This window comes from Bradyrhizobium sp. WU425, assembly GCF_021052305.1.
Classification (GTDB): Bacteria; Pseudomonadota; Alphaproteobacteria; order Rhizobiales; family Xanthobacteraceae; genus Bradyrhizobium; species Bradyrhizobium canariense_D.
This window is the reverse complement of record NZ_CP088089.1, coordinates 4,817,889-4,871,932: the sequence shown is the minus strand read 5'-3', so window position 1 is coordinate 4,871,932 and position 54,044 is coordinate 4,817,889. Positions and strand designations below refer to the sequence as shown.

The 54,044-nt window shown below is 64.0% G+C and carries 61 protein-coding genes and 4 pseudogenes (2 of these 65 cut by a window edge); 41 read left to right on the top strand and 24 right to left on the bottom strand.

Translation table 11 applies throughout. The annotated features are described in order from the left end of the window. On the bottom strand, positions 1–348 hold the 5' portion of the coding sequence (locus BcanWU425_RS23785) for a LysR family transcriptional regulator (RefSeq protein WP_204510958.1). It extends 552 nt beyond the left edge of the window; the window shows 348 of its 900 coding nt (coding positions 1–348); it begins with the start codon at positions 346–348; its stop codon lies beyond the left edge, outside the window. Between the two features lie 110 nt (positions 349–458). Between BcanWU425_RS23785 and BcanWU425_RS23780 the strand changes: the two genes are divergently transcribed. From BcanWU425_RS23780 to BcanWU425_RS23765, 4 genes are all read left to right on the top strand, one after another. Continuing rightward, entirely contained in the window at positions 459–1,103 is a 645-nt protein-coding gene (locus BcanWU425_RS23780) for a DsbA family protein (protein ID WP_204510959.1), read from the top strand. Between the two features lie 72 nt (positions 1,104–1,175). After that, entirely contained in the window at positions 1,176–2,072 is an 897-nt protein-coding gene (locus tag BcanWU425_RS23775; protein WP_026233752.1) for an MBL fold metallo-hydrolase, read from the top strand. 1 nt (position 2,073) lies between these two features. Further along, positions 2,074–2,478 (top strand): nuclear transport factor 2 family protein, encoded by a 405-nt coding sequence (locus tag BcanWU425_RS23770; RefSeq protein ID WP_204510960.1) that lies wholly within the window; start codon positions 2,074–2,076, stop codon positions 2,476–2,478. Positions 2,479–2,736: 258 nt separating this feature from the next. Next, the gene (locus BcanWU425_RS23765) at positions 2,737–3,282 is read left to right on the top strand and encodes a suppressor of fused domain protein (RefSeq protein WP_204510961.1); all 546 of its coding nucleotides are present in this window, start codon (positions 2,737–2,739) and stop codon (positions 3,280–3,282) included. A 116-nt stretch (positions 3,283–3,398) separates the two neighbouring features. On the opposite strand, the gene BcanWU425_RS23760 is transcribed toward BcanWU425_RS23765, so the two are convergent. Then, positions 3,399–3,746 carry a hypothetical protein gene (locus tag BcanWU425_RS23760; RefSeq protein WP_204510962.1) on the bottom strand — a complete coding sequence of 116 codons (348 nt, stop codon included), beginning with the start codon at positions 3,744–3,746 and terminating at the stop codon, positions 3,399–3,401. Between the two features lie 359 nt (positions 3,747–4,105). Here BcanWU425_RS23760 and BcanWU425_RS23755 point away from each other — a divergent pair, with 359 nt between their 5' ends. After that, on the top strand, positions 4,106–4,987 hold the full coding sequence (locus tag BcanWU425_RS23755; protein WP_204510963.1) for an AraC family transcriptional regulator: 882 nt from the start codon (positions 4,106–4,108) through the stop codon (positions 4,985–4,987). A gap of 167 nt (positions 4,988–5,154) precedes the next feature. Beyond that, complete coding sequence (locus BcanWU425_RS23750) at positions 5,155–5,913, top strand: SDR family oxidoreductase (RefSeq protein ID WP_204510964.1); 759 nt, start codon at positions 5,155–5,157, stop codon at positions 5,911–5,913. A gap of 90 nt (positions 5,914–6,003) precedes the next feature. Here the strand turns inward: BcanWU425_RS23750 and BcanWU425_RS23745 are convergent, their stop codons facing one another. Then, positions 6,004–6,354 (bottom strand): ethanolamine utilization protein, encoded by a 351-nt coding sequence (locus BcanWU425_RS23745; RefSeq protein WP_085395943.1) that lies wholly within the window; start codon positions 6,352–6,354, stop codon positions 6,004–6,006. Positions 6,355–6,591: 237 nt separating this feature from the next. On the opposite strand from BcanWU425_RS23745, the pseudogene BcanWU425_RS23740 reads away from it, so the two are divergent. After that, a pseudogene (locus BcanWU425_RS23740) lies at positions 6,592–7,847 on the top strand (serine hydrolase domain-containing protein). A 7-nt stretch (positions 7,848–7,854) separates the two neighbouring features. Here BcanWU425_RS23740 and BcanWU425_RS23735 read toward each other — a convergent pair. Next, complete coding sequence (locus BcanWU425_RS23735; RefSeq protein WP_204510965.1) at positions 7,855–9,405, bottom strand: carboxylesterase/lipase family protein; 1,551 nt, start codon at positions 9,403–9,405, stop codon at positions 7,855–7,857. A 125-nt stretch (positions 9,406–9,530) separates the two neighbouring features. Between BcanWU425_RS23735 and BcanWU425_RS23730 the strand changes: the two genes are divergently transcribed. From BcanWU425_RS23730 to BcanWU425_RS23720, 3 genes are read left to right on the top strand one after another with little or no spacing between them, the layout of a single operon-like run. Continuing rightward, positions 9,531–10,328, top strand: a complete 798-nt coding sequence (locus tag BcanWU425_RS23730; RefSeq protein ID WP_231188590.1) for an AraC family transcriptional regulator — start codon at positions 9,531–9,533, stop codon at positions 10,326–10,328. Between the two features lie 56 nt (positions 10,329–10,384). Next, positions 10,385–11,047 (top strand): SRPBCC family protein, encoded by a 663-nt coding sequence (locus tag BcanWU425_RS23725; RefSeq protein WP_018459177.1) that lies wholly within the window; start codon positions 10,385–10,387, stop codon positions 11,045–11,047. Further along, positions 11,047–11,409, top strand: a complete 363-nt coding sequence (locus BcanWU425_RS23720; protein WP_018459176.1) for an ArsR/SmtB family transcription factor — start codon at positions 11,047–11,049, stop codon at positions 11,407–11,409. The genes BcanWU425_RS23725 and BcanWU425_RS23720 overlap by 1 nt, the downstream gene beginning before the upstream one ends. A gap of 361 nt (positions 11,410–11,770) precedes the next feature. Here the strand turns inward: BcanWU425_RS23720 and BcanWU425_RS23715 are convergent. Together BcanWU425_RS23715 and BcanWU425_RS23710 are read right to left on the bottom strand one after the other, a co-directional pair. Further along, a pseudogene (locus BcanWU425_RS23715) lies at positions 11,771–12,052 on the bottom strand (GFA family protein); the annotation flags it as partial. A gap of 59 nt (positions 12,053–12,111) precedes the next feature. Then, the gene (locus BcanWU425_RS23710; protein ID WP_085395946.1) at positions 12,112–12,609 is read right to left on the bottom strand and encodes a peptide deformylase; all 498 of its coding nucleotides are present in this window, start codon (positions 12,607–12,609) and stop codon (positions 12,112–12,114) included. Positions 12,610–12,685: 76 nt separating this feature from the next. Between BcanWU425_RS23710 and BcanWU425_RS23705 the strand changes: the two genes are divergently transcribed. Continuing rightward, positions 12,686–13,270 (top strand): TetR/AcrR family transcriptional regulator, encoded by a 585-nt coding sequence (locus tag BcanWU425_RS23705; RefSeq protein WP_085352877.1) that lies wholly within the window; start codon positions 12,686–12,688, stop codon positions 13,268–13,270. Between the two features lie 105 nt (positions 13,271–13,375). Further along, positions 13,376–13,954, top strand: coding sequence for a membrane protein (locus tag BcanWU425_RS23700; protein WP_018459172.1), 579 nt, complete (start codon positions 13,376–13,378; stop codon positions 13,952–13,954). 31 nt (positions 13,955–13,985) lie between these two features. On the opposite strand, the gene BcanWU425_RS23695 is transcribed toward BcanWU425_RS23700, so the two are convergent. Then, a complete protein-coding gene (locus tag BcanWU425_RS23695) occupies positions 13,986–14,447 on the bottom strand; it encodes a cupin domain-containing protein (RefSeq protein ID WP_018459171.1) in 462 nt (153 codons plus the stop codon). A 420-nt stretch (positions 14,448–14,867) separates the two neighbouring features. Between BcanWU425_RS23695 and BcanWU425_RS23690 the strand changes: the two genes are divergently transcribed. Beyond that, the gene (locus BcanWU425_RS23690; protein WP_204510967.1) at positions 14,868–16,088 is read left to right on the top strand and encodes an MFS transporter; all 1,221 of its coding nucleotides are present in this window, start codon (positions 14,868–14,870) and stop codon (positions 16,086–16,088) included. 22 nt (positions 16,089–16,110) lie between these two features. Here BcanWU425_RS23690 and BcanWU425_RS23685 read toward each other — a convergent pair whose 3' ends face one another. The 3 genes from BcanWU425_RS23685 to BcanWU425_RS23675 all read right to left on the bottom strand — a co-directional run bounded on the left by BcanWU425_RS23685 (position 16,111) and on the right by BcanWU425_RS23675 (position 17,855). Next, on the bottom strand, positions 16,111–16,497 hold the full coding sequence (locus BcanWU425_RS23685) for an ester cyclase (RefSeq protein WP_204510968.1): 387 nt from the start codon (positions 16,495–16,497) through the stop codon (positions 16,111–16,113). A 56-nt stretch (positions 16,498–16,553) separates the two neighbouring features. Then, a complete protein-coding gene (locus tag BcanWU425_RS23680; protein ID WP_204510969.1) occupies positions 16,554–17,426 on the bottom strand; it encodes a bifunctional helix-turn-helix transcriptional regulator/GNAT family N-acetyltransferase in 873 nt (290 codons plus the stop codon). Between the two features lie 75 nt (positions 17,427–17,501). Next, positions 17,502–17,855, bottom strand: a complete 354-nt coding sequence (locus BcanWU425_RS23675; RefSeq protein ID WP_085352880.1) for an MmcQ/YjbR family DNA-binding protein — start codon at positions 17,853–17,855, stop codon at positions 17,502–17,504. A gap of 162 nt (positions 17,856–18,017) precedes the next feature. Here BcanWU425_RS23675 and BcanWU425_RS23670 point away from each other — a divergent pair, with 162 nt between their 5' ends. The 9 genes and pseudogenes from BcanWU425_RS23670 to BcanWU425_RS23625 all read left to right on the top strand — a co-directional run bounded on the left by BcanWU425_RS23670 (position 18,018) and on the right by BcanWU425_RS23625 (position 23,083). Next, positions 18,018–18,365 carry a Lin0512 family protein gene (locus BcanWU425_RS23670; protein WP_026233749.1) on the top strand — a complete coding sequence of 116 codons (348 nt, stop codon included), beginning with the start codon at positions 18,018–18,020 and terminating at the stop codon, positions 18,363–18,365. Between the two features lie 4 nt (positions 18,366–18,369). Beyond that, a complete protein-coding gene (locus tag BcanWU425_RS23665) occupies positions 18,370–19,062 on the top strand; it encodes a GNAT family N-acetyltransferase (RefSeq protein ID WP_204510970.1) in 693 nt (230 codons plus the stop codon). A 74-nt stretch (positions 19,063–19,136) separates the two neighbouring features. Further along, positions 19,137–20,321, top strand: a complete 1,185-nt coding sequence (locus BcanWU425_RS23660) for a serine hydrolase domain-containing protein (RefSeq protein WP_085395952.1) — start codon at positions 19,137–19,139, stop codon at positions 20,319–20,321. 98 nt (positions 20,322–20,419) lie between these two features. Continuing rightward, positions 20,420–20,629 (top strand): YgaP family membrane protein, encoded by a 210-nt coding sequence (locus tag BcanWU425_RS23655; protein ID WP_162496413.1) that lies wholly within the window; start codon positions 20,420–20,422, stop codon positions 20,627–20,629. Beyond that, positions 20,626–21,147, top strand: coding sequence for an RNA polymerase sigma factor (locus tag BcanWU425_RS23650; RefSeq protein ID WP_085352883.1), 522 nt, complete (start codon positions 20,626–20,628; stop codon positions 21,145–21,147). Before BcanWU425_RS23655 ends, BcanWU425_RS23650 begins: the two co-directional genes overlap by 4 nt. Positions 21,148–21,150: 3 nt before the next feature. Then, positions 21,151–21,511 (top strand): annotated as a pseudogene (locus BcanWU425_RS23645) (carboxymuconolactone decarboxylase family protein). Next, positions 21,508–22,027 (top strand): annotated as a pseudogene (locus BcanWU425_RS23640) (DUF429 domain-containing protein). Before BcanWU425_RS23645 ends, BcanWU425_RS23640 begins: the two co-directional pseudogenes overlap by 4 nt. 114 nt (positions 22,028–22,141) lie before the next feature. Further along, positions 22,142–22,285 carry a hypothetical protein gene (locus tag BcanWU425_RS23630; protein ID WP_162847292.1) on the top strand — a complete coding sequence of 48 codons (144 nt, stop codon included), beginning with the start codon at positions 22,142–22,144 and terminating at the stop codon, positions 22,283–22,285. Positions 22,286–22,378: 93 nt separating this feature from the next. Beyond that, the gene (locus tag BcanWU425_RS23625) at positions 22,379–23,083 is read left to right on the top strand and encodes a glutathione S-transferase family protein (RefSeq protein ID WP_204513924.1); all 705 of its coding nucleotides are present in this window, start codon (positions 22,379–22,381) and stop codon (positions 23,081–23,083) included. 2 nt (positions 23,084–23,085) lie between these two features. On the opposite strand, the gene BcanWU425_RS23620 is transcribed toward BcanWU425_RS23625, so the two are convergent. From BcanWU425_RS23620 to BcanWU425_RS23610, 3 genes are all read right to left on the bottom strand, one after another. After that, complete coding sequence (locus BcanWU425_RS23620; protein ID WP_204510971.1) at positions 23,086–23,868, bottom strand: sulfite exporter TauE/SafE family protein; 783 nt, start codon at positions 23,866–23,868, stop codon at positions 23,086–23,088. 3 nt (positions 23,869–23,871) lie between these two features. Further along, positions 23,872–24,504 (bottom strand): TetR/AcrR family transcriptional regulator, encoded by a 633-nt coding sequence (locus BcanWU425_RS23615; protein WP_085362174.1) that lies wholly within the window; start codon positions 24,502–24,504, stop codon positions 23,872–23,874. A 207-nt stretch (positions 24,505–24,711) separates the two neighbouring features. Then, on the bottom strand, positions 24,712–25,083 hold the full coding sequence (locus tag BcanWU425_RS23610; protein ID WP_018459156.1) for a tRNA-binding protein: 372 nt from the start codon (positions 25,081–25,083) through the stop codon (positions 24,712–24,714). Positions 25,084–25,190: 107 nt separating this feature from the next. Here BcanWU425_RS23610 and BcanWU425_RS23605 point away from each other — a divergent pair, with 107 nt between their 5' ends. Further along, positions 25,191–25,565: an ArsC family reductase gene (locus BcanWU425_RS23605; protein ID WP_018459155.1), complete on the top strand. Its 375-nt coding sequence runs from the start codon at positions 25,191–25,193 to the stop codon at positions 25,563–25,565. A 3-nt stretch (positions 25,566–25,568) separates the two neighbouring features. Here BcanWU425_RS23605 and BcanWU425_RS23600 read toward each other — a convergent pair whose 3' ends face one another. Then, on the bottom strand, positions 25,569–26,252 hold the full coding sequence (locus BcanWU425_RS23600) for a PAS domain-containing protein (RefSeq protein ID WP_018459154.1): 684 nt from the start codon (positions 26,250–26,252) through the stop codon (positions 25,569–25,571). Between the two features lie 336 nt (positions 26,253–26,588). Between BcanWU425_RS23600 and BcanWU425_RS23595 the strand changes: the two genes are divergently transcribed. The 7 genes from BcanWU425_RS23595 to BcanWU425_RS23565 all read left to right on the top strand — a co-directional run bounded on the left by BcanWU425_RS23595 (position 26,589) and on the right by BcanWU425_RS23565 (position 33,072). Then, positions 26,589–27,344 carry an ABC transporter ATP-binding protein gene (locus tag BcanWU425_RS23595; RefSeq protein ID WP_018459153.1) on the top strand — a complete coding sequence of 252 codons (756 nt, stop codon included), beginning with the start codon at positions 26,589–26,591 and terminating at the stop codon, positions 27,342–27,344. Next, complete coding sequence (locus BcanWU425_RS23590) at positions 27,337–28,083, top strand: ABC transporter ATP-binding protein (RefSeq protein ID WP_007609233.1); 747 nt, start codon at positions 27,337–27,339, stop codon at positions 28,081–28,083. The genes BcanWU425_RS23595 and BcanWU425_RS23590 overlap by 8 nt, the downstream gene beginning before the upstream one ends. Before the next feature lie 33 nt (positions 28,084–28,116). After that, positions 28,117–29,340 carry an ABC transporter substrate-binding protein gene (locus BcanWU425_RS23585; protein ID WP_018459152.1) on the top strand — a complete coding sequence of 408 codons (1,224 nt, stop codon included), beginning with the start codon at positions 28,117–28,119 and terminating at the stop codon, positions 29,338–29,340. 72 nt (positions 29,341–29,412) lie between these two features. Continuing rightward, the gene (locus tag BcanWU425_RS23580) at positions 29,413–30,276 is read left to right on the top strand and encodes a branched-chain amino acid ABC transporter permease (protein WP_018459151.1); all 864 of its coding nucleotides are present in this window, start codon (positions 29,413–29,415) and stop codon (positions 30,274–30,276) included. Between the two features lies 1 nt (position 30,277). Continuing rightward, a complete protein-coding gene (locus BcanWU425_RS23575) occupies positions 30,278–31,246 on the top strand; it encodes a branched-chain amino acid ABC transporter permease (protein ID WP_007592084.1) in 969 nt (322 codons plus the stop codon). Between the two features lie 158 nt (positions 31,247–31,404). Then, the gene (locus tag BcanWU425_RS23570) at positions 31,405–32,049 is read left to right on the top strand and encodes a DUF47 domain-containing protein (RefSeq protein ID WP_018459150.1); all 645 of its coding nucleotides are present in this window, start codon (positions 31,405–31,407) and stop codon (positions 32,047–32,049) included. A 15-nt stretch (positions 32,050–32,064) separates the two neighbouring features. Continuing rightward, entirely contained in the window at positions 32,065–33,072 is a 1,008-nt protein-coding gene (locus tag BcanWU425_RS23565) for an inorganic phosphate transporter (protein WP_204510972.1), read from the top strand. Here the strand turns inward: BcanWU425_RS23565 and sugE are convergent. Beyond that, a complete protein-coding gene (gene sugE / locus BcanWU425_RS23560) occupies positions 33,065–33,379 on the bottom strand; it encodes a quaternary ammonium compound efflux SMR transporter SugE (protein ID WP_204510973.1) in 315 nt (104 codons plus the stop codon). The genes BcanWU425_RS23565 and sugE overlap by 8 nt on opposite strands. 168 nt (positions 33,380–33,547) lie before the next feature. Between sugE and BcanWU425_RS23555 the strand changes: the two genes are divergently transcribed. The 8 genes from BcanWU425_RS23555 (at position 33,548) to BcanWU425_RS23520 (ending at position 42,378) form a co-directional block, all read left to right on the top strand. Beyond that, the gene (locus BcanWU425_RS23555) at positions 33,548–35,167 is read left to right on the top strand and encodes a peptide chain release factor 3 (RefSeq protein ID WP_204510974.1); all 1,620 of its coding nucleotides are present in this window, start codon (positions 33,548–33,550) and stop codon (positions 35,165–35,167) included. A 231-nt stretch (positions 35,168–35,398) separates the two neighbouring features. Further along, a complete protein-coding gene (locus tag BcanWU425_RS23550) occupies positions 35,399–35,977 on the top strand; it encodes a hypothetical protein (RefSeq protein WP_204513925.1) in 579 nt (192 codons plus the stop codon). A 71-nt stretch (positions 35,978–36,048) separates the two neighbouring features. Beyond that, on the top strand, positions 36,049–36,633 hold the full coding sequence (locus BcanWU425_RS23545; protein WP_204510975.1) for an NnrU family protein: 585 nt from the start codon (positions 36,049–36,051) through the stop codon (positions 36,631–36,633). Between the two features lie 72 nt (positions 36,634–36,705). After that, a complete protein-coding gene (locus BcanWU425_RS23540; protein WP_204510976.1) occupies positions 36,706–38,298 on the top strand; it encodes a class I adenylate-forming enzyme family protein in 1,593 nt (530 codons plus the stop codon). 167 nt (positions 38,299–38,465) lie between these two features. Beyond that, positions 38,466–39,119, top strand: a complete 654-nt coding sequence (locus BcanWU425_RS23535) for a tetratricopeptide repeat protein (RefSeq protein WP_204510977.1) — start codon at positions 38,466–38,468, stop codon at positions 39,117–39,119. 26 nt (positions 39,120–39,145) lie between these two features. Continuing rightward, positions 39,146–39,694: a hypothetical protein gene (locus BcanWU425_RS23530; RefSeq protein ID WP_204510978.1), complete on the top strand. Its 549-nt coding sequence runs from the start codon at positions 39,146–39,148 to the stop codon at positions 39,692–39,694. A 48-nt stretch (positions 39,695–39,742) separates the two neighbouring features. Then, positions 39,743–41,125, top strand: a complete 1,383-nt coding sequence (gene der / locus BcanWU425_RS23525) for a ribosome biogenesis GTPase Der (RefSeq protein WP_204510979.1) — start codon at positions 39,743–39,745, stop codon at positions 41,123–41,125. Then, on the top strand, positions 41,122–42,378 hold the full coding sequence (locus BcanWU425_RS23520; protein ID WP_204510980.1) for a TCR/Tet family MFS transporter: 1,257 nt from the start codon (positions 41,122–41,124) through the stop codon (positions 42,376–42,378). The genes der and BcanWU425_RS23520 overlap by 4 nt, the downstream gene beginning before the upstream one ends. A 99-nt stretch (positions 42,379–42,477) precedes the next feature. On the opposite strand, the gene BcanWU425_RS23515 is transcribed toward BcanWU425_RS23520, so the two are convergent. The 8 genes from BcanWU425_RS23515 to BcanWU425_RS23480 all read right to left on the bottom strand — a co-directional run bounded on the left by BcanWU425_RS23515 (position 42,478) and on the right by BcanWU425_RS23480 (position 50,727). After that, the gene (locus BcanWU425_RS23515; protein WP_085395967.1) at positions 42,478–43,704 is read right to left on the bottom strand and encodes an ABC transporter substrate-binding protein; all 1,227 of its coding nucleotides are present in this window, start codon (positions 43,702–43,704) and stop codon (positions 42,478–42,480) included. Positions 43,705–43,874: 170 nt separating this feature from the next. After that, the gene (locus BcanWU425_RS23510; protein ID WP_085395968.1) at positions 43,875–45,023 is read right to left on the bottom strand and encodes a hypothetical protein; all 1,149 of its coding nucleotides are present in this window, start codon (positions 45,021–45,023) and stop codon (positions 43,875–43,877) included. A gap of 78 nt (positions 45,024–45,101) precedes the next feature. Then, positions 45,102–45,842, bottom strand: a complete 741-nt coding sequence (locus tag BcanWU425_RS23505) for an SDR family NAD(P)-dependent oxidoreductase (protein WP_085395969.1) — start codon at positions 45,840–45,842, stop codon at positions 45,102–45,104. Positions 45,843–45,962: 120 nt separating this feature from the next. Then, positions 45,963–46,109: a hypothetical protein gene (locus tag BcanWU425_RS23500; protein WP_201263843.1), complete on the bottom strand. Its 147-nt coding sequence runs from the start codon at positions 46,107–46,109 to the stop codon at positions 45,963–45,965. Positions 46,110–46,124: 15 nt separating this feature from the next. After that, positions 46,125–47,630: an amidophosphoribosyltransferase gene (purF, locus tag BcanWU425_RS23495; protein ID WP_085352900.1), complete on the bottom strand. Its 1,506-nt coding sequence runs from the start codon at positions 47,628–47,630 to the stop codon at positions 46,125–46,127. 28 nt (positions 47,631–47,658) lie between these two features. Beyond that, positions 47,659–48,288, bottom strand: a complete 630-nt coding sequence (locus BcanWU425_RS23490; RefSeq protein ID WP_007592055.1) for a CvpA family protein — start codon at positions 48,286–48,288, stop codon at positions 47,659–47,661. 165 nt (positions 48,289–48,453) lie between these two features. Continuing rightward, positions 48,454–49,899 carry a DNA repair protein RadA gene (gene radA, locus BcanWU425_RS23485; protein WP_204510981.1) on the bottom strand — a complete coding sequence of 482 codons (1,446 nt, stop codon included), beginning with the start codon at positions 49,897–49,899 and terminating at the stop codon, positions 48,454–48,456. Between the two features lie 102 nt (positions 49,900–50,001). Continuing rightward, a complete protein-coding gene (locus BcanWU425_RS23480) occupies positions 50,002–50,727 on the bottom strand; it encodes a sulfite exporter TauE/SafE family protein (protein ID WP_094183584.1) in 726 nt (241 codons plus the stop codon). Positions 50,728–50,921: 194 nt separating this feature from the next. On the opposite strand from BcanWU425_RS23480, the gene BcanWU425_RS23475 reads away from it, so the two are divergent. The 3 genes from BcanWU425_RS23475 to BcanWU425_RS23465 all read left to right on the top strand — a co-directional run bounded on the left by BcanWU425_RS23475 (position 50,922) and on the right by BcanWU425_RS23465 (position 53,699). Then, positions 50,922–51,788: a L,D-transpeptidase gene (locus BcanWU425_RS23475; RefSeq protein WP_204513926.1), complete on the top strand. Its 867-nt coding sequence runs from the start codon at positions 50,922–50,924 to the stop codon at positions 51,786–51,788. 627 nt (positions 51,789–52,415) lie between these two features. Further along, on the top strand, positions 52,416–52,784 hold the full coding sequence (locus tag BcanWU425_RS23470; protein WP_204510982.1) for a GFA family protein: 369 nt from the start codon (positions 52,416–52,418) through the stop codon (positions 52,782–52,784). A 99-nt stretch (positions 52,785–52,883) separates the two neighbouring features. Then, positions 52,884–53,699, top strand: a complete 816-nt coding sequence (locus BcanWU425_RS23465; RefSeq protein ID WP_018459130.1) for a DUF4886 domain-containing protein — start codon at positions 52,884–52,886, stop codon at positions 53,697–53,699. Position 53,700: 1 nt separating this feature from the next. Here the strand turns inward: BcanWU425_RS23465 and BcanWU425_RS23460 are convergent, their stop codons facing one another. Further along, a protein-coding gene (locus tag BcanWU425_RS23460) for an exodeoxyribonuclease III (protein ID WP_204510983.1) crosses the window boundary here: on the bottom strand, positions 53,701–54,044 show its 3' end. The gene runs 427 nt beyond the window's last position; 344 of the gene's 771 nt are visible here — the last part of the coding sequence; the start codon falls outside the window, past its right edge — the gene reads right to left on this strand; its stop codon occupies positions 53,701–53,703.

The following is a 54,044-nucleotide window of genomic DNA, read 5'->3' as shown; positions in this document are numbered from 1 at the left end:
GCGTGCCGCGTAGGCCGTGACGACGGCGACGACGACGGCGGTGCCGTAGTCGTTGGGCGCCGTGATCCGCAAGGTGCCGGTCGGCGCGGCGGCTGCCTGAGCGAGCTCGTCGAAGGCATCCTCCGCTTCGCGCAGGATCATGACGCAGCGCGCATGAAACATGCGGCCCGCCTCGGTCGGATGAACCCGCCGCGTCGTGCGCACGAGCAGGCTGGTGCCGAGATCGCGCTCCAGCTGCGCTACCTGCTGGCTCACCACGGCTTTGGTGATGCCGAGCCGTTCGGCTGCCCGCGTGAAGGATCCGGTGTCTACGACCGCTGCGAAGTAGGCCAGTCGGTTCAGGTTCATGGGCTCGTCTGGTTACGTCTGATTGTCAGTATATAACATACATTCTGTCTGCTTTGTTGATATTTATCTACCAATTTGAGCGTGCCACGTTGCGGTTCAAGGAGATCGCCATGTCCGCGCCCATTCAAATCACCTACCTGTTCGATCCGCTCTGCGGCTGGTGCTACGGCGCCGCCACGCTGCTCGAACAGCTCGTGACCTGTCCGGATTTCGCTGTCGAACTTGCGCCGACAGGTCTGTTCGCCGGCGAGGGCGCCCGTCCGATGGACGACGGCTTTGCCGCTTATGCCTGGAGCAACGACCAGCGGATTTCGCGCTTGAGCGGCCAGCCCTTCAGCGAAGCCTATCGCCGCGATGTGCTGGGCGACCGTACGCGCCTATTCGATTCCGGTCCGGCGACACTGGCGCTCACGGCTGTCGCGCTCACGGCGCCTGATCGGGAGTTCGCGGCACTGAAAGCCTTGCAGCTCGTCCGCTATGTCGAGGGACGCGACAGCACGGACATCGCCGTTCTCTCGGATGTGCTGCGCGCGATGAATTTGCCGGAGGTCGCCGCGCGTCTGGCGAGCCCGGACGTCGCACTGATCACCGCATACCGCGCGCGCCTCGAGGCTGCGCGTGCCGAGATGCGCCGATTCGGCGCCAACGGCGTCCCGGCCCTGATCGTCGGGACGGGCCATGATCGCCGCCTCGTGCAAGCAAGCGCCCTGTTCGGCAGCCTGGACGTCCTCGTCGACGGACTGAAGGCGGCCTGAGCGCAGCGATCAACAGAGGCCGGACCATCCAGCTTTCATTTCGCAATCGTAGACAAGCACCAGGAGACCAACATGCCGACAAGGAGAACCATCATGAAAACCACTCTCGCCGCGGGCGCCGCCGCCGTCTTCGCACCCGCAGGCCTCGGCCATGCCGCGGGCGGGCTCGCCTGGAAGCATTTTCCGGCCGGACAGAACGGCTTCTTCCGGGCGCCCGTTCTGGTGTCCGGGCCAAGCGAAGCCGTGCTGATCGATGGCGGCTTCACGCTGTCCGATGGCAAGGCGGTCGCCGACGCCATCAAGGCCACCGGCAAGAAGCTCACCACCATCTATATCAGCCAGTCGGACCCGGATTATTATTTCAGCCTCGGCGCGATCAAGGCTGTCTTCCCCGAGGCCCGCGTGCTCGCGTCGCCAGCGACATTGGCGGCCATTCACGCCAGCGTCGAAAAGAAGCTTGCCGTCTGGGGGCCGCAACTCAAGGCGAACGGCCCGCAGGTGCTGGCCGATGTGGTCATCCCCGAAGCGTTCGACGGCAAGACGCTCAGCGTCGACGGCGAGACCATCGAGATCGTCAGCGCCGACGGCCTGGCCAACCGGCGCTATCTGTTCGTACCCTCGCTCAACGCGGTGTTCGGCGGCGTGCTGATCTTCTCCGGCGTCCATGTCTGGACCGCCGACACGCCGACCAGGGAGCAGCGCGCCGCCTGGATCGCCAATCTCGAAAAGATCGCGGCGCGCAAGCCGGCGATCGTCGTGCCCGGCCATTTGTCGGCGGATGCGAAGACCGACCTGTCCGGTGTCGAGCACACCATCGCCTACCTCAAGGCGTTCGACGAAGAGTTGGCCAAAACCAAGGATTCGGCGGCGCTCAAGGCGGCGATGGAAGCGCGCTTCCCCGGCCTCGGCATGGGCGTTGCGCTCGACATCGGCGCCAAGGTCGCCACCGGCGAGATGAAGTGGGGTTGAGATGGGGGCGAACCTCGACCTGATCCGCGCCACCTATGAGGGATCATCGTCGGAAGAGAACGGCCGCAACTTGCTGGCCGCTCTCGCTCCCGATGCCGCATGGACCGAAGCGGAAGGGTTTCCATACGCGGGCACCTATGTCGGGGCCGAGGCGATCATATCAGGCGTGTTCCGGCGTCTCGCCATCGAATGGACCGGCTACCGCGCCGATGTTCACACCTATCTCGAAGACGGCGACCGCGTCGCCGCCTTCGGCGTCTACTCCGGGACCTACAAGGCGACGGGCAAGTCCATGCGCGCCAATTTCGCGCATCTCTATCTGGTGAAGGACGGCAAGATCGCCAGCATGACCCAATATGTCGACACCGCGATGGTGCAAAAGGCATTGGAGCCTGCCGGCCGGTAACAGCCGCATCACGTCGGAATGCAGGAGGGGGAGCCCGCGACATGCGGGCTCCCCTTTTTCGTTCCGGCGTCTGCTAGATCTTGATGGAATTGTGCGCGGCCGAGGAAGTCCACCGCGCGCGTGAACGTGGTCATGGATATGACCGCCGGCCCCGTCTATACCGAGGTCCCACGACAGGCCAGAGCGGCGTTCGTATCCTCGCAGGTCTGGCGTTGAAGATATGACTGCCGACGACCTTGGATTTTGACGTGAGGAGCCATGGCGGTTTCGGAAGACAACAAATCTCTCGCCCGCTATCTGAGAGATGTTACGCAGGGTTCACCGACGGTTACGAAATATTGGGATGACGCCCACGTCAGTGACGTCGACATCATGATCATCAAGAACGTCCCGGCAGGAGACGTTTCCACTTATGCCAGCCTCGCGCTCTCTGACGCGAAAACGGGCCTGACGTCTGGCGGCAAGGCCCTGGGCGTCGAGATTCTGCTCGCTCTGGCGACGGAATGCGCCGAGGGCGCCAACATGATCGCGACCTGCGCGTTCAGCATCAAGAAGGGCGAGATCACACCCTTGCCCGGCGTCGTCATTCCGCGAGCCCTGGAATTGTATGGCGAAGGACGCGAGATGAAGCACGCCATGCTCATCTCTCCGTTCTTGTGGGAGCTGGAAACACAGTCCTTCTCGGCCAAGTCCGTCGCCTGGCTGCAGGTACTGCCTATTTCCGACGCCGAGCGGGACTACGCGCTGGCGAACGGGCCCGAAGCGCTGGAGGATCTGCTCCAGGACCGACAGCGACGTGTTTGACATCGATCGTCCCAGCGCTCTTTGATACCCTGACCGCCGCTATCTTCGTGGACGCCTGCGCTTCGCCTAGAGGATGTTGATGGCATTCGGCCCGATGGGTATCGCTTCGCGTCTCCCTACCGCGGCGCCAGCCCCGCCCCGTTTTGAAATGCCAACAGCCCAATGCAGAAAATCGCTGCGCCAACCCACAGCACCACCGGGACCAGGTACGGCGACGAAATGACTTCGAGCACCGGGAACGCTTTGTCTGAAACAAACCTTCTGTGCGCCACCCATGCGGTTGCGACGAGCGGTGTGAAGGCGACTGCGAGGTAAAGCGCCCCCAGGACCCAGCCAAAGGCGCTCAAATCCCTGGATCGCGTGACCTCTCCCGCGAAGCCAAGCGCGGCAATTGATACGAACGCGCCCAACGCGCTGATGAGGAACTCGGCGGCCAGGACGACGATGGATAGAGTTGCAGTCATGCTTGGATTCCGTTTGCGAATGAGATTTCCCTGAAGCCGCAGCCCGGATGGCCGGTGACCGCATCAGCCACGATTGAAGTCCTCAAGATCGCGGATGAAGCGTTCGAAGTCGGGCGCCAGTTCGTGCAGAGGAATTCATCGGTACCGGCATCTTGAAGGGGAACGCCCACTTTGTGGGTGAAGGTGGGCCGACAGTCTAACGCGCAGAGGAAGGTGCTTGCAATCGGTGTGGTCTTCCCTGAGGAAACCAGTTGTCGGACGTAGCTCCATCCGGGCTAGCGATCCGTGCCAAACCGCAAGATCGGTCGAGCGTGTCATGGCCGTCAGCGACTAGATGGAGCCGCCACGGAGGAGGGACGATGAAGGCGCCGCTGCAAAACTATCAGGACCGGATGCGACGGGTGGTGGACCATATCGATCGGCATCTCGACGGAGATCTGGACCTGGACGGCTTAAGCGCTGTTGCCGCCTTCTCGAAATTTCATTTCCACCGGCAGTTCTCGGCAACCTTCGGATTATCTGTGCATCGCTATGTCCAGCTGGCCCGCATGAAGCGCGCTTCGCACCAGCTGGCCTATATGGACGCCCTTGATGTCACGGATGTTGCGATGGATGCCGGTTACGACGCACCGGATGCCTTCGCCCGCGCCTTTCGGCAACGGTTCGGGCAATCTCCGTCGTCGTTCCGGAAGTCTCCCGACTGGGAGCCGTGGCTTGCGGCCTTAGGGCCTCTCGACAATGCGAGGAGCAAGCTCATGCAGAAGACCCTTACCACTGACGACGTGACGATCCGCGATGTGCCCCCGACACCGGTGGCGATCATGGAGCATCGCGGCGACCCGGCGACGCTTCCCGCCACAATCCAGCGCTTCATCGCGTGGCGCAAGGCGGCTCACCTGCACCCCAGCACAAGTCCGACCTTCAATGTTTGGCGTTCCGAGCGCCGGCCTGCATCACCCGCCGATTACAGCGTGGACCTTTGCGTCGGGACCGCACAAGCGATCGTGGCGAACGGCGAAGAAATCAAGGCCAGCGAGATCCCCGGCGGACGCTGCGCGGTGCTGCGCGTCGTCGGCTACACCGACAATCTCGAGCCGGCCGCGCTCTTCCTTTATCGCGACTGGCTTCCCGCCAGCGGCGAAGAAGCGCGCGACTTCCCGATCTATTGCCAGCGGCTGAGCCTGTTCCCGGAGGTGCCGGAGCACGAGACGGTCGCGGACGTTTTCTTGCCGCTGAAGTAGCGTCTGCTGACGGCGGCCTGTCACTCCGATCGCGGAGACCGGCAGGCCGCCATTCGCGGATCAATACCGCCACGATGTGATCCCGCGTTCAACTCGGGAAACGGGTGGCAGCTCGCTGGTGCCTGATGTCTTGTTCGGCTCCTTTTTGACATCAGGAGAGTCTCACGGTGGAACTGGCAAACAAGACGATCATCGTAACCGGCGCCAGCAGCGGTATCGGTGCTGCCGCAGCATCGTTGTTCGCGTCCGAAGGCGCCGATGTGGTGCTCGGGGCGCGTCGCGGCCCCGAGCTGCAGGCCGTTGTTGCAAGCATCAAGAGCGCCGGAGGGCGCGCGACGTTTCTCGCCGGGGATGTTCGGGACACCGGCCATGCAGCCCGCCTTGTCGAGCACGCCGTCAAGACTTTCGGAAAGCTCGACGGCGCTTTCAACAATGCCGGCATTGTCGGCGAGATGACGCCAGTCCCCGAGATGAGCGTCGAAAACTGGACCGATGTGCTTGCGGTGAATCTCACCTCGGCGTTCCTCAGCGCGAAGGCGCAGATCCCGGCACTGCGCAAGCAGGGCGGCGGTTCGATCGTTTTCACCTCGTCCTTCGTTGGCTTCAGCAACGGGGGCCTGCCGGGAATGGCGGCGTACGCAGCCTCAAAGGCAGGACTGATCGGCCTGGCTCAATCACTGGGCGCCGAGCATGCGGCCGAAGGCATTCGCGTCAACGCGCTTCTGCCTGGAGGGACCATCACCCCGGCGGCGGGCGAAGGAAATCCCGACGCCCTGAATTTCATCGCCGGGCTCCACCCGATGAAGCGGATGGCCAGTCCCAAGGAGATCGCGCAGGCGGCGGTTTTTCTCCTGAGCGACCGGGCATCGTTCATGACGGGCAGCCCCATGACGGTTGACGGCGGCATGTCGGTCCGCCTGACCTGACCACGAATCCGCTCGGGCCCGATCGACGGGGCTCTGCGCCGTCGATCGAGCCAATTGATAGCGGGGCGCGCAGTGCGCGAAAGGCCTGCTTCACCCGTGCGCCTCCTGCCAGTGCGGATAGGTGACATAGGCGGTGACGGCGCCTTGCTCATGCGAGCGAATGGTGACCTGCGTGCCCTTGGGCATGTGGACGGTCTCGCCCGGACCGGCGGTCACGGTGCCGGCGTTGCTCGACACCGAGAGCTTCCCTTCGAGCACGATCATCACGTCGTCGACGGCGATTGTCTCGTCGAGGATCTGGTTCGGCGCGTAGCGGCCGTAGCCGATGGTGATCGGCGCGCCGTGACGCTGGTCGATCACGTTGCCGACGAATATGTCGCCATCCTGGCCGGGCGAACGCTCGAGCGTTGCGTCCGAGATGGCAAACTTGCGAACTTGCATGAGATGTCGTCCGTCTTTTCAAAGTGGGCGGGTTGAGGACGATAGAAGCCTCAGGCAAGTGTTTTGTTCAGCGCGCCTTGCGGGACCGTTTGACGCAGATGGTGCGACGATGGCTGGCGCGCAGGAGACGATTGGTGCCCAGCCCACGGCGACGGTCGCCTCGGCGCAAACACTGGATGTTCGCCACGCGTCTCCATGATACGAAACCCCCGTCGTTCGCTTCCGGAGCCAATGTTCATGTCTGCCACCGCGCCGAGTCAGTCGCCCGCAACCTCCGCCGAAACCGATCCCGAAACACTCGGCTGGATGAAAGGCTTCCCGCCGTCGCCGGACCGCACCATCAGCTTCCAGGATGGTTCGTTCCGCAGCTTCCCCGAGCTACGCTGGGCATGGAGCAACATCCGCCAGCTGGTGCCGACCGTGAATGTCTGGCGCGGGCGGGGCCTGCATCGGTGTTGCCGCGGGAAGACCACGACATCGGTGCGTCGGCCTCGACCACCATGGACAGGCGGCCCATGACGTTCGCGAAGATGCTCGAGGAAACCTACACCGACGGCATCGCCGTGCTGCATCGGGGCAAGCTGATCTATGAGCGCTATTTCGGCGCGTTGAAGCCGCACAAGCCGCATATCGCGATGTCGGTGACGAAGTCGTTCACCGGCTTGCTCGCCGGCATTCTGGTCGCCGAGGGCAAGATCGATCCGCAGGCGCCCGTCACGGACTATGTGCCGGAGCTGAAGGCGAGCGCGTTCGGCGACGCGCGCGTGCACGAGGTCATGGATATGACCACCGGGCTCGAATACACCGAAATCTACACCGACAAGAACTCGCATGTGTGGGGACTGCGGCGCGCCAACGGCATGGCGCCGATTCCACCCGACTATGACGGTGCGACCACCATCTTCGATTTCCTGGTCGGGCAAAAGAAGCAGGGCGAGCACGGCAAGGTCTTTGCCTACAAGACCGTCAACACAGACGTGCTGGCCTGGATCATCCGGCGCGTCAGCGGCATGACGTTGTCCGATCTGCTCTCCGAGCGCATCTGGCAGCCGATGGGCGCGGAGGAAGACGCGCATTACCACGTCGATCGCATCGGCACCGAAAGCGGCGGCGGCGGCCTGTCGACCTGCTTGCGCGATCTCGCCCGATTCGGCGAGACCATGCGCAATCACGGCCGCTTCAACGGCCGGCAGATCGTGCCTTCATCTGTCGTCGAGGACATCGCGCGCGGCGGCGATCCCGAAAAATTCAAGCCGGCTGGCTACACCACGCTAACAGGTGCCTCCTATCGCAATCAATGGTGGGTCACGCACAACGCCCACGGCGCCTATATGGCGCGTGGCGTTCACGGCCAGGGCATCTATATCGATCCCAAGGCCGAGATGGTGATCGCGCGCTACGCCTCGCACCCCGCCGCGGGCAACGCCGCCAACGATCCCGTGACGCTGCCTGCCTACATGGCGCTGGCGAAGGAGCTGATGGCGGGCGGGTGAGGTACGCCTATGGCAGCTCCCGCCAGCGCATCGGCAAAATGCCGTCCTGCCTGAAACTGGCGAGGAAGCGGAACCGGGCGGCTTGCGGATTGGGACGGGCTTCGATCGGTGTGCCCAGGATCTGCACGACGTCGTTCTCGTCATAGGTGGGCCAGGGTGGCAGGCCTGATCCGTTGGGATCGCCGTGCGCTGCGAAATTCACCCAATAGGCCATCATGGTCCGCGCCAGAGCGCGGTCCTCTTCGGCCGGCGGTGCCGAGCTGCCGATCACCTGTTGCGGAGTGAGTGTGCCGAACACGAACGGAATTTCAGTCACGTGCGAGGCGATCGGCGTGTAGTGCGAGGTATAGCTGAAGTGATAGCCGTAGACCGGCGCTCGTCCCCCGCGCCGATGCAGACGCAGCCACTGCCAGCATTGCTCGCCGACCACGATGTCGCCCGTGAGCGCCGCCGCGGAAGTCCTGGCCTCCGCATCGGTCGCCGCGGGATAGACCTTCAAGAAATCGGTCATGCGCTCCTTCCCGAACATCGCCTCGGCCGCGGCGAGAAAGACTTGTGCCGATTGATCGGGGAGTGACTGCGAACGGAAAGGAAATTCCTCGGCCGCATTCCAGCCCGCCAGCAGCGGGATGTGCATCTGTTCGCCGCGCCGGAAGCGCCGCGCGGGCACATCAGGAACGACAAGACCATCGATACTCGGCGAGAAGGCCGTCACGACCGGGCTGGTCCTGAAACTCCACGGCGCGGCTGCATTCAACGAATCGGCCGGCATGCTGCGCAAAGCTGCGATCGACGCGTTGTCCTGCTGCCGGGCAAAAGCGAGACCACGCGCGCGGGCTTCTTCAAAGCCCTGAAGCGGGCCGTGTTTGCCATCCCAGAACGCGCCGCTCTGTCCTATGGCCTTGTGAAACAGTCCGTGCGCGAGCGGCGAGGCGATCAGGATTCCGACGGCCATGGCGCCGGCGGATTCGCCGAACACGGTGACGTTCTCGGGGTCGCCTCCGAAGCCGGCGATGTTGGCCATGACCCAGCGCAGCGCCGCCAGTTGATCCTGCAGGCCGTAATTGCCTGAAGGCGCCTCCGCGTCGAGATCGGGGTGGGCGAAGAAGCCTAAGATGCCGAGGCGGTAGTTGAAGCTGACGACGACGACACCTTTCGCTGCTAGCGCGTTGCCATCGGTTGCGGGATTCGCCGAGGAGCCGAACTGAAAGCCGCCGCCGTGAATCCACACCATCACGGGCCGGTTCTCAGCCGCGTGCTTCGCCGCGGTCCAGATGTTGAGATAGAGGCAATCCTCGTCGCGCGGTCCCGGCCGCGGGTCGTTTTCGAGCGCCGATAGACACCCCGCGCCGAACACAAGCGCATCGCGCACGCCATCCCAGGACTCCGGGGGCTGCGGAGCGCACCAACGCAGAGGCCCGACCGGCGGTGCTGCGTAGGGAATGCCTTTGAACGCGATCACGCCGCTTGCATCGCGCGGGCCGCCACGCACGGCCCCCGCTTGCGTGCGGACCACGCGTTGCAGCCCGGCTGCTGTCGTACTCGTGAAACCATGCATGGCCGTTTCTTTCGATAGCGTGGGCGGCGCCCGGACGCCCCCGGGCAGGTTCAGGCGGCACCCTATCGACATTCCTCTTCGCTCGATTTAGATGTTCTGCCAATCAATTTCTAAAAACCGGCAACATGCGGCAGCCGCTCCGTTTTCCATGGCCTGATCTTGATGTGGATGATGTCTCCGCGCCCGTTATCGCCGTGCGCGTCGACGTGATCGGGACCAAGGACGAGGTGCCCGATCACAGGCACCGCAAGGGGCAACTTGTCTTTGCGCTGGGCGGCGCCGTGACGTGCCGCGTTCCCACCGGTCTGTGGATGGTGCCGCCGCATTGCGCGGTGTGGATTCCAGGAGGCATGCAGCACAGCAACCTCGCGACGGAAAACGCCCGGCTGTTTTTCGTCTACATCGAGCCTGAGGTCGTGGACCTGCCGGATCGGTGCTGCACGCTTTCGATCTCCCCACTGCTGCGTGAAGTGATCGTCGAGCTGGCCAATCAGATCGCGGATGACGAGGCGAGGGTGGAGCTTCTGGCGAGCGTCCTGCTGCGCGAGCTTCCCCGCATGCCGGTTCAGCAGCTGCATCTGCCGCTCTCGCCCGAGCCGCGGTTGAAGAAGATTGCCGCGGCGCTGGCGAAAAACCCTTCCGATCGCAGGACGCTGGCCGAATGGGCCGATCGCGTCGCGCTGAGCGAGAGCAGCCTCGCGCGTCTCGTGGTCAGGGAGACGGGCTTAAGCTTCGGGCGGTGGCGCCAGCAATTGCACCTGATCGTCGCCTTGCGGGAGCTGACGTCCGGCGCGAGCGTGCAGCAGGTGTCCGCCGATCTCGGCTACGACTCCGTCGCGGCCTTCATCACCATGTTCAAGAAGGCGCTCGGGAAACCACCAGGGAAATATCTGAGCGGTATTTTCCCTGAATATAAGAATTGACTTATATTAGCGTCGACCGATATTAATCCTGGCACGAAACGACAAGGAGGAGCGCCATGGAGATCGACGTCGTCAGGGTATTAGGGCTGGTTACGCGTTCGGTGAGGAATTTCGAGAAGGACGGGAAGGCAGCCAGTGCGGTGACACTGACGCGGCTTTACGAGACCAGCGTCGACGATCTCTGGGACGCAGTGACCAGCGAGCAACGCATTCCGCGCTGGTTCTTGCCGGTCGAGGGAGATCTCCGGCTCGGCGGAAAATACCAGCTCAAGGGGAATGCAGGCGGGACCATCACGGCATGTACGCCGCCGACCCATTTTGCGGCGACCTGGGAATTCGGCGGCGCGATGAGCTGGATCGACGTCAAGCTGACGGCAGAACGAAGCCAGGCGCGGCTGACGCTCGAGCACACCGCGATGATCGAGGATCATTGGAATCAGTTCGGTCCAGGGGCAGTCGGGATCGGCTGGGATCTCGCCATTGCCGGGCTGGAGCGATATGTTGCGACCGGGGCATCGGTCGACCATGAGACGGCCGAGGCATGGATGGGCTCTCCCGCGGGCAAGGAATTCATGACGAGCAGCGGCGAGTATTGGCGCGCAGCGCATGTCGCAAGCGGCGTGGATCCTGCGTCCGCGAAACAGCGGTCGGACCGTACCATCGCTTTCTATCGCGGCGAGACGCCGCCCGACGTGGCGCATCCGGGCACAGGAAGCTGATGCAAATCTTCGAGGTCCTTGCCGACCCCGTCCGCCGTCGCATCCTCGAGCTGCTTGCGCCCGGCGAGATGGCGTCCGGCGAGGTCGTCGAAGTGATCGGAGCGGAGTTCGGGATCACGCAGGCCGCCGTGTCGCAGCACCTCAAGGTGCTGCGCGAGAGCGGCTTCGCGACGGTTCGGGCGGAGGCGCAAAGACGGCTCTATTCGGTCGATGCTGCGGGCCTCCAAGCGGTGGATGCATGGATCGGTCAGTTCCGCAATTTCTGGGAGCCGAAGCTGGATGCGCTGGCGACGGAAATCGCGCGCGGCAAACGCGAGCGTCGTAACGCGCCAATGAGCAAGCGGAGCGGGAAGCGGGCGTGAAGGCATCGCGGCCACGCCTCATGGAGACGTTTCCGTTCTTTGCCCGGCGGGGGATGGGCTTAAGCGGCGGCATCTCGGTGTCGCCCGGGCTGGCGGCCCATCTGAGGCCGTACTGCAGGTTCGCGGCCTGCGCGGCGGCGACAAGCTGTACAAAGCCCCAGACGATTGCGGCGGGCAGCATCGATAGCTCGAAGCTCATCGCCATTGGCTGTCCCCCAATCTGCAAGAAATCAGCGCGATCCCGGGTGCCATCCGGGAGTTTGGGAATCTCGGGATCGAGGTGATCCCAGGCATATCCGCGCGAGCAGAACAGCACGACGGACGGTTTGAACGTGCTGGCATCGTCCAGCGTGCCGACATAGATGGCGATTAAGTCCGGCTTCTCGTCCGGCTTGTTGTAGATGGGCGAGCCGCAGTTCGGACAGAACCCTTTGCGCTTGACCGCGCCGCTGACGGCAGTGCGCTCGATTTCGCGCACCTCGCCTGTCACCGCGACTGCGCTGCGCGCGAACACGAAGATGGAGCTGTGGCCGCTGCCGGTATCGCGCTGACAGTCGCTGCACTGGCATTGGAAGCCGCGGATCGGCGCGGACGCAATGGTGTAACAAACCGCGCCGCAGGCACAACGACCTGAATATGTCATTCGTCTCCCTCCCAACGGGCCGGCGCGATTTCACACAAGCCGGATATTTGCCGGCCCGCTCACTCGCGCGACATCTTCTCGAACCTCTTCACCAGCCGCTCCCGCTTCAGCCGCGACAGGCGCTGGATCCAGAACATGCCGTCGAGCTGGTCGATCTCGTGCTGGTGGCAGACAGCACGCAAGGCTTCCGACTCCTCTTTGTGCATGCTGCCGTCGAGATCCCGATAGCTGATCCGCACGCGGGCGTGGCGCTGGACCTCGTCGTTGACGCCGGGCATCGAGACGCTGCCTTCGCGATGCAGGATCATCTCGGGTGAGGCCCATTCGATCTCCGGATTGACATAGGTCTGTGCACCGTCCCTGGCGTCGAGCTCGAGCACGACGACGCGCAAGGGCACGCCGACATGCGGCGCCGTGATGCCGATGCCGGGCGCGGCGCGCATGGTCTCGAGCAGATCATTTGCAAGCTCGCGGAGCGCATCGTCGAACGCGGTGACGGGGTGAGCCGGCATGGCGAGCCGGCGGTCGGGATAGCGGACGATCGGGCGAATGGTCATGCAAGCTCCTAGCACTCACGGATGGTTGAAGCATCCCGTTCTTGACGCCCTACCAACTGGAAGGTAGCTAGGGACCATGACCCACGTTTCCTCGACAGCCGACGACATCCTGGCCTGCGCGCGCAGCTTGATCATCGCGGGCGGCTACAATGGTTTCAGCTACGCCGACGTGGCCGAGGTGGTCGGTATCCGCAAGCCGAGCATCCACCATCATTTCGCCAGCAAGGTCGATCTGGTCCGCACGCTCGTGTCGCGCTACCGCGCCGAAGCCGAGGCGGGACTGTCCGCGCTCGAGCGCAATGTCCCTGATCCGCGCGACCAGCTCGAAAACTATGTCGCGTACTGGAAGGCGTGCATCAATGATGCGACAGCGCCGTTCTGCGTGTGCGCGCTGCTGGCCAGCGAGCTTCCGATCCTGCCGGAGGAGGTTGCGCTCGAAGTCCGTGCGCACTTCCGCTCCTTGGCTTCCTGGCTGACGGCCGTCATGGAGCGTGGCAAGCGGAAAGGGCAACTCAAACTCTCCGGCACAGCCCGCGTCGAGGCCGAAGGATTCATGGCGACCATTCACGGCGCCATGCTGTCGGCGCGTGCCTATGGCGATCCAAAGATGTTCGGTGTGATTACCACCCCGCTGCTGGACCGGCTGTCCAACAAGCACTGAGAGACATCGGCGAGACGATGACGATAGCCAGCAAGTGGGCTGGATCGAAGACGGTTTCGTTGTGTGTAAGAAAACTACCAACTAGTAGGTATAGGAGAGACTGCGATGGCGCGATATCAATTGAATCCGGTTCATTGCGACCGCGAGCGATGGCTGAAGCAATATTACTTCGTGCGAGCGGCGTTCTCGGTTGCCTGGGTCGCTGCTGCGTTTGCCGCCGGGGCTTCTTCTCCAGTGATCGCCGGCGCCTTGCTCGTCCTCTATCCCGCATGGGACGCCGCTGCCAACTTCGCGGACGCGGTTCGCAGCGGCGGACTCGCTCAAAGCCGCCCGCAGGCTCTGAACGTTGTGGTCAGCCTGGCGACCACCGTCGCGGTGCTCGTGACCTTGCAGATGAGCATGAACCGGGTGCTCGGAATCTTCGGGGCATGGGCGATCCTGTCGGGATTGCTCCAACTCGGAACGGCCATCCAGCGCTGGCGGAGTTTTGGCGCGCAATGGGCCATGGTGCTCAGCGGGGGCCAGTCGGCTCTCGCAGGCGGCTTCTTCATCTTTCAGGCCACGATGCCCGCGATTCCCTCGATCGCGAATGTCGCGGGCTATGCTGCAGTCGGTGCGCTCTACTTCCTGGTCTCGGCGGTCTGGCTCACGGTCGGCGAGTGGCGGCGTAGCGCGGCTGTTTGAAGCCTTGCCATTCAAGCCTTGTCGCGGACGCTCACCCGTCCGGATAGGGCGTGCCGTCCTTGTGCACGAATCGGCCGTCGGAGTTGGCGCTCATCATGTCGATGTCGGAGCAAATCGTGAGATCGTCGGGCGAGCGAGAGCCGACTTCGAGATAGAGGGCGATGGCGCTCGAACGGTTGATCAAGTGATGGCCGTTGCCGCTGTTTTTCGCGAAAGCGGCGCAGTCACCGGCGCGGAGCACGATCTCGCATTTGTCCTCGATCAGCGTCACTTCGCCTTCGAGGACATAGACGAATTCGTCCTCATGCGAGTGCCAATGCCGCTGGCTCGACCAGTTGCCGGGCGGCAAGCGCATCAGGTTGACGCCGAAATCGGACAAGCCTCCGGCATTGCCGAGCCGCTGCCGGACCCGATCGGCGCAAGGTGCATCGAAGGGCGCGGGGTAGCCGGCGCCCTTGCGGGCGGGTACGGCAGCGATGTCGATTTTCGGCATAAGCATTTCCCTGCAGTTCTCTAGCGTTGCGTGGCCTGGCACATCGCGGAGCGCCAGGCGCGTCGTCGAACCCGGTCACGGATTTCGCCGCATCCGCACGGCCAGTTCCGCACGGCAAGGCCGGATGGCGCGCGAGGAGGCGGACGATCACGTTAGCGACGGGACGAATTCAATAGCGGCGGGATGATGCCATCATGCAGGTGTTTTGCCCGACGAGTCAAACGGCGGGTCTTCCTTCGCACTGCAAAGAGCTGCGCTGTAAGTCCTTGATCCGACAGCGCCCCGCTACTGTGCATGGGGTTGTTTTCGCGTTTTTTGTTTGGCAGGTCACAAAAGCGTGCCGCAAAAACTTGCGTCGGCCTGTCGGCCCACCATGTTCCCATTCGTCTTCCACCCAGACAGATCTGACGGGAGACCAAAATGAACGCTTCCTCCTATCGCTGGGTGATCGTCGCCGCGGGCGGCTTGCTCGGCTGCGTCGCCATCGGCGGCATGTTTTCGCTGCCGGTATTCCTGCAGCCGATCGCAAAGGACACCGGCTGGTCCGTGACCGGCATCTCCAGCGCCATGACGATCGGCTTTCTGGCAATGGCCTGCACCAGCATGGTCTGGGGCACGTTGACGGACCGGTTCGGGCCGCGGCTAGTGGTGCTGACGGGATCGACGGTGCTGACCGTGAGCCTGTTCGCGGCGAGTCACGCCACCTCGCTGCTGGCGTTTCAGTTCGTCTTCGGGCTTCTGGTCGGAGCGTCCTGTGCGGCGATCTTCGCGCCGATGATGGCGACCGTGACCGGCTGGTTCGACACCCATCGCAGCCTCGCGGTCTCGCTGGTGTCGGCCGGCATGGGCATGGCGCCGATGACGATGGCGCCGCTCGCGGCCTGGCTCGTCTCCGGCCATGACTGGCGCACCTCGATGCAGATCGTGGCGCTGGTGGTCGGCGCCATCATGATCCCGGTCTCGTTCCTGGTGCGCCGCCCGCCGGCGCTCGCGCACGCCGTGGCCGCGCCTGCGGGCGAGGGCGCCGTGCAAGGTGAGATGTCGATGGGAGAGGCGCTGCGCTCGCCGCAATTCCTGATCCTGCTCGCGACCAATTTCTTCTGCTGCGCCACCCATTCCGGCCCGATCATCCACACCGTCTCCTATGCCGTGAGCTGCGGCATCCCGCTGGTCGCGGCGGTGACGATCTACAGCATCGAAGGCTTTGCCGGCCTTGGCGGACGCATTGCCTTCGGCCTGATGGGTGACCGCTTCGGCGCCAAGCGCGTGCTCGTCTCGGGCCTGCTGTTGCAGGCGTTCGGCGCACTCGCCTATGTCTTCGCGCACCAGCTTGCGACGTTCTACGCCGTCGGGGCCGTCTTCGGCTTCATTTATGCCGGCACCATGCCGCTCTACGCGGTGCTGATCCGCGAAAATTTCCCGCTCAAGATGATGGGCACGGTGATCGGCGGCACCGCCATGGCCGGCAGTCTCGGCATGGCCACGGGCCCGCTCGCCGGCGGCCTGATCTACGATGCGTTCTCGAGCTACGCTTGGCTCTATATCGCCTCCTGGGCGATGGGCCTCGGCGCCTTCCTGATGGCGATGAATTTCAAGCCGTTCCCGAAGCCGCGCGCGGATTTGGCGCCCGCGGCGGCGTAAGCAAGTTCATCGAGGCGCAGCGCTAGAGCTGCGCCTCGATCGCGAGCTTGTCGACGATGGACCACACGTGCCGTATTTTTCCGTCGCGAAATCGATAGAACACGTTTTCGCAAAAGGACACGCGCCTGCCGTTCACATCCAGCCCCAGAAACTTTCCAGCCGGCGTGCAATCGAACTTCAGCCGGGACGCGATGTGGGGCGGATCGCAGACCAGCAGCTCGATGTCGAAATGCAGATCCGGAATTGCGCGAAAGTCCTGCTCCAGCATGGCGCGATAGCCGGACAGTCCGAATGGTCGCGCATTGTGGGCGACGTCATCGTGGACGAACTGTCCGAGGGCGGGCCAATCCTGCCGGTTCAGGCAGGCGATGTAGTCGCGGTAGATGTCGGCGAGGTCGGACCTGGTCATGGCGTGCTCCTGCGGCTCCGGCCCTAACGCGGCAACGAGAGAAAAGGCGCCGGCGCTCACAGGCGTTTTTCGAAGAACAGGTCCGGGTAGGGGTCGTCATTGAAGCGGGGGATCTCGCTCCAGCCGCTTCGTCGGTAGAGCTGGCCGGCTTCCGCCAAGGCGCTGTTGGTGTCGAGCCGCAATAGCTTGATGCCGAGCCCGCGCGCGGCGTTCTCGGTCATGTCCATCAGGCGCCGGCCGAGCCGCAATCCGCGCGCCGCCGGTGCGACCCACAGCCGCTTGATCTCGGCATAGCCGTGATCGGTGCCCTTGAGCCCGACGCAGCCGACCGGTAGCGTGTCCGACATCGCGACGATGAACGTGCCGCGCGGGCGGCGCATATCCTTGGCGTCGGGATCGCGCGACAGCGAGACGTCGAACCCCTGCTTGAAGCGGCGGCCGAGCTCGCCATAATATTCGCCGAGGCAATAGCGCGCCTGTTCGCTCCGCGGGTCCATCTCGTCCAGCGTGACGCGCTCGCGCGTCAGCGCGGAAGCAACCAAATCCATCGCCGCCAGCAGCGCCTCGCGTTGCGCATGTTGGGCGAGGAAGCCCTCGGCCTGCGTATTCGACAGCGCCTCGTAGGCCGCGAACTCGCGCCGGCCCGCACGCGTCAACGTCGCGACGCGACGGCGCGCATCGTCCTCATGCGCATTGGTCTCGACCAGCCCTTCGTCCTCGAGGCAGCGGAGGAGGCGGCTCATCAGGCCGGAATCGAGGCCGAGATAGTCGCGAATCTCGGCCACGTCCGAACGTCCATGCCCGATCGCGTTGAGCACGCGCGCCGCCCCCAGTGGCCGCCCGCGTCCCAGGAATGACGTGTCGAGCGCGCCGACAGCGGACGTGACGGCACGATTGAAGCGGCGGACGCGGGAAACAGGGTCGAGCATGATATATCTGACTTTAGTCAGACATATCATCGAAGTCAATCAGTGCACGTTTTCGCTTCACCAGCGAACTGCGCTTCAATCCAGGCCCAGGACCTTGCGGGATTTCCGCGTGAGTTTCGCCGCGATCAGCGCGTGCGCCTGCGCCAGATAGGCCGTGAGCTCGGCGTCCGGCAGCGCGTTGTTGCCGACGAGTTGCACCCATTTGGCGCGCGCCAGATAGGGCGCCGGCCGCGCAAGGCCGTGCTCGATCAGCATGGCATAGGCCATGTTCGAGACCTTGAACATGTAGCCGCCGGAGCGCGCGGCAAAGCCGCCGCCGAGTGCGAACATCTTGCCGCCGACCTTGAACACGGAGGTGCCCTCCCACTGCACCACCTTGGTGACGGCGGGCAGGCGCAGGCAGCGGGTTTCGAAAGTTTTGGGAGTCATCGCCTAAGCGATAGCACAGCGTACGCGGCTTGCAACGCCGCAACGATGGAGCGCCTCTGCGTGCCGCACCGCGTCCGCGATACGAGAGGAACGACCCCACTTGTATCGTGCCGTCCGATCCCCCACACTCCACATCACTCAATCAGTCACAGGAATAAGGTCATGGCTCGCATTCGCTGTATCACCGAGATGGGGATGGGCGTCGACGTTCACGGCAGGGACGCCACCAAGGCGGCGAAGCGTGCCGTTTCTGATGCCATCAGGCATTCGAGCCTCGGCTTCTTCCGGATGATCGACAAGACTGCGAACGACATGTTCGTCGACGTCACGATCGCGGTGCCGAATCCCGAAGCCGTCGACAAGGACGCGGTCGCGAAGGAACTGCCTTACGGCACCGTCACCGTCAACGCGGTGAAGGGCGGGCTGGAGATTCCCTCGGCTGCGGAGCAGGGTAACGACCCCATCCTCATCGCCAATGCCGCCGTCATCGTCAGCTTCGATAAGGACTAGGCCGGTGTCCGACGGTGACGTGACCCTACTGGATCGCCCGATCTGGAGCGCGCTGACGACCAGCCACAAACATCTGGCCGAGGGTGGCCCGGGAGCGCTGCGCTATCCGGTGGACGTGACGCCTTTTGCCGACATGGTCGACATGTCCGAGACGAGCTTTGCCGAGCTCGGCAATCTCCTGTCGGGCTCGCAGGTCGCCGCGCTGTTCACACCCGAGGCCGTCGACGTTCCCGCCGGTTTCAAGGTCGTGCTGGCCGGACCCTGCGAGCAGATGATCGGCTCCCCGGCCGATAGCCCGCTTCGCGATGCCGAGATCGTCCGGCTGGGTGCAGCCGACGTTCCCGCCATGATGGCATTGACGGATTTGACGAAGCCCGGTCCATTCGCGCGGCGCACGCACGAACTCGGGACGTTTCTTGGCATCCGCGCCGGCGGCGAATTGGTCGCGATGGCCGGCGAGCGCATGAAGCCGGGCAATTTCGTCGAGATGACGGCCGTCTGCGTCCACCCTGATCATCGGGGGCGGGGCTACGCGCAGGCGCTGCTGGCGGCGGTCGCGCGGCAGATCGAGGCGCGCAGCGAAATTCCGTTCCTGCACGTGTTCTCGAGCAACTCGTCGGCCATCGCGCTGTACCAGCGGCAGGGGATGCGGACTCGGCGCCGCCTGCACGTGACTGCGTTCATGAAGCAGAGATGAGCCGCGCCGTCCGGTCAGGCTTCATATCTGGCGAATTCACGCTATATCGATCCCAACCATCATTGGGGAAACACATGGACGCCAGAACACCTGATTTTTCCGCCACGCGGACAGCAATGCAGCGTTACGTCGATCAGGAGATCATTCCGGGTGCATCCTGGGCGGTGCTGCGGGGCCGCGAGGTCGTCGATCAGCAGTGCGTCGGTTTCGCCGATCGCGAGACCAGCACCGCGCTGCGGCCCGATCACATTTTTCGCGCCTTCTCCAATACCAAGATCTTCGTCACCTGCGCGATCATGCTGTTGGCCGAGGAAGGCCGCATCGGGCTCGATGACGTTGTCGAGAAATTCCTGCCGCAACTCGGCAATCGCAAGGTTCTGAAGCCGGGCGCTTTGAGCCTTGCCGACGTCGAACCGGCGAAGAGCCCGATCACGATCCGGCAGCTTCTGACCCATACCTCCGGCCTCAGCTACGGCATCTTCGATCCCGGCACGGTGCTGTTCAAAAGCTATAACGAGGCACGCGTTCTCAATCCGTTGACGCCGCTGACTGACATGATCGACCGGCTCGCCGATCTGCCGCTGTCCTTTCATCCCGGCGCGTCCTGGGAATATTCGGTTGCGACCGACGTGCTCGGGCGCGTCGTGGAGGTCGTCTCCGGCAAGCCGCTCGACGCCGTGCTCAAGGCGCGCATTTTCGAGCCGCTCGGCATGACCGACACCGGCTTCCACGTGCCGGACGCGCAGCAGGGCAGGCTGGTCGCCCTCTACAACGGCGCGGATGTGCTCGATCCCATGAAGCCCGGCCTCACCCGGGCCGACGACCTGCCTTATCCGCAGGCCTATCGGCGGCAGTTCCCGCGGCTGTCGGGTGGCGGCGGACTGGTCTCGACCTTGCCCGACATGCTCGCTTTGATACAGGCGCTGCTTCCCGGCTCGGATGCTCTGCTGAAGCCGGAGACGCTGCGGCAGATGACGACGAACCAGCTGCCCGCCGGCGAGAACATTCGCTTCGCCAATCTCGGCCCGATCCCCGGCAAGGGCTTTGGCCTCGGCGGCGCGGTCACCTTCGCGCCGATGCCGTTCGATCCCCCGAATTCGACCGGCGAATTCCAGTGGGGCGGCCTCGCCGGCACCCATTGGTGGATCTGCCCGCAGGCCAATACCGCCGGTGTGCTGATGACGCAGCGCTACATGGGCTTCTGGAATCCGTTCTTCTTCGAGTTCAAGCGTCTGGCCTATCAGGCCGTCGGAGGCTGATCGCGAAAAAAATTGCAGGTTGCCGCGAATCCTTTCCGGTCGTCGCGCCCTCTCTTGACGGTCGAGGCATTTTGCTTCGGCTCATCTCGGAGGATGTGATGGCATTTTACAGAAAGAACATCGGCGGCCTGCATCAGGCCGTGCGGATCGCCTTAGGCGTCGCGGTGGCGGTCGCGGCATTCGTGTATCTTACCGGCGCTGCGGCGTGGCTGGTTGCGCTCGGCGGCGCCGGCTTCGCACTGACCGGCCTCGTCGGCTATTGTCCGATTTGCGCGATGGCCGGCATCGGAAGAGGAGGCGCGTCGTGAGCGCGGCCGGGATCTCGCCGGACCTGTTCGAGGCCGCGCGCCTCGGCGATCCCCAGGCGATCGCGTCTCTGCTCGAGACGGCGCAACCGAACATCCGCCGCTACGCCCGCGCCACCTGTCGCAGCTCGGCGGACGCCGAGGATGCGACGCAGGAGGCGCTGTGGATCCTGTTTCGCCATGTCGGCACGATCCGCTCGTGGCTGGCGTTTTCGGCCTGGCTGTTCAGTGTGGTCCGCCGCGAATGCCTGCGGCTTGCCCGCAAGGCAGGCCTCGCGCCGGCGATCGACGACGGAGAGGCAGAGGCGCTGCTGCTGTCGCGTCCTGAAGCCGATTTGCGGATCGACATCGCGGCGGCCTTCGAGGCGCTGCCGCCGCACTACCGCGACGTCGCGCTGATGCGCGACGTCAAGGAAATGACCATCGACGAGATCGCCGTCGCGCTCGGCGCGACCCGGCAGACCGTGAAGGCACGTCTGCATCGCGCCCGCGCCCTGATGCGCGAATATCTGACGAGATGAGCCATGACCGATTATCAAAGCCGTGACGACCTGAAATCTATCCCGGCCTTCGTGGCGCTCGCGCCGGTCGAGGCCAACGCGTTCCTTGCGTTCAACCACGCGGTCGAAGGACGGATTGATCCCGCTAAAATATCGCGAGCTGATCTCGCTCGCAGTCGTGCTCACCACGCAATGCGCCTATTGCCTCGACGTGCACACTGCGCAGGCGGCGAAGGCCGGTGCAACGCGCGAAGAAGTCGCGGAAGCCGCGTTGATTGCGGCCGCGGTTCGCGCCGGCGGCACGCTCGGCCACGCGTTGCTGGCGCAGCGCCTGCTCGGCCGGGTCTTGAGCGGCTGCTCGCGCTGCCGCATGCCCGGGCGATGATCGACATGCCGATCGGATTGAAATGGAGTGGTTATCGCATCTGCGATTTGCGCGCACGCGAGCTGGTCGGTCCCGCCGTGTTTCTCGGCGCCCGCCGCGATCTCTGGACGTTCGCCGATATGGCGGCAGCCAATCGCCACTACTGGGAGCGCGAGGGCAAGGGCAGGGGCGTATCGGCGCAGCTCTGGAACATCAGGGACAAGATCAGGGACGTCGACGCGATCATGACGCCGGCGCGGCAGGCGACCATCGGCGAAGCGCATCCGGAATTTGGCTGGGCGGGTCCGGCTTGCAAAGAAGACATCGGCGGAGGGCCGCGGGCAGCGCATCGCACTCCTGCAGCAGCGCGGCTTCGGGCGCTTGCCGACATGGCTGACTCAACGACATGGCACCGGCATCGGCGGTGACGATCTGATCGACGCCTGTGCCTGCGCGATCGCGGCACGCGACAGCACGCAGCGGTTCGGCGGGGAGGAGACCGATCCGCGGGGCTTGCGGATGGAGATCAATTATTGAGGCCGTCGGGGTGCGAGGAGCCGGGAAAAAGCTGCAATTTATTTGAAGCTTGCAGGAACAGACGACGGCTGGCCCGCGTTCCTCGTGCGAACCGAACACGGAGAAGCTCGTCCGATGAGGGATGTCAGTCAGTTCGCGACCGCGATGCTTGCGCTCGTCTTCACCGGAGCACTGCTCGTCACCGGCCAGCTCTTCATCGAGCAACGCGCACAGCGCGATGTGATGCACGCCACCAACCATTTGCTGCGGCCATTGTGACCTGTACGGGAAAATGACCTGACTACTCGACCTTGCGTCGTTCGTCCGCTCGCCTAGACTAGGCGGCATCTCATGAACGAAGCCGGGGTCCTGATGTCCGATCTGTCCGCCTTTCCCATCACCAAGCGCTGGCCGGCCAAGCAACCGGAGCTGCTCCAGCTTTATTCGCTACCGACGCCGAACGGCGTCAAGGTCTCGATCATGCTGGAAGAGATCGGGCTTCCCTACGAAGTCCATCTCGTCGATTTCGGCAAGGATGACCAGAAGACGCCGGAATTCCTCTCGCTCAATCCGAACGGCAAGATCCCGGCGATCCTCGATCCCGATGGTCCCGGCGGCAGGCCGCTGCCGCTGTTCGAGTCCGGGGCGATCCTGCAATACCTCGCGGAGAAGACCGGCAAGCTGCTGCCGCAGGACGCCGCGCGCCGTTATCAGACCATCCAGTGGCTGCATTTCCAGATGGGCGGCATCGGGCCGATGTTCGGCCAGGTCGGCTTTTTCCACAAATTCGCCGGCAAGGACTTCGAGGACAAGCGGCCGCTCGAGCGCTACGTGGGCGAAGCCAAGCGGCTGCTCGGGGTGATGGAGATGCATCTTGCCGGCCGGCAATGGTTCATGGACGACGATTACACCATCGCGGACATCTCCATGCTCGGCTGGGTGCGCAACCTCATCGGGTTCTACGGCGCCCGCGATCTCGTCGAGTTCAGCCAGTTCAAATCCGTCGCCGCCTGGCTCGACCGCGGGCTGGCGCGTCCGGCGGTCGAGCGCGGGCTGAACATTCCGAAGCGGCCGTGAGATCAGGTTAGCGCCTTTTGGGTCATGTAGAGCGCCATCAGCAAGATGAGGGCGATCATGACCCGGCGCAGCACCGATTTGCTGACGCCATTAGCCGCGCGTGCGCCGAGATCGGTGCCGACCCAGAGGCCGGCAAGGATGCCGATGATGGCAGGCCAGCCGACCATGAGGCCCTTGCTCCAGTAGATCCAGGCCGCCGGAATATTGGTCGGGATGACCGAGAAGACGAGGCTGACGAGCTGGGCCTGATGCTGCGGCACCCGCAGGCCCGCCGCGAGCCCGACGGTGATCGCGAGCCCACCGCCGATGCCCATGAAGCCGGAGGAAAATCCGGCAAGCATGCCGATGAGGAGCAGCGGCAGCCAAGGCAGCTTGTCTCGGTCGCAGGTCTCATTGCTTTTCTCCTCGCGGTCGCGGCGCGGGATCAGGAGAGCGATCAGCGCGACGAGATAGACGACGTAGGTCCATTGCAACACCGAGTCGGAGACTGCGGCCGCAGCGTAGCCGCCGCCGGCACCGCCGAAGAGAAACCCGATGCCGATCCAGACGATCCACAGCAACGGGCTGCGATTGCCGCTCTGCCGGTAGCGGCGAACGCCCGCGAGTCCCGTCGGTGGAACCTGCGTGATCAGCGATGTCCCCTGGGCGACGTGTTGCTCGGCGCCCAGTAGCAGTACGCTGAAAATCACGAGGCCGCCTCCGGGACTCGTGCCCATGAAGCCCGATGTCAGCCCGCCGATGAGGCCGACCCCAATGCCTGCGAGCAGGTCATGGACCCACGACATCGCTCAGCTCCTGGTCCGTCGCTTGACGTCGGCCTTTGTGGTGCGAAATCCATCGATCACGCCGGTCACGGCCGCCATGCAGGCCTCGATGTCAAAATCCTGGCCCCAGCATTTTTGCAGCACAAAACCCTGGAAGATCGCGATCAGCACGCGCGCGATCGCTTCCGCACCGAGATCGCGTTTGATGAGGCCGTCATGCTGGCCCCGCTCGACCAGGGCGACGATCAGGGCGCGGGGCATGTCGATGCCTTCCACGACGCTGGTGCGGACGCGGCGGTTGCGTAGGGCTTCGGCCCAGCCATGGATGCCGACACGGCGGCGCGCTTCGCCGGCGGAGTCGGTGAGCCATTGCGCGTAGACGCCGACCAGCGCGTGAAGTCCTTCGATCGGATCGCCGGATCCTTGCGCGACCGAATTGAGCACGGCCTCGCGCCGATGCCGGTCGTCGGCGAGTGCCTCGATCAGATCGTCCTTGCTCTGGAAGTAGAGATAGACCGCACCGTGGCTCAGCCCCGACCGTTTGACGATGTCGGCCATCCCGGTCTGGTGAAAACCGTCCTCGGCGAAGCAGGCAAGGGCGGCTTCGAGAATCTGCTGCCGCCGGCCTTCACGTTGCTTGTCGCTGATTTTCGGCATTCGGCCATCCACAAAAAACTGACAGATCAATCGTTTAGTCGTTCTGCAGGACAAGCGGTTCCGTAGCACTGGATAAGATAAAAAACGATCAGTCAGTCATTTTTAGCTCAAAGAGTATCAAGCCCGAGGAACCGGGGGCCGGGAACGAGGAGGTGAACCTTAAAGGGCGCCCCCGGCGGCCAGGAACCGCCCCTTGAGCGCGCGGTGCTAGAACAGCCGTCCGCCGTTCGGCACGGGCTTGCTCGGCTGCACCAGCACGACCTTGCCGTCGGCATCGGGGAAACCGAGGGTCAGCACCTCTGAGACAACGGGGCCGATCTGGCGCGGCGGGAAATTCACGACCGCAGCCACCTGTTGGCCCACTAGCGTTTCAAGCGGATGATTTTCGGTGATCTGCGCCGAGCTCTTGCGCACGCCGATCGCGGGACCGAAGTCGATCCACAGCCGCCAGGCCGGCTTGCGCGCCTCGGGGAACGGCTTTGCATCGACGATGGTGCCGACGCGGATATCCACCGCGAGAAAAGTGTCGAAGTCGATGGTCGGCGACGCAGTCGCGGCTGGATCGTGGGTGACGTGCATGGAGTGTCCGTTCGAAGAGCTGGGATCGTTTTCGCAATATTGTCGCGCGAACCGGAGTTGCGTACAACGCCTTGGGATCACGATACGACGCATGCGCGAGGAACGCTTTGCCCAACATCATCTACGGCATCAAGAACTGCGACACCATGAAGAAGGCGCGCGCCTGGCTCGACAGCCATGGCGTCGCCTACGCGTTTCACGACTACAAGACGGCGGGCGTGGAGAAGGACAAGCTCAAGCAGTGGAGCGAGAAGGTCGGTTGGGAGACGCTGCTCAACCGCGCCGGCACGACTTTCAAGAAGCTGCCCGATGCCGACAAGGAAGGCCTCTCCGAGAAAAAGGCGCTGGCGTTGATGCTAGCGCAACCATCGATGATCAAGCGGCCGGTGCTTGAAGTCGGCGGCAAGCTGCTGGTCGGCTTCAAGCCGGAGATCTATGCCAAGGAAGTCACGACCAAGGAAGCCGCCGCCAAATCGCGCTGACCGCTAGTTCAGCTCGATGATCTCGGTGGGAACACCTGAGCCCTGCTGGTCCGCGAACTCGACCAGTTCGGCCGGCGCGATGCGGCCCGGGGTGCGATGGAACAGGTCGTGGTCGATCACCGCGCGCAATCTCGGGCGCGGCAGCGCGTCATTTCCGCGCATCAGATTCTTGATCTCGAAGCCGCCGTCCTCGCAGAAGGTCTTGAGCGACGCGATGATGTGACAGACCTTGCCGTCGCTCTGGAACGGCAGCAGCAGGCGCTCATAGGCGACGATACGGCCGTAGATGTCATCGACGTCGGCAACGCTGTAGACAGGCAGCCCACGCGCCACGCATTCATGATAGACCGGCATCACCAGGGGCGCGAGACGCGGCCCGATATAGTCGTCGAGCAGAACGCCCTTGCCGGTGTGTCCATAGGCGCGCGAGATGCGCGTGCCTTCGCTCTGGATGGTCAGACGCGGTGTCGGCATCGACGCATCCACCGTATAATAGATCAGATCGGAGAGCTCTTCCTCGAGCCGCGCAGGCTGGTACTCCCAGATCGCCGGGGCCGTCTGCTCGCGCGCATAGAGCCGCAGCCACGTGTTCAGGAGATCACGCTGCCTGATCGACTTGACCACGGAAGGAGCCGCGCTTGCAAAATCCAAGACAATATTCCCGGCGAATAGAAATTCCGGACGCATGAAACCCGCGCATGATCCTCGCTGCGGGAAAATTTTCTATGAAGGCTGGCGCATGGAACGAAAGACCGTTAACGACGGCTTGATGACCGGCGCTTTGCGAACCGGGAAGCCGGGCAGGCGCGACATCAAAACATGTCCGACTAAGGGAGCATAAGTCTCCCGGCCGGAGGCCTGACCTGCTCAGCTTTCCGCCTTGCCTAACCCCCGTCACCTCCGGCATATTCCGCGCCCGGAGGCGGCGTTCCGGATGAGCTCAAGGGAGTGGCTCCAAGGGCCTCCGGAAAGCCGAAGCAACAAGGATAGCCACGCGCGTTGTGCGGGCAGGGGGAAAACTGTTTGGCCGATGAGTTCATTCTCGAAACGGAAGGCTTGACCAAGGAGTTCGCGGGCTTCTTCGCCGTCCGCGACGTTGCGCTCAAGGTTCGCCGTGGGAGCATTCACGCGTTGATCGGCCCGAACGGCGCCGGCAAGACGACGTGCTTCAATCTTTTGACCAAGTTCCTCAAACCGTCTGCCGGAAAAATCCTGTACAAGGGGCAGGACATCACCGCGATGGCGCCCGCCGACGTGGCTCGCCTGGGGCTGGTTCGCTCGTTCCAGATCTCGGCGGTATTTCCCCATCTCACCGCGCTGGAAAACGTGCGCGTCGCGCTTCAGCGCCAGCACGGCAGCTCCTTCGATTTCTGGCGCTCCAAGTCCGTCCTCAACCAATTCAACGATCGCGCGCGCGAGCTGTTGAACGATGTCGGCCTCAGCGAGTTTTCCAATACGCCCGCGGTCGAGATGCCCTACGGGCGCAAGCGCGCACTGGAGATCGCAACCACGCTCGCGCTCGACCCGGAGATGATGCTGCTGGACGAGCCGATGGCCGGCATGGGCCACGAGGACATCGACAAGATCGCGGCGTTGATCAAGCGCATCTCCGCGAAATACACCATCCTGATGGTCGAGCATAATCTGAGCGTCGTTGCCAATCTCTCCGACATCATCACCGTGTTGACGCGCGGCCAGGTGCTGGCGCAAGGCCATTACAGCGAGCTCACCAAGGACGAACGCGTCAAGGAAGCCTATCTGGGAGCCGGTCATGGCTGAGACTGCAACGGCGGAAGCTCCCGCAAAGGCCGCGAGCGGCGGCAACCTCCTCCAGGTCCGCAACCTCGAAGCCTGGTACGGCGAGTCCCACATCCTGCACGGGATCAACTTCGACGTGAACGCGGGCGAGGTCGTCACCCTGCTCGGGCGCAACGGCGCCGGCAAGACCACCACGCTGAAGTCGATCATGGGCATCATCGGCAAGCGCACCGGCTCGGTGAAGTTCAATAACCAGGACATCATCCGCACGACCTCGGACAAGATCGCGCGGATGGGAATCGCGTTCTGCCCGGAAGAGCGGGGAATTTTCGCCAGCCTCGATGTCCGCGAGAACCTGCTGCTGCCACCGGTGGTGCGTCCCGGCGGATTGCCGCTCGAGCAGATCTTCGATCTGTTTCCGAACCTGAAGGAACGGCTCAACAGCCAGGGAACCAAACTCTCCGGCGGCGAGCAGCAGATGCTCGCGATCGCGCGCATCCTGCGCACCGGCGCGAACTTCCTGATGCTGGACGAGCCGACGGAGGGTCTCGCGCCCGTCATCATCCAGCAGATCGGCCACACCATTGCGCGGCTCAAGAAGGAGGGTTTTACGATCCTCCTGGTCGAGCAGAACTTCCGGTTCGCATCCACTGTCGCTGACCGCTATTACGTGGTCGAGCACGGCAAGATCATTGACGGATTTTCCAATGCGGAGCTCGCCGCCAACATGGACAAGCTCCACACCTATCTCGGTGTCTAGAACTGCCAACAAGAAGATTCATAGGGAAGTAGCATGATGACAAAGTCGATTGCGTCGTTTCTGCTCGGCACGGCGCTGGCCGTGACCACCGCGGGCGTAGCCTTCGCGCAGGACAAGACCGTCAAGATCGGCGCGCTGTCCGATCAGTCCGGGCTCTATGCCGATCTTGGCGGGCCGGGCTCGACGCTCGCCGCGCAGATGGCCATTGAAGATTCCGGTCTGGCTGCGAAGGGCTGGAAGATCGACATCATCTCGGGTGATCACCAGAACAAGCCCGACATCGGCACCGCGATCGCGCGGCAATGGTTCGACGTCGACAAGGTCGACCTCATCGTCGACGTGCCGAATTCCGGCGTGGCGCTCGCGGTCAACAACGTCATCAAGGAAAAGAACGGCGTCTATATCAACTCGGGCGCGGCGACCTCGGATTTGACCAACGCGCAGTGCTCGCCCAACACGGTGCACTGGACCTACGACACCTACATGCTTGCCCACACCACCGGCCAGGCGCTGGTGAAGGCCGGCGGCGACACGTGGTTCTTCCTGACCGCGGACTACGCCTTTGGCGCGGCGCTGGAGCGCGACACCACCGCTGTCGTTACCGCAAATGGCGGCAAGGTGGTCGGCGGCGTCAAGCACCCGCTGAACACGCCGGACTTCTCGTCCTTCCTGCTGCAGGCGCAGGCTTCCAAGGCCAAGATCATCGGCCTTGCCAATGCCGGCGGCGATACCACCAACACGATCAAGCAGGCGGCCGAGTTCGGCATCGTCAAGGGCGGCCAGAAGCTCGCGGCGCTGCTGCTGTTCCTCACCGACGTCAAGGCGATCGGGCTCGAGACCGCACAGGGCCTCAACTTCACCGAGACCTTCTACTGGGACATGAACGACCAGACCCGGGCGTTCTCGAAGCGCTTCGCCGAGAAGATGAAGAACAACGCGCCGCCGACCATGGTGCAGGCCGGCGTCTATGCGGGCGTGCGTCACTATTTCAAGGCACTGGAAGCGCTCGGCGGCAACCCGCATGACGGCGTCAAGGTCGTCGAGAAGATGAAGTCGATGCCGACGGAAGACGATCTGTTCGGCAAGGGCGAGATCCAGCCCAACGGCCGCACCATCCACAATGCCTATCTGTTCGAGGTGAAGAAGCCCTCCGAGTCCAAGGGACCGTGGGACTTCTACAAGCTGGTCGGCACGGTGCCGGGCGACCAGGCCTTCACGCCGCTGTCCGAGAGCAAGTGCGCGCTCTTGAAGAAGTAAGCTAACCGCCCGCAGGCCATCAGGCCTGCGGGCGACTTTCAGGGAACGCCGAAGGGACCAGGTGCGGGATCGATGCAGGCTCTTTACGCTCAGCTACTGGTAGGACTGATCAACGGCTCGTTCTACGCGCTGCTCAGTCTCGGGCTTGCCGTGATCTTCGGCATGCTCAACATCATCAATTTCGCCCATGGCGCGCTCTACATGATGGGCGCGTTCGTCGCCTACTTCCTGCTGAACCTCGGCGGCATCAACTACTGGTGGGCGTTGCTGCTTGCGCCTGTTATCGTCGGCATCTTCGGCATGATCCTGGAACGGACCATGCTGCAATGGCTGACCGGGCTGGATCATCTCTACGGCCTGCTGCTGACCTTCGGCATTGCGCTGATCGTGCAGGGCGTGTTTCAGAACTATTTCGGCTCCTCCGGCCTGCCTTACGCCATTCCGGACCAGCTCAAGGGCGGCATGAATCTCGGCTTCATGTTCCTGCCGGTCTATCGCGGCTGGGTCGTCATCTTCTCGCTGGTGGTCTGCATCGCGACCTGGTTCCTGATCGAGAAGACGCGGCTCGGCGCCTATTTGCGCGCCGCCACCGAAAACCCGACGCTCGTGCGCGCCTTCGGCGTCAACGTGCCGCGCATGATCACGCTGACCTACGGCCTCGGTGTCGGCCTTGCAGCGCTCGCCGGCGTGCTGTCGGCGCCGATCAACCAGGTGCGGCCGTTGATGGGCGCCGACCTCATCATCGTGGTGTTCGCGGTGGTCGTGATCGGCGGCATGGGATCGATCATGGGCTCCATCATCACCGGCTTCGCGCTCGGTGTGATCGAAGGCCTGACCAAATATTTCTACCCCGAGGCCTCCAACACCGTCGTGTTCGTGCTGATGGTGCTGGTGCTCTTGGTGAAGCCAACGGGATTGACGGGAAGGGCGGCCTGATATGACAGCCTTGACGGACGACACGCTGCCGGTAACCCCGCGCGCGATCCGCGACGAGATGATCGTGTTCGTGGTGATGGCGCTGCTGCTGGCTTCGGTGCCATTCACGGGGGTCTACCCGTTCTTCGTGATGCAGGCGCTGTGCTTCGCGCTGCTCGCCTGCGCCTTCAACCTGCTGATCGGCTACGGCGGTTTGCTGTCCTTCGGCCATGCGATGTTCCTGGGCACGGCCGGCTATTGCAGCGCGCATGCGCTGAAAGTATGGGCGCTGCCGCCGGAACTCGGCATCCTCGTCGGGGTCGCCGGTGCCTTCGTGCTCTCGCTCATCACGGGCTATATCTCGATCCGCCGCCAGGGCATCTATTTCTCGATGATCACGCTGGCGCTGTCGCAGCTCTTGTACTTCATCTACCTCCAGGCGCCGTTCACCCATGGCGAAGACGGCATCCAGGGTATTCCGCAGGGACGCATGTTCGGCGTCTTCGATCTGACCAAGCCCACCGTGCTCTACTACGTGGTGCTGGTCGGTTTCCTCGCCGGCTTCCTGCTGATCTTCCGCATCATCAACTCGCCGTTCGGCGAAGTCCTCAAGGCGATCCGCGAGAACGAGCCGCGCGCGATCTCGCTGGGTTACCGCACCGATCAGTACAAGTTCCTGGCTTTCGTCCTGTCGGGCACGCTGGCCGGCTTTGCCGGTGCGCTGAAAGTCTTCGTGGCGCAGAATGCCTCGCTCACCGACGTGCACTGGTCGATGTCGGGCGAAGTCGTGCTGATGACGCTGGTCGGCGGACTCGGAACCGTCTTCGGTCCCGTGGTCGGTGCCTTCGTGATCATCGCCATGCAGCAATATTTGGCGGGGTTCGGCCAATGGGTGACCGTGATCCAGGGCTCGATCTTCGTGATCTGCGTGCTCACCTTCCGCCGTGGCGTCATCGGCGAAATCGCGCATTACTTCCGGCGGTCGCTGTAAGTCATTGATATAATAGAAGATGTGTTGACGCGCGAAAGCGGTGGATGATCCAGCTCCACGGGCGTGAGGTGGCACGCGCGTGGATCGAAAATGGTCTATGACAGTTTCATGACGGCCCGCTTGGGCCAGGCCATCATCCAACCGGTAGTCTCTCCCCCATGATGCGATTGTTTCGCGCTTTCCTGCCGAAGGAAGAACGGTTCTTCGACCTGTTCGACCGCCACGCCCAGACCGTGATCCAGGGCTCGATCGCGCTCCAGAGCATGCTCAACGGGGGCGAGGAGACGCCGGTCTATTGCCAGCGCGTCAACCAGTTCGAGAACGATGCCGACAACATCACCCGTGAGGTGCTGACCGCGGTGCGCCGCACCTTCATCACCCCGTTCGACCGCGGCGACATCAAGAACCTGATCACCTCGATGGACGACGCCATCGACCAGATGCAGCAGACCGCCAAGGCCGTGATGCTGTTCGAGGTCCGCAGCTTCGAGCCGCCGATGCGGGAGATCGGCGGGCTTCTGATCGAATGCGCCAATCTGGTCGGCCGCGCGCTGCCGCTGATGCAGAAGATCGGTCAGAACGTGGCCATGCTGACCGCGATCACGGAAGAGCTTGGCAAGCTGGAAGGCCGCGTCGACGATCTCCATGATATCGGGCTGAAGGAACTGTTCCTCAAGCATCGCGGCGGCAACGCGATGGATTTCATCGTCGGCGCAGAGATCTACGACCATCTCGAGAAAGTCGCCGACCGCTTCGACGACGTCGCGAACGAGATCAACAGCATCGTCATCGAGCAAGTTTAGGGCAGGGGCCACGCCGTGGATGTTGCGTTGGGTCTTCCCGTCCTGGTCGGATTGATCGCCGTCGCGCTGCTGTTCGACTTCCTGAACGGCCTGCACGACGCCGCCAATTCGATCGCGACCATCGTCTCGACCCGCGTATTGCGGCCGCAATACGCGGTGTTCTGGGCCGCGTTCTTCAACTTCGTCGCCTTCATGGTGTTCGGGCTGCACGTTGCCCAGACTATCGGCACCGGCATCATCGATCCCGCGATCGTGGATGCTCAGGTGATCTTCGCCGCGCTCGTCGGCGCCATCGTCTGGAACCTTGTGACCTGGGCACTCGGCATCCCATCGTCCTCGTCTCATGCATTGATCGGCGGCTTGTTTGGTGCCGGTGTGGCCAAAGCCGGCCTCTCGGCGGCGGTCTGGAGCGGATTGTCCAAGACGGTCATCGCCATCGTGCTGTCTCCGCTCGTCGGCTTCCTGCTCGCGATGGTGCTGGTCGCGATCGTCTCCTGGGCCTCGGTGCGCTCCACGCCCTTTGCCGTGGATCGCGCCTTCCGCATCCTGCAATTCGCCTCCGCCTCGCTCTATTCGCTCGGCCATGGCGGTAACGACGCGCAGAAGACCATGGGCATCATCGCCGTGCTGCTCTATTCGCAGGGCCAGCTCGGCGGCGAATTCTTCGTCCCCTTCTGGGTGGTGCTCGCGTGCCAGGCCGCGATGGCGATGGGGACGCTGATGGGCGGCTGGCGCATCGTTCGGACCATGGGCCTGCGCATCACCAAGCTGACCCCGATGCAGGGCTTTTGCGCCGAGACCGGCGGTGCCGCGACCCTGTTCATGGCGACCTTCCTCGGTGTTCCCGTCTCGACAACCCACACGATTACCGGCGCCATCGTCGGCGTCGGCGCCGCCCGCCGCCTCTCGGCGGTGCGCTGGAACGTCGCCAGCTCGATCGTCTATGCCTGGGTGATCACGATGCCGGCCTCGGCCATCGTCGCCGCGCTGAGCTGGTGGGCGGTCAAGATCTTCCTCAGGTAACCAGCTTCAGTCCGACAATCCCGGCGACGATCAGCCCGATGCTGGCGAGGCGGAATGCGGTGGCCGGCTCGCCGAACAGGATGATGCCGAGCGTCGCGGTACCGACCGCGCCGATGCCGGTCCAGACTGCATAAGCGGTTCCAATCGGCAGCGATTTGAGGGCGAGCCCGAGCAGGATGATGCTGCCGGCCATGGCGCCAAGCGTGAGGACCGACGGAACGAGCTTGGTGAACCCCTCGGTATATTTGAGGCCGATCGCCCAGGAGACCTCCAGCAGACCGGCGACGAACAGGATGCTCCAGGCCATGACGACCCTCCATTCAAGGCAGGGTCGTCCCCGCGACTGGTGTGCTGATAGAAAGGGAAGGCCGTCCGTCCCAACCTGATCCGAGCCGGATATGGGGCTGGCCGGAAAGCTCCGCAATCACCAGATGAGGCTTGATCAGGCTCATTTTCCCTGCCAAACGCTGCCGCAATGTCCGACATCGCCACCACAGCCGAATCGACGGCCCGTTCCTCGCTTGCCGCTGAAGTGTCGCGGCGGCGTACGTTTGCGATCATCTCGCATCCGGACGCCGGGAAGACCACGCTGACCGAAAAGCTGCTGCTGTTCGGTGGCGCCATCAATCTGGCCGGCCAGGTCAAGGCCAAGGGCGAGCGGCGCAACACGCGTTCGGACTGGATGAAGATCGAGCGCGAGCGCGGCATCTCGGTCGTGACCTCGGTCATGACCTTCGAGTTCGAGGGCCTCGTGTTCAACCTGCTGGACACGCCGGGCCACGAAGACTTTTCGGAAGACACCTATCGCACGCTCACGGCGGTCGATTCCGCCGTCATGGTGATCGACGCCGCCAAGGGCATCGAGGCGCGCACCCGGAAGCTGTTCGAGGTCTGTCGTCTTCGCGACATCCCGATCATCACCTTCATCAACAAGATGGACCGCGAGAGCCGCGACGTCTTCGAGCTGCTCGACGAGATCGAAAAGACGCTGGCGCTCGATACCACGCCAATGACCTGGCCGGTCGGCCGCGGCCGCGAGTTCCTCGGTACCTACGACGTCGTCAATGGCGGCGTGCGCCTGCTCGAAGGCGGCGGCGCCAAGACCGGCGCGGCGCAGCAGATCGAGATCGCCGAGCTCGCCAAGCTCAACGCCAATCTCGACGTATCGGCGGTCAAGGACGAGCTCGAGCTCGTCACCGCGGCTTCAAAACCGTTCGAGCTCGAAGCCTTTCGCGAGGGCCATCTGACGCCGGTTTATTTCGGCAGCGCGCTGCGCAATTTCGGTGTCGGCGACCTGCTGCAAGGGCTCGGCAAGTTCGCGCCCGAGCCGCGCGCGCAGGAGAGCGACCAGCGCAAGGTCGAAGCCACGGACCCGCGCATGAGCGCCTTCGTGTTCAAGATCCAGGCCAACATGGATCCCAATCACCGCGACCGCATCGCCTTTGCCCGCCTGTGCTCCGGCAAGCTCAGCCGCGGCATGAAGGCGAAGCTCGTGCGCACCGGCAAGAGCATGCCGCTGTCCAGCCCGCAATTCTTCTTCGCGCAGGACCGTTCGGTCGCGGACGAGGCCTATGCCGGCGACGTCGTCGGCATTCCCAATCACGGCACGCTGCGCATCGGCGATACGCTGACCGACGGCGAGGATTTCAACTTCGTCGGCGTACCGAGCTTTGCGCCGGAAATCGTCCGCCGCGTGCGTCTCACCGACGCGATGAAGGCGAAGAAGCTGAAGGAAGCGCTTCAGCAGATGTCGGAAGAGGGCGTTGTGCAGGTGTTCCGCCCGCGCGACGGCGCGCCCGCATTGGTCGGCGTCGTCGGCGCGCTGCAGCTCGACGTGCTCAAGGCGCGGCTGGATGCGGAATATTCCCTGCCTGTCGAATTCGAGGTCAGCGAGTTCCAGCTTGCGCGCTGGGTCTCTTCGGACGACCGCAAGAAGCTCGACACCTTCATCTCTGCCAACACCTCCAGCATCGCCGACGATGTCGACGGCGATCCCGTCTATCTGGCGCGAAACGAGTTCTATCTCGGCTACACCAGGGAACGTGCCGAGGGCATCGAGTTCACCAACGTCAAGGACGTCAAGAAGAAGGGCTAGGGCGTTTCGTGCGCTCTGTAGCCACTCCCCCTCCGCTGTCATGCCCCGCGAAAGCGGGGCATCCAGTACGCCGCAGCCTCTCGATTCAATCACAAACGTCTCGGAGTACTGGGTCGCCCGGTCAAGCCGGACGACGGCACCGTCCTTGGACGCGCGCATGTGAACAGCCGCAGGCTTGACGTTGCCGACGGCAATGCCACGTTCACCCATGTGGCCTTGCGAGTTCGCTTCATGTGGCGCGGCATCCTTGTTTTCCTCCTGCTGGCGATCTCGACGATCGCCGCCGACGCTCGGCCGCGGCAAATCAACCCAATTCCGTTTTCGCACGAACCGTGCAGCGTTCTCGACGGCAGGCCCTGCACGCCGTCCTATTGCAGCCCGCTCGAGCCTGGTCCATGCATTCCCGAGATCGACTATTCCTACGGGCAGAACCTCCAGCTCACGATCCAAAGCGTGCCAGCGGACGCCGATCGCGCCAAATACCAAAAGCCGGATCACGATCTCGATACGATCGGCGATCTCTTCGCCGAGCTGCGCACCTGCTGGTCACCGCCATCGGACAATGCGCGCGCGGGCATGCAGATCGCCGTGCGTTTCAGCTTCAACAAATCGGGCGGCCTGATCGGCCCGCCGCGCCTGACCTTTGCGACCGCAGGCGTCCCCGCCGAGACGAGAACCACCTATCTTAATGCAATCAATTCATCGTTGAACGCCTGCCTGCCGCTGAAATTCACCGGCGGTCTTGGCGGTGCCATCGCCGGGCGGCCGATCGCGATCCGGTATGTCGACAATCGCGAGATCAGCAAGTAGCGCATCAGTTGCGACCCGCGGCCAATCGATGATACGCCATGGGCTGGGGCGCTGGTTGAGGGGAGAATCTCGTGGGTCTGCTGGTTATGATCCTGGGGCTTGCGCTGTTTTTTGCGGCGCATGTGCTCACGACGAAACGCGAGGCGCGCGCGCAGGCCATCGCGAGAGTGGGCGAGGGGACCTACAAGATCCTCTATTCGCTTGCCTCGCTCGCGGGGCTCGCACTGATCATCTGGGGCTTCGCCCACTACCGCGCGACGGGCTGGATCGACGTCTGGTATCCACCGAAGGCGCTGAAGCACATCACGCTCGCGCTGATGCTGCCCGCGGTCATCCTGGTGGTTGCGTCCTATCTGCGCGGCCGCATCTATGCGAGGCTGAAGCATCCGATGCTGGCCGGCATCAAGCTGTGGGCGGCGGCGCATCTTCTGGCCAATGGCGATCTCGGCTCCATCATCCTGTTCGGGTCCTTTCTGGGCTGGGCGGTGTATGACCGCATCACGCTGAAGCGTCGCACCGATAGCGGCGGTCCGCCGATTCCGGTCGGCGGCGTCACCAACGATCTGATCGCGGTCGTGGTTGGAATCGTCGCTTATCTGGCGCTGGCTTTTGCGTTCCATCCCGTCGTCATCGGCGTTCCCGTGATGGGCGGCTAGCCGATCAGCACAAGACAGGACCGCATGCCCGTGCGCGGAAGGTAACGAAAGTAACAAGCCAAGGGCAATCCGATGGACTGGTCGCATTCTCAGATCCCGCCAATGCGGTTCGAGGCGCGCTTCGGCGATCGGGTGGTACCGGCATTTTGCGATCGGCCATCGAGCCTGTGGGCGATGATTGCGGACGCCTGCGCCCGCAATCCCGACGGCGAAGCGCTGATCTCAGGCGATGTCCGGCTGAGCTGGCGGCAGGCCGTTGAGCAGGCTGCGCGGATCGCGGCGGGATTTCGCAAGCTCGGATTGCAGCGCGGCGATCGTGTCGCGATCCTGCTCGGCAACCGCGTCGAATTCCCGCTGCTGCTGTTTGCTGCCGCGCATGAGGGGCTTGTCACGGTGCTGCTCAGCACGCGGCAGCAGAAGCCGGAAATCGCCTATGTGCTCGCCGACTGCGGCGCCAAGATCCTGATCCACGAGGCGGCACTTGCGGAGCGGCTGCCGGACGCACTGGACGTGCCCGATGTGATCGACCGCATCGCCATCGACCACGATCCGGCTCTGTCGGATTTCGCGGTGCTCATCGACAACGCCCCGGCCGCGGCGCCGGTCGAGACGAGCGAGGAGGACACCGCGATGATCCTCTACACCTCGGGCACGACAGGCAAGCCGAAGGGCGCGATGCTGGCCCATTGCAACATCGTCCATTCCTCGATGATCTTCATGTCCTGCCTGCAATTGACGGCGGCCGACCGTTCGATCGCGGCAGTGCCGCTCGGCCATGTCACCGGCGTGGTCGCCAACATCACGACGATGATCTGCTGCGGTGGCGCGTTGATCATCATGCCGGAGTTCAAAGCCGGCGAATATCTCAAGCTCGCCGCGCGCGAGCGCGTCACCTACACGGTGATGGTGCCGGCGATGTACAATCTGTGCCTGCTCCAGCCCGATATCGAGAGCTACGATCTGTCGAGCTGGCGCATCGGCGGCTTTGGCGGCGCACCGATGCCGGTTGCCACCATCGAGAAGCTCAAGGCGATCATTCCCGGCCTCGGGCTGGCGAATTGCTACGGTGCGACCGAGACCACGTCGCCGTCCACGATCATGCCGGGCGAGTTGACGGAAAGCCATATCGACAGCGTCGGCCTGCCGTGTCCGGGTGCGCGCATCCTGGCGATGGACGCGGACGGGCGTGAGCTGCCGCCTGGGGAAATCGGCGAGCTCTGGATCCAGAGTGCGTCCGTCATCAAGGGCTACTGGAACAATCCCAAAGCCACGGCCGAAAGCTTCACCAGCGGGTTCTGGCATTCCGGCGATCTCGGCTCGGTCGACGCGGAGGGATTTGTCCGGGTGTTCGACCGGCAGAAGGACATGATCAATCGGGGTGGCCTCAAGATCTATTCGGCCGAGGTCGAATCCGTTCTGGCCGGCCACCCGGCCGTGGTTGAGAGCGCGATCGTCGCCAAGACGTGCCCGGTGCTGGGGGAACGCGTCCACGCCGTGGTGGTGACGCGTGCACCGGTGGACAGCGAGGCCTTGCGCGCCTGGTGCGCGGAGCGGCTGTCGGACTACAAGGTCCCGGAAACCATGGTGATCACCGCGGAGCTCTTGCCGCGCAATGCCAATGGCAAGGTGCTGAAGCGGCAGCTGCGGGAGCCGTTGGGAACCTGACCCGGGGAGGCGTCTCTCCGGGCTGTCCCGGGTGGTTAACGCCTTGATCGGGCTCGCTTTGCCTTGCCACCGCCATATCGTTAGGGTACCCCGCCGCCACGTGGGGACGGGATTCCTGACGCGAACGCTTCGGCGCGCGCACCCGGACGGGCATGGGATTAGCATAAGTGTCTGAATTATTTGACGAAGTCGACGAGGAAGTACGTCGCGAACAGCTCAAAAAGCTGTGGGATAAGTATTCGATTTTGTTCATCGCCCTGATGGTGCTGATCGTCGCCGCCGTGGGTGGCTGGCGCGGTTACCAATATCTTGAAGCCAAGAAGGCTGCCGAGGCCGGTGCTGCCTTCGAGAAGGCCGCTGAGCTGTCCGAGCAGGACAAGCATGCGGAGGCCGAGGCGGCCTTTACCGAGCTCGCAGCCAAGGCTCCATCGGGCTATCGCACCCTGGCGCGTCTGCGTGCTGCGGCCGAGGCGGCGTCCCGCGATCCCAAGGCAGGCGCCAAGCTGTATGACGACATTGCCGCCGACCGCAGCGTAGGCGGCGAGTGGCAGGATCTGGCGAAGATCCGCGCCGCCGGTCTCCTGCTCGACAGCGCCGGCTATGCCGACATGCAGCAGCGGCTGGAAGCCTCCACCGCGCCCAAATCGACCTTCCGTCACGCCGCCCGCGAAATGCTGGCGCTGTCGGCCTGGCGCAACAACGATGTGACTGCCGCCCGCAAATGGCTCGACGCGATTGCCGAGGACGGCGAAACGCCGCCCGGCGTGCGCTCACGCGCCGAGGCGCTGCAGGCCCTGCTGCCGCCCGTAGCGAAGAGCTGAGCCGAGAGCTGAGACGAGATACCGACATGCGCCGCACGCCACGCTTAATCGCAGCCGCCGTCTTGATCGCCTTCACGGGCGTGCTGGGCGGTTGCTCCAGCTTCGATCCGAGCGACATGCTCGACTTCCTCGACACCAAGAAGAAGCTGCCGGGCGACCGCAAGCCGGTGTTCCCGGAAGGCGTGCCGGGCCTCGAGCAGGGCGTTCCGAAGGACATGTACAAGGGCGCGCAGCAACAGCCCGATCCGAACGGACCCGCCGTCGCGGCCTTGCCTGTGGAGCCCCAGCCCGAGCCGAAGCCGGCGAAGGGTGCCAAGGCGAAAAAGACCAGGCCGCCGGCCAGTGCGGCCGTCGCGCCGGCTGGGGCGCCCGCCGGCGAAGTCGATGGCGAGGCCCAGCCGGAGGCCGCTCCGCCCGCGGCCACTCCGCCGCCCAGGCAGAAAATCGTGCGCAAGCGCACCACCGCGCCGCCGCCCGATCAGCCCGTCCAGCAGGCGCAACCGACCCAGACCACCCAGCAGCAAACGCAGGGCGCCTTCCCGGCACCGATGCCGAGCGGCAGCTTCTCGCGCTAATTTTTCATTTCATTGACAGGCGCGGCTCCGGCAGCGCACGAATGACCCATGTCCTTTAAGATTGCCATTATCGGCCGACCCAATGTCGGCAAGTCGACGCTGTTCAACCGCCTGGTCGGACAGAAGCTCGCGCTTGTCGATGACCTGCCGGGCGTCACCCGCGACCGCCGCGAGGGCGAGGCCAGGCTCGGCGATCTCGACTTCACGATCATCGACACCGCCGGCCTCGATGAGGGTGCCAAGGGCTCGCTGACCGCCCGCATGCAGGAGCAGACGGAGGCCGCGATCGCACAGGCGGACGCGCTGTTCTTCGTGATCGATGCCCGCATGGGCCTCACGCCCAACGATCGCGCCTTCGCCGATTTCGCCCGCAAGGCCAACAAGCCGGTGCTGCTGGTCGCCAACAAGAGCGAAGGCAAGCATGGCGATGTCGGCGCGATGGAGGCCTTCGCGCTGGGCCTCGGCGATCCCATCCAGATCTCGGCCGAACACGGCGAGGGCATGGGGGAGCTCTACGACGCTCTGCGCCCGCTGATGCCGGAGCCGGTGGAGGACGAAGAGTTTGAAGACGACGAGCCGCTGACCGAGGAAGAGGCCGCCACGCGCCCGATCCGGGTCGCGATCGTCGGCCGGCCCAACGCCGGCAAGTCGACGATGATCAATCATCTGCTCGGCGAGGAGCGCCTGCTGACGAGCCCGGAGGCCGGCACCACGCGCGATTCCATCGCGGTCGAGATCAACTGGAAAGGCCGCGAGTTTCGCGTGTTCGACACCGCGGGTCTGCGCCGGCGCTCGCGGATCGAGGAGAAGCTCGAGAAGCTCTCGGTCGCCGACGCACTGCGCGCGGTGCGCTTTGCCGAAGTCGTCGTGATGATGATGGATGCGCAGAACCGCTTCGAGGAGCAGGATCTTCGCATCGCCGACTTGATCGAGCGCGAGGGTCGCGCCGTCGTGCTCGCCGTCAACAAATGGGACCTGATGGAGAGCAAGGGTGGCGGTGCGATCTCGAACCTGCGCCGCGACGCCGATCATTTGCTGCCGCAGATCAAGGGCGTGCCGATCGTCGCCGTCTCCGGCTTGATGGGCGAGGGCATCGATCGATTGATGCAGGCGATCCAGGATGCCTATGCGCTTTGGAACCGGCGTGTGTCGACCGCGGCGCTGAACCGCTGGTTCGAGGAGGCGGTCCAGGCCAATCCGCCGCCGGCCGTGTCCGGCCGACGGCTCAAGCTGAATTACATCACGCAGACCAAGGCCCGCCCGCCGAGCTTCGTGCTGTTCTGCTCGCGTGCGGACGCGGTGCCGCAGTCTTATCTGCGCTACCTCACCAATTCGCTGCGTGAGGCCTTCGAGCTGCCGGGCACACCGGTGCGCATCACCTTGCGCGAGAAGGCCAATCCGTTCGCCCACAAGCGCAAGCGACCATCGTGAGCAACGACGCCTGCGAGGCGATGGCGCAGGGCGCAGCGCCGGTCCGGCGCGGCGCGGTCGCCTTCATCTTCGTCACCATCCTGCTCGACATGCTCGCGCTCGGCGTGATCATGCCGATCCTGCCAAAACTGATCGAGAGCTTCGTCGACAACGACACGGCGCATGCGGCCCGCATCTTCGGTCTGTTCGGCACCGCCTGGGCGCTGATGCAGTTCGTGTTCTCGCCGGTGCTCGGCGCGCTGTCGGATCGCTTCGGGCGGCGGCCGGTGGTGCTGCTGTCGAATTTCGGGCTCGCGGCGGATTATGTGCTGATGGCGCTGGCGCCGTCGCTGGTCTGGCTGTTCGTCGGCCGCGTCATCTCGGGCATCACCTCGGCCAGCATCTCGACCGCCTTTGCCTATATCGCCGACATCACGCCGCCGGAGCGGCGCGCCGCGGTGTTCGGCAGGATTGGGGCTGCGTTCGGCGCCGGCTTCGTGCTGGGCCCGGCGCTGGGCGGTCTGCTCGGCGATATCGATCCGCGCCTGCCGTTCTGGGCCTCGGCGGCCCTGAGCTTTGCCAATGCACTCTATGGGCTCTTCATCCTGCCGGAATCGCTGGCGCCGGATAAGCGCGCGCCGTTCCGCTGGAGGAGCGCCAATCCGCTCGGAGCGCTCCGCCTGCTGCGTTCCAACGCCGTGCTCGCTGCGTTGTCCGTCGTCAACTTCATCGCGCAGGTCGCGCATGTCGTGCTGCCCTCGACCTTCGTGCTCTATGCCACCTATCGCTACGGTTGGGATTCGAAAATCGTGGGGTTGACGCTGGCGATGGTCGGCATCTGCGCCATGGTGGTGCAGGGGCTCGCGATCGGCCCGATCGTGCGCGTGCTCGGCGAACGCAACGCGTTGTTGATAGGCCTGTGCTGCGGCGCGGTCGGCTTCGTGATCTTCGGCGCGGCGCCGACCGGGCCGCTGTTCTGGATCGGCATTCCCGTGATGTCGCTGTGGGGCATTTCGGGCGCCGCCATGCAATCGCTGATGACGCGGCTGGTCGCGCCCGATCAGCAGGGCCAGTTGCAGGGCGCGACCGCGAGCGTGCAGAGCGTGTCGCAGCTCGTCGGCCCGTTCCTGTTCACGCTGACGTTTTCATATTTCATCGGCGTCAGCGCGCCGTGGCAGCTGCCCGGCGCGCCGTTCCTGCTCGCGGCGGTGTTGATGGTGATGTGCGTGGCGATCGCGGTGCGGGCGCTGGGAGCGACGAAGACGGTTACGTAGGGTGGGCAAAGCGAAGCGTGCCCACCGCCTTCTTCAGTTGTGGAGAGATGGTGGGCACGGCGCTTTCGCGCCTTTGCCCACCCTGCGACACCAATGCCTTTACTTCTTCACCAGCGGGCACTCGCTGTCCTTGAGCGGCTTGGCCGCATCTTCCGCCGGGATGGTGGCGATCAGCTTGTAATAGTCCCACGGTCCCTTGGATTCTTCCGGCTTCTTCACCTCGAACAGGAAGGCGGGAATGATGCGGCGTCCGTCCTCGCGCAGCGGGCCCTTGCCGAACAGCGGATCGTCGGTCGGAAGCTCCTTCATCTTGGCGACGACCTTGGCGCCGTCATGCGGATTGCCGCCGAGCGCGTCCATGGCCTTGAGGTAATGCAGCACGGCGGCATAATTGCCGGCCTGCGTCATCGAGGGCATCGCCTTGTTGGCGACCTTGTCCTGAAAGCGCTTCGAGAAGGCGCGCGTGCCTTCGTTGAGATCCCAATAGAAGGATTCGGTGAAGGTCAGGCCGTGCGCGGTCTTCAGACCGAGCGAGTGGACGTCGTTGATGAACAGCAACAGCGCGGCGAGCTTCTGGCCGCCTTCGACGATGCCGAACTCGGCCGCCTGCTTGATCGAGTTGGTGGTGTCACCGCCGGCATTGGCGAGACCGATGATCTTCGCCTTCGAGTTCTGCGCCTGCAGCAGGAAGGAGGAGAAATCCGACGTGTTGAGCGGATGCTTGACGCCGCCGAGCACCTTGCCGCCGTTCGCGGTGACGACCGCGCTGGTGTCACGCTCGAGCGCGGCACCGAAAGCGTAGTCGGCGGTCAGGAAGAACCAGCTGTCGCCGCCGGCCTTGGTCAGCGCCTTGCCGGTACCGTTGGCGAGCATGTAGGTGTCGTAAGTATAGGAGATGGTGTTGGCGTTGCAGGCCTTGCCGGTGAGGTCGGCACTGGCACCGCCATTGTTGAGCAGGACCGCGTTCTTTTCCTTGACGACGTTGCTGACGGCCAGCGCCACGCCGGAGTTCGGGGTGTCGGCGATCACATCGACCTTCTGGGTGTCGATCCACTGCCGCGCGATGTTGACGCCGACGTCCGGCTTGTTCTGGTGGTCGCCGCTGATCACATCGATCTTCCAGCCCTTGGCACGAAGACCGGAATCTTCCACCGCCATGTTGACCGCCGCCACGGCGCCGGGGCCGCCGATGTCGGCATAGAGGCTGGACATGTCGTTGAGCACGCCGATCGTGACCGACTTGTCCTGGGCGAAGGCGGATGTGGCAAAACCGAAGGCGGCACAGGCCAGAAGGGCCGCAGAGCGGCGCGCGAACGTCGTCGTCATAAAAGATTTCCTCCATTGTCAAACATGCGGACGGCTCTCTTGAATGGGAGCCTTGTTCCGGCTGATGGCTCTACCGTGTCCCACGGCCGGCGGCAATGCGCCTAAAGCCGGATGACGCTGCGTCGCAGCGTCATCCCTCCGTTAACTTTTGGAGAAAATGCGTCGAGACGCTATTTCAGCGCGTCCGATGTCAGCTTGAATTTCTGGATGCGCTTCCCGGTGTCGACCTCGGCGGTATAGACGTTACCCTTGGCGTCGATCGCCATGGCATGCACCCAGTGGAATTGTCCGGCATTGCGGCCGTTGTGCCCGAAGCTGCCGACCACGTTGCCGTCCTCGCGCTTGATCACCCTGATCTCGTTGTTCTCGCCGTCGGCGCTGAGCAGCCAGGTCTGCTTCGGGTCGGGCCAGATCGCGACATCCCACACCGCGCCGTTACCGAGCGTGTTCTTCTCGAAGAAGAACTCCTTCACGAAGCTGCCGTCCGTCTTGAACACCTGGATGCGGTTGTTGATGCGGTCGCAGACGTAGACGAGGCCGTCATTGGCGAGCTTCACGCAGTGGACGGGATTGCCGAACTGCTGGGACACTGGCGCCTTCGGATCATACGCCGCCTGCTTGGTGTCGTCGGGCTTGTTGCCGTAGGCGCCCCAGTGCCGCTTGTAGGCGAGCGTGGTCGCGTCGAACACGATGACGCGGCGATTGCCGTAGCCGTCGGCGACGTAGATTTCGTTGGCGGCCTTGTCGATCGCGGTCTCGGCGGGCTTGCCGAGCTGCGTCGTGTCGTTGCTGCCGAGGCTCGGCGCGATCTTGCCGATCTGGGCGACGAACTTGCCGTCGAGCGTGAATTTCAGGATGGCGTTATCATTGTCGGCATTGCCACCGACCCAGACGAAGCCGCGCTCGTCGACCTCGATGCCATGCTCGCGGCCGACCCATTCATAGCCTTCGCCCGCGCCGCCCCACGATCGCAGCAGATTGCCGTCGCTGTCGAATTCGAGCACCGGCGGCGCCGACACGCAGCATTTGGAACGCGGCGGGGTGAGGCTCGCGCCTTTCTCGTCGTCGGTGAGGGAGCGGGGACGATGGATCACCCAGATGTGGCCCTGCCAGTCGACGGTGATGCCGCCGACCTGGCCGAGGATCCAGTTGTTCGGCAACGGCTTTGGCCAGGACGCATCGACCGCGAAGGTCGGGACATCGCCGGCGGTCGCCGCGCCCGGAAGCGCAAACGCGACGGCCGCGATCAGGACGGAGAGGACGCGAGAGACATTTGCGAGCGCATGCGTCGAGCCTGCGCGATTCCGCCATGGCGCCATGGCAACCTCCCTTTATTGGCCTGCAGCTTGCTGCCGCTTGAGCGCGGGCAGTCAATCGCGGGGAGACCATCAAGTCAATCAGGCCGGGGAGCGGAAGCTCATCAGGCTGCGGGTCTTGTAGTCGTAGAACTTGCCGGTCTCGGTCCAATCAGGCGCGCACATCGGCACGATGAATTCGGCGACCTGCTCGGCTGTATCGAGTGTCGCCGGATCCTCGCCCGGCATCAGAGTCGCGCGCATGCGGGTGCGGACGGGGCCCGGATTGAACAGATTGACGCGCAGCTTCGTATTCGCGGTCTCCTGCGCCCAGGCGCGCGCCAGCGTTTCCAGCGCCGCCTTGGACGCCGCGTAGGGGCTGACATAGGCGGTGGCCTTGTTGGCGGCGCCCGAGGTGATGAACACCGCGCGGCCGGCGTCGGACTGCTTGAGCAGCGGCTCCATGCAGCGGATCAGCTGGAAATTCGCGGAGACGTTGACCGCCATCACGTCGGTGAAGGCCTTCAGCTCGATATGGCCGATCGGTGAGGAGGGGCCGAGCACGCCGGCATTGCCGACGAGGATGTCGAGCTTGCCGTAGCGTTCGTGCAGGCCGGCGCCGAGCCGCGCGATGCCGTCGGAATCGGTCAGGTTGAGCGGCACCAGCGTGGCGCTGCCGCCATCCTTGCGGATCTCGTCGTCGAGCTCTTCCAGCCCGCCCTGCGTACGCGCCACGGCGACGATATGCGCGCCGGCCTTGGCCAGCGCCTTGGCCGTGGCGAAGCCGATGCCGCGCGAGGCGCCGGTGACGAGAGCGATGCGATTGGCGAGAGGATTTGTCATGGCGGCGTTTTACAGGCGTGGATGGCCGGGACAAGCCCGGCCACGACGGAATTTAGGCTCTCTCAATCCAGCGCTGGCGAGAGTTGGCATTTTCCGGAACTGTCTCGATCGAAGGCCGCGCTAGCTATCTCCGCCACCGCCGCCATAGTTGGTTTGCCCGCTTCGATCCGGGCGATCGTCCGGGGTGACCTTGCTGCCTTGGCGAAAGGCAAACCAGATAAATCCGACCAACATCAGACCGCCGACGATTGCGATGATGGCTTGCATCGTGGCGGCCTCGCGTCAGCTCGCCTCCGCAAGCAGCGACAATTGCCGCGGCTGCTGCTCGGTCTGGGTCTGGTCGGTGAGGTGGGTCGGATACGCCCCGGTGAAGCAATGATCCGAGAATTTCGGATTCGCGGGGTCGCGGCCGGGCTCGCCCATGGCGCGGTACATGCCGTCGATCGACAGGAAGGCGAGCGAGTCGGCGCCGATGATCTCGCGCATCTCTTCCAGCGAATGCGTCGCCGCAAGAAGACCACCACGGTCCGGCAGGTCGATGCCGTAATAGTCGGGATAGAGGATCGGCGGCGAGGCGAGGCGGAAGTGCACTTCCTTGGCGCCGGCATCGCGCATCATGCGCACGATCTTCTTCGAGGTGGTGCCGCGGACCAGCGAATCGTCGATCAGGATGATGCGCTTGCCTTCGATCGCGGCGCGGTTGGCCGAATGCTTCATGCGCACGCCGGATTCGCGGATCGCCTGCGTCGGCTGGATGAAGGTGCGGCCGACATAGTGGTTGCGGATGATGCCGAGTTCGAACGGGATGCCGGAATGCTGGCTATAGCCGACCGCGGCGGGCACGCCGGAATCCGGCACCGGCACCACGACGTCGACCGGCACGTGGCTCTCGCGCGCGAGCTGCGCGCCGAAGGCCTTGCGTACCTCGTAGACCGAGCGGCCGTGGACGATGGAATCCGGACGGGAGAAGTAGATGTATTCGAAGATGCAGGGGCGCGGCGCGATCGGCGGGAACGGCTTGTGGATGTCCTGGCCGCTCTCGTCGAACACGATGACCTCGCCGGGCTCGATGTCGCGGACGAAGCGCGCGCCGATGATGTCGAGTGCGCAGGTCTCGGAGGTCAGGATCGGGCAACCATCGAGCTCGCCGAGCACCAGCGGACGGATGCCGCGCGGATCGCGCGCACCGACCAGCTTCTTGTTGGTCAGGGAGACCAGCGCATAGGCGCCCTCGATCTCGCGCAACGCGTCGATATAGCGTTCGATGAAGCGGCTGCGCCTGGAGCGCGCGACGAGGTGCAGGATCACCTCGGTGTCGGTGGTCGACTGCATCATCGCGCCGTTCTTCACGAGCTCGCGGCGCAGCGTCAGGCCGTTGGTGAGGTTGCCGTTGTGGGCGACCGCAAGGCCGCCGGCATTCAGTTCGGCGAACAGGGGCTGCACGTTGCGCAGGATCGTCGCGCCGGTGGTGGAATAGCGGACATGGCCGACTGCCATTGTGCCGGGCAGGCGATCGATCACCTCGCGGCGGGAGAAGGTGTCGCCGACGAGGCCGAGGCGGCGTTCGGAATGAAAGCGGCCGCCGTCATAGGAGACGATGCCGGCGGCTTCCTGGCCGCGGTGCTGAAGGGCATGCAGGCCGAGCGCCGTGATGGCGGCGGCATCGGGGTGGCCGTAGATGCCGAAGACGCCGCATTCCTCGCGCAGCGTATCCCCCTCCAGATCGTCTTGAAGTTCCAGCGCGGCCGGGCCGAGATCAAGTAGGGCGTCCTGGTCAGGATTTCGCATCTCGTCCGAGCCTCTCGTTAGGGCTTAATCAACGCGCCGCGGGTTTCTCGATCAGCTTTTTAAGGCTGTCACGAGCCGGTTTGCTGTATCCGTCGCCACTGCCCGAAGGCTGCTGCTCGGAATCAGTTTGCTCTTCATCTGGTTTGTTTTTCTTGAATCTCTTCAAGATGGTGTTCTCGGGGTCGTCAGGCAAGAGGGCCATCAGCCAATCCCCGGTTCCCTGCAGCACCACGCGGGATTTGGCCCCCGTGACCCAATCCGGGCGCTGCTTGTCCGGCACGAGCCAGGTGAAGAACAGGAAGGCGACCACGACGATCAAAAGTCCGCGCGCCAGCCCGAACAGAAAGCCGAGGGTGCGGTCCAGTGCGCCGATGCGCGAATCCAGGATCATGTCGGAGATCCGGACCGTGATCACGGAGACCACGACCAAAGTGCCCACGAACACGCCGGCAACCACGACCACGCTCGCGACGGTATCGTTGTTGAAATAGGTCTTTGCGGTCGGCAGCAGCTTCGAGAATGAATAAAGCGTGACAATCGCCGCCGTGCCCCAGGCCGCGATCGACAGGATCTCGCGCATGAAGCCGCGAACCATGGCGAGCAGGCCCGAAATCAGCATCACACCGAGCAGGATCAGGTCGAGGATGGTTACTGGCATCGGCTGGTCTGGTCCGCTCGTACTTCAAGGTGCTCAGCGAATCGGTGCTTGGCCGCCGCCCTAAGTGAGGGCCAGACGACGTTCCCGGCAAGGCCGCAACCACGCAATCCCATGCTGCTTTTGTGACGGCTGTATAGCGGCGAGGGCGGGGGACGTCACCACCGGCTAACCCTCTCCACGGCGGAATCTTGCTGGTGTGGCATTTTTCTCTGCCGGTGCGCTCGAGTCGCCCCGCCGGGAGCCGCGTGCGGCGATCTCGGCGACCAATGTCGTCAGGCTGTTGATCGCGTTCAGCGACAAGCCGGCATCGCCGCCGGCTTCGCCCCGGGCCGATTCGGGCAGAACGGCACGCTGGAAGCCGAGTTTTGCCGCTTCTTTCAGCCGGGCCGGGGTCTGCGCTACCGGGCGCACCACGCCGGACAGCGAGATCTCGCCGAAATAGACCGCATCGGAGGGCAACTGCGCATTAACCAGCGAGGACACCAGCGCCGCCGCGGCGGCCAGATCAGCCGCGGGCTCGTGGATGCGCAGGCCGCCCGCGACGTTCAGATAGACGTCGTGGCCGGACAGCTTCACCCCGCAATGGGCTTCCAGCACCGCCAGCACCATCGATAGCCGGCTCGGATCCCAGCCCACCACGGCCCGGCGCGGGGTGCCGAGCGAGGTCGGCGCCACCAGTGCCTGCAATTCGACCAGAACGGGTCTTGTACCCTCGATACCCGCGAAGACTGCGGTGCCGGGCGTGCCGAGATCGCGCTCCGACAAAAACAGCTCGGAAGGATTGGTGACTTCGCGCAGGCCAAGCCCGGTCATCTCGAACACGCCGATCTCGTCGGTCGGCCCGAAACGATTCTTCACGGCGCGCAGGATGCGGAATTGCTGCGAGCCTTCGCCCTCGAACGACAGCACCGCATCGACCATGTGCTCGACCACGCGAGGGCCGGCGATCTGTCCGTCCTTGGTGACATGGCCGACCAGGATGATGGCCGCGCCGGTCCTTTTGGCAAAACGGATCAGGGCCTGCGCCGAGGCGCGCACCTGCGTCACCGTGCCGGGTGCCGATTCCACCGTGTCGGTCCACATGGTCTGGATCGAATCGATCACGATCAGCCGCGGCACCGCGCCCTCAGACAGCGTCGAGACAATGTCCTCGACCGACGTTTCGGCGGCGAGCTGCACCGGCGCATCCGACAGCCCGAGCCGTTCGGCGCGCAACCGCACCTGCGCGACCGCCTCTTCGCCGGAGATGTAGACGACGCGGTGTCCGGCGCGCGCGAGCAGGCTTGTGGCCTGCGTCAGCAGCGTCGACTTGCCGATGCCGGGATCGCCGCCGACCAGCAGCACCGAGCCGCGGACAAAGCCGCCGCCGGTCACGCGATCAAGCTCCGTCATGCCGGAGGACAGGCGCGGGGCGTCCTGGGTTTTTCCGGACAGGCTCTCGAGCGCGAAGGTCCGCCCCTTGCGCTTGGAGCGGATCGACACCGGCACGCTGCCGGTCGTGTCCTCCGCCGCGAGCGTATTCCACTCGCCACAGGACTCGCACTTGCCCTGCCAGCGGTTATAGGCCGCGCCGCAGTTCTGGCAGACGAAGGAAAGTGTGTTCTTGGCCATGGGGACAGCGAGTCCGGGGACAGCGAGTCGGGGATTTCAGGTTTGCTGATAGCACGGAATGACGGGTCGAGAGAGTGAGTCCGGGCGCTCCCCGAAGCCCGGCTACGGCTGCGCCGCGTTCCAGAGCATGGAGAGGCCGGCCGCGATCATGATTGCGTCCATCACCAAGCGGAACATCTCCGGCTTCAAGCGCAGCACGAAGCGTTTGGCGATGAAGGCGCCGGCCATCAACGACGATCCTGCGACCAGGCCTTTGACGAACACATCGCCGGTCAGCGCGCCGAAACGTTCGAAGGTCACGGATTTCGCAACATAGAGCCCGAGCGAAGATGCCGCTTCGGTGGCGAGGAAAGCGCCGCGGGACAAGCCGTAGAACAGGAATAGCGGCACGCTGAGCGGGCCGGTGGAGACGACGATGCCGGTGAGATAGCCGATGACGGCCCCACCGATCGCCAGATGCCAGAGATTGGCCTTGAGATCGTGCCGCGCCAGCCAGTGCCGAACCGGCACCATCGCGATCAGGAAGACGCCGATGGCAAGATCGACGGCGTGCGAGGGCAGCGCCAGCAGTGTCCGCGCGCCGAGCACGGCGGCTGGAATGCCTGTGACCGAATAAGCCGCGCAGGCGCGCCAGTCGACCTCGCGCCACCACGCCAGGATTCGTGAGAAGTTGGCCATGACGGCGGCCACCGCCATGATCGGCACCGCCTCCTTTGGCCCATAGGCATAGACCAGCACCGGCATCAGCATGATCGACGAGCCCGTGCCGACGATGCCGGAAATGGTGCCTGCGACGAGGCCGACGATGAGGACGAAGAGGAAAGCCAAAACCGTCTCCACGAATCGGGAGAGTTTAGCCGCGGCCCGCGGCGCGGGCGATCCGCGAGGCGAGAGAACCTTATCTTGCCGAGAGCCCGGCGTTAACCATCGCCGACGGTTCCAGTCTGAGCGAAATCGCTTCGAAGTTTCTTAAATCTTACTGGGTACCTCTCTTGGGCATAGTGACCTGGGGGAAGAAGAGTATGGGTAAGCGAGCCAAACGCGGAAAGGCGCAGACGTTCGCAATCCCGATGGCCGCGAGAGTTGCAGTTGGCGCCGTCGCCGTCGCAGCGTTGGGGTACAGCTTGCTGTCCCGACCGGCGAACGTGCAACCGGCACGAAAGCCGTCCGCGCACGAAGCCCAAGCGTCATCAACTCCGGTTTACGTCTCAACGCCTGTTCATGCATCAGCTCCGACGCCGGCTTCGGCTCCGCTTACGGCCCCGGCGCCTCTGGTCGAACCGCCCAAAGCGGCTGACGTTCCCGGAGCATTCGTGCGGCAGGTGGTTGACTACGCCAGCCGCCAGACGCCGGGCACCGTGATCATCGATACCAAGAACACATTCCTCTATCTCGTTCTGAACGACGCGCAGGCACTGCGCTATGGCATCGGTGTTGGCCGCGAAGGTTTCACATGGTCCGGTGAGCAGACTGTGGCTCGTAAGGCAGAATGGCCGGATTGGCATCCGCCTGCGGAGATGGTCTCGCGTCAGCCTTATCTGCCGCGGTTCATGGCCGGAGGTCCTGGCAACCCGCTCGGCGCTCGGGCGATGTATCTGGGCGAGACCGAATATCGAATTCACGGCACCAACAAGCCCGATACGATCGGGAAGCGGGTCTCGTCCGGCTGTATCCGACTGACCAATGAGGACGTCGTTGACCTCTATGATCGCGTGAAAGTCGGCGCGAAAGTGATCGTGCTTCCGACGACCGTTGCCCGCCGAGCACCCCAGGGAGCGCCAGCCGACGCCGCGTTCCGGTTACCGGACCCGGCATCACCGCCGAACCGGCCCTCGGCAACTCACGCGCAGATGCCGTCATCTGGAGCGAAGATCGCCGAGGCGCAGTAATTCGTCCTCCGTCCTCATCCTGAAACGGAGGACAAGGAGGCAATTCAAGTCGCCTACGAGGTCATCCGGCCCGAAGCTTGTGACAGGCACAACAATTTATGGCTTGTAGGGCGGAGGACAGACCACCACCTCGCCCGGAGAACTTCTCCGGCACGGCTCAGTCACCCCGATTGCGGTATGAGTATAAGCGTAGCTCAGAGCTGCGCCGGTTAGAGCAGCACCAAGGATTGCAATTTGCCATCGCAATTTCATGCCTTCGACTTCCCGAAGAGGGGCGTCGACGCGCTGCCCCTTCATATCGAAGCCCGAGCTGTCTCCCGTAGGCCCTTCGCATCGCATGACGCGCTGCTGCGATGAAGTCCACGCTCAACCGTGTCGACGACCACTTCTGAAAACATCCCGCCAGTGTTTGCCCGACGCGTCAAATCGGTGTTTCGGAGCATGCGTAACCCATTGATTTGCCAGCCATCGGCTACTGTGCATGGGGTTGTTTTTCATGTTTTTGTTGAGTTGGCGCGGCAAGTCGGTGCTCGCAGCACATGGGGCAAGTCCGGCTACGCGCTGCTGACAGCATGTTGGCAGCAGGGTCCGGCTACGACCATCTCCTGACAAAACAAAGAGTGGGTCATGCGGGTCGAGGGAAGATGTCATTGCGGTGAGACGGTGTTCGAGGTGACGGAGGCGCCCGCGAGCGTCACCCGTTACACCTGTTCGCTCTGCGCCAAGCGCGGCGCGTTGTGGGCCTATTACACGCCGGCGCAGTTTCGGCTGCTGTCGCCCGCGGAGAACCTCGCGACCTATCTCTGGGGCAGCCGAACGGTCAAACACCATTTCTGCGCAAGCTGCGGCTGCGGTACCTATTCGGAGTCGCCGGACTGGTCGACCGGCAAGCCCGATTTCGACAATCCGAGGGTCGCCGTCAACGCGCGCCTGTTCGACGAGTTCGATCTCGAGACCGTGCCGGTGACCATGATCGATGGCAAGAATTTATGGTGAGCATGCGCTCTCGCGCATGTCTGCTGCTCGTCCGTGCTCTTGAGGCACTCTTGAAAAGCTGATCTGTTTCCGGCCCGACAGAAAAAGGGGAGGAAGCCGATGATGCGTCTTTTCGCGCGAGTGATGCTCGCGATGTGTCTGGCCGTTGTAGCCGGCTTCAATGCGCAGGCGCAGACCAGGCCCAAGGTCACGACATCAGGACCGGATTTCCCCAAGGCCGCGCTGTTCGTCGGCAACAGCTTCTTCTATTACAACAACGGCATGCCCGGGCATCTCTCCTTCATGGAGCGGGCTGCGGACCCTGAAAACAAGACGGCCTATCGCAACACCATGGCGACGATCGGCGGTTCCGGCCTCGATTGGCATGACATGGACAACCTGCTGCGGCCGGGTGGCCTCGGCGCCTATTCGTTCGACGAGCAGAACAACGTCGTCTTCAACAAGCCGGGCAGGCAGTACGACGCCGTCGTGATGATGGATTGCAGCCAGTGCCCCATCCATCCGCAATTGAAGGACGCGTTCACGACCTTCGTAAAGAAGGACAGCGAGATCGTCCGCGCCAACGGCATGCGGCCGGTCTTGTTCATGTCCTGGGCTTACGCCGACAAGCCTGAGATGACGGAAGCGTTGGCCGAGGCCTACACAATCGCAGGCAATGCCAATGATGCGCTGGTGATCCCCGCAGGTTTTGCCTTCGCGCGCGTGCGCAAGCTGCAGCCCGAGCTCAATCTGTATGCGCCGGACAAGCGGCACCCGAGCCCCGCAGGCACATATCTGGCGACCTGCGTGACGTTCGCCGCGCTGACCGGCCGCTCGCCGGTCGGCAATTCCTACACGATGGGACTGGACGGCCCGACGGTGGAGCTGCTGCAGAAAGCAGCGTGGGACACGGTGCAGGAGTATTACGGGCGTTGACCTAGCGCAGCACGACCCACGCCGGTGCGTGGTCGCTCGCGCCTTCTTCGCCGCGAACCTTCTTGTCCACGCCGGCTTTTGCCAGGCGTGAGACGAGGGCAGGGCTGAGCAGGAGATGGTCGAGCCGCAGGCCCGCATCTCGCGGCCAGCGGTTTCGCTTGTAATCCCAGAAGGTGTAGATGCGCTGCTCGGGGTGCAGTTCGCGGATCGCGTCACACCAGCCTTGTGCCAGCAGCGAGGCAAAGGCCGCACGGCTCTTCGGTTGGATCAAGGCATCCTTGTCCCACGAGCGCGTCGGATAGATGTCGAGCTCATCAGGTGCAACGTTGTAGTCGCCGGCGAGCA

Coding starts and splice junctions, on each gene's coding strand:
- BcanWU425_RS23780 (WP_204510959.1), top strand. CDS start 459: ATGTCCGCGCCCATTCAAATCACCTACCTGTTCGATCCGCTCTGCGGC.
- BcanWU425_RS23775 (WP_026233752.1), top strand. CDS start 1,176: ATGCCGACAAGGAGAACCATCATGAAAACCACTCTCGCCGCGGGCGCC.
- BcanWU425_RS23770 (WP_204510960.1), top strand. CDS start 2,074: ATGGGGGCGAACCTCGACCTGATCCGCGCCACCTATGAGGGATCATCG.
- BcanWU425_RS23765 (WP_204510961.1), top strand. CDS start 2,737: ATGGCGGTTTCGGAAGACAACAAATCTCTCGCCCGCTATCTGAGAGAT.
- BcanWU425_RS23760 (WP_204510962.1), bottom strand. CDS start 3,746: ATGACTGCAACTCTATCCATCGTCGTCCTGGCCGCCGAGTTCCTCATC.
- BcanWU425_RS23755 (WP_204510963.1), top strand. CDS start 4,106: ATGAAGGCGCCGCTGCAAAACTATCAGGACCGGATGCGACGGGTGGTG.
- BcanWU425_RS23745 (WP_085395943.1), bottom strand. CDS start 6,354: ATGCAAGTTCGCAAGTTTGCCATCTCGGACGCAACGCTCGAGCGTTCG.
- BcanWU425_RS23735 (WP_204510965.1), bottom strand. CDS start 9,405: ATGCATGGTTTCACGAGTACGACAGCAGCCGGGCTGCAACGCGTGGTC.
- BcanWU425_RS23730 (WP_231188590.1), top strand. CDS start 9,531: ATGCGGCAGCCGCTCCGTTTTCCATGGCCTGATCTTGATGTGGATGAT.
- BcanWU425_RS23725 (WP_018459177.1), top strand. CDS start 10,385: ATGGAGATCGACGTCGTCAGGGTATTAGGGCTGGTTACGCGTTCGGTG.
- BcanWU425_RS23720 (WP_018459176.1), top strand. CDS start 11,047: ATGCAAATCTTCGAGGTCCTTGCCGACCCCGTCCGCCGTCGCATCCTC.
- BcanWU425_RS23710 (WP_085395946.1), bottom strand. CDS start 12,609: ATGACCATTCGCCCGATCGTCCGCTATCCCGACCGCCGGCTCGCCATG.
- BcanWU425_RS23705 (WP_085352877.1), top strand. CDS start 12,686: ATGACCCACGTTTCCTCGACAGCCGACGACATCCTGGCCTGCGCGCGC.
- BcanWU425_RS23700 (WP_018459172.1), top strand. CDS start 13,376: ATGGCGCGATATCAATTGAATCCGGTTCATTGCGACCGCGAGCGATGG.
- BcanWU425_RS23695 (WP_018459171.1), bottom strand. CDS start 14,447: ATGCCGAAAATCGACATCGCTGCCGTACCCGCCCGCAAGGGCGCCGGC.
- BcanWU425_RS23690 (WP_204510967.1), top strand. CDS start 14,868: ATGAACGCTTCCTCCTATCGCTGGGTGATCGTCGCCGCGGGCGGCTTG.
- BcanWU425_RS23685 (WP_204510968.1), bottom strand. CDS start 16,497: ATGACCAGGTCCGACCTCGCCGACATCTACCGCGACTACATCGCCTGC.
- BcanWU425_RS23680 (WP_204510969.1), bottom strand. CDS start 17,426: ATGCTCGACCCTGTTTCCCGCGTCCGCCGCTTCAATCGTGCCGTCACG.
- BcanWU425_RS23675 (WP_085352880.1), bottom strand. CDS start 17,855: ATGACTCCCAAAACTTTCGAAACCCGCTGCCTGCGCCTGCCCGCCGTC.
- BcanWU425_RS23670 (WP_026233749.1), top strand. CDS start 18,018: ATGGCTCGCATTCGCTGTATCACCGAGATGGGGATGGGCGTCGACGTT.
- BcanWU425_RS23660 (WP_085395952.1), top strand. CDS start 19,137: ATGGACGCCAGAACACCTGATTTTTCCGCCACGCGGACAGCAATGCAG.
- BcanWU425_RS23655 (WP_162496413.1), top strand. CDS start 20,420: ATGGCATTTTACAGAAAGAACATCGGCGGCCTGCATCAGGCCGTGCGG.
- BcanWU425_RS23630 (WP_162847292.1), top strand. CDS start 22,142: ATGAGGGATGTCAGTCAGTTCGCGACCGCGATGCTTGCGCTCGTCTTC.
- BcanWU425_RS23625 (WP_204513924.1), top strand. CDS start 22,379: ATGTCCGATCTGTCCGCCTTTCCCATCACCAAGCGCTGGCCGGCCAAG.
- BcanWU425_RS23620 (WP_204510971.1), bottom strand. CDS start 23,868: ATGTCGTGGGTCCATGACCTGCTCGCAGGCATTGGGGTCGGCCTCATC.
- BcanWU425_RS23615 (WP_085362174.1), bottom strand. CDS start 24,504: ATGCCGAAAATCAGCGACAAGCAACGTGAAGGCCGGCGGCAGCAGATT.
- BcanWU425_RS23610 (WP_018459156.1), bottom strand. CDS start 25,083: ATGCACGTCACCCACGATCCAGCCGCGACTGCGTCGCCGACCATCGAC.
- BcanWU425_RS23600 (WP_018459154.1), bottom strand. CDS start 26,252: ATGCGTCCGGAATTTCTATTCGCCGGGAATATTGTCTTGGATTTTGCA.
- BcanWU425_RS23590 (WP_007609233.1), top strand. CDS start 27,337: ATGGCTGAGACTGCAACGGCGGAAGCTCCCGCAAAGGCCGCGAGCGGC.
- BcanWU425_RS23585 (WP_018459152.1), top strand. CDS start 28,117: ATGATGACAAAGTCGATTGCGTCGTTTCTGCTCGGCACGGCGCTGGCC.
- BcanWU425_RS23580 (WP_018459151.1), top strand. CDS start 29,413: ATGCAGGCTCTTTACGCTCAGCTACTGGTAGGACTGATCAACGGCTCG.
- BcanWU425_RS23575 (WP_007592084.1), top strand. CDS start 30,278: ATGACAGCCTTGACGGACGACACGCTGCCGGTAACCCCGCGCGCGATC.
- BcanWU425_RS23570 (WP_018459150.1), top strand. CDS start 31,405: ATGATGCGATTGTTTCGCGCTTTCCTGCCGAAGGAAGAACGGTTCTTC.
- sugE (WP_204510973.1), bottom strand. CDS start 33,379: ATGGCCTGGAGCATCCTGTTCGTCGCCGGTCTGCTGGAGGTCTCCTGG.
- BcanWU425_RS23555 (WP_204510974.1), top strand. CDS start 33,548: ATGTCCGACATCGCCACCACAGCCGAATCGACGGCCCGTTCCTCGCTT.
- BcanWU425_RS23550 (WP_204513925.1), top strand. CDS start 35,399: ATGTGGCGCGGCATCCTTGTTTTCCTCCTGCTGGCGATCTCGACGATC.
- BcanWU425_RS23540 (WP_204510976.1), top strand. CDS start 36,706: ATGGACTGGTCGCATTCTCAGATCCCGCCAATGCGGTTCGAGGCGCGC.
- BcanWU425_RS23530 (WP_204510978.1), top strand. CDS start 39,146: ATGCGCCGCACGCCACGCTTAATCGCAGCCGCCGTCTTGATCGCCTTC.
- der (WP_204510979.1), top strand. CDS start 39,743: ATGTCCTTTAAGATTGCCATTATCGGCCGACCCAATGTCGGCAAGTCG.
- BcanWU425_RS23515 (WP_085395967.1), bottom strand. CDS start 43,704: ATGACGACGACGTTCGCGCGCCGCTCTGCGGCCCTTCTGGCCTGTGCC.
- BcanWU425_RS23510 (WP_085395968.1), bottom strand. CDS start 45,023: ATGGCGCCATGGCGGAATCGCGCAGGCTCGACGCATGCGCTCGCAAAT.
- BcanWU425_RS23505 (WP_085395969.1), bottom strand. CDS start 45,842: ATGACAAATCCTCTCGCCAATCGCATCGCTCTCGTCACCGGCGCCTCG.
- BcanWU425_RS23500 (WP_201263843.1), bottom strand. CDS start 46,109: ATGCAAGCCATCATCGCAATCGTCGGCGGTCTGATGTTGGTCGGATTT.
- purF (WP_085352900.1), bottom strand. CDS start 47,630: ATGCGAAATCCTGACCAGGACGCCCTACTTGATCTCGGCCCGGCCGCG.
- BcanWU425_RS23490 (WP_007592055.1), bottom strand. CDS start 48,288: ATGCCAGTAACCATCCTCGACCTGATCCTGCTCGGTGTGATGCTGATT.
- radA (WP_204510981.1), bottom strand. CDS start 49,899: ATGGCCAAGAACACACTTTCCTTCGTCTGCCAGAACTGCGGCGCGGCC.
- BcanWU425_RS23475 (WP_204513926.1), top strand. CDS start 50,922: ATGGGTAAGCGAGCCAAACGCGGAAAGGCGCAGACGTTCGCAATCCCG.
- BcanWU425_RS23470 (WP_204510982.1), top strand. CDS start 52,416: ATGCGGGTCGAGGGAAGATGTCATTGCGGTGAGACGGTGTTCGAGGTG.
- BcanWU425_RS23465 (WP_018459130.1), top strand. CDS start 52,884: ATGATGCGTCTTTTCGCGCGAGTGATGCTCGCGATGTGTCTGGCCGTT.